Genomic DNA, 57,671 nt, shown 5'->3' on the forward strand with positions numbered 1-57,671 from the left:
TCCCACCACGGTGACACAGAAGCAACTTCAGTTATTGCAGTACTTGTAGCAGCAGCAGATGCATTATCAGCAGCTCGCCCAGGTGCCCGCAGTGAAACATTAGAAAACTATATTCGCCGCCTTGAAAAGCTGGAAGAAATTTCGGAAAGCTATGACGGTGTTGAAAAATCATTCGCGATTCAAGCAGGTCGTGAAATACGTATCATCGTACAACCTGAAAAAATCGATGATCTGGCATCACATCGTTTAGCGCGAGATATCCGCAAACGCATTGAAGAAGAACTCGATTATCCAGGTCACATCAAAGTGACAGTTATTCGTGAAACACGTTCTGTGGAGTATGCGAAGTAATAATAATAGTATTTTATATTTTTTAAAAACCCCCATTTCGTAGAAACTAATCTATGAAATGGGGGTTTTTTATTATAAACATTTTAATTTCTCATTTCCACTTTGAATTGCCTATATGTAAACACTATGTGTTAATGTATCAGGTGAAATTACCGATTTAACTTTGGAGTGTTATAATTTAAAGCTAAATTTTATGTAGAGAATGAAAAGATATTTTAGATGACAATATTCTAAATACTATTTTACATTTTATAGAAGAAAAACTTGAATAGTAGGTATATATTAGATGTTTCGAGACTATACTATTAAAAAGATATTTATAGAGTCAATTTTAATGCACTAAGACCGTTAAGAGTTAACGAACCATAGAAATAACTATTCAAATACAACTTCCTTAACTTTCCCACTCTATTATTCACAGCAAAATTCCACTAATTTACTTTAATTAAAACCAATTAGTAATGTGAAAAAATAATAGAAGGAGCTGTGATACGTTTATGCAAATCCCTTTACATGCAAAGCGCTATGCATTCACACAAGTCGTAAAGCTATCCCCAATTGCCGCAAGTAAATTATTATATTGGAACAGATTCAAAACCCGTTTAAACTTGGAAAACCCAAAAACCTTTAATGAAAAATTAATGTGGCTCAAACTATTTGAAGATGTTGAATTTAAAAGAAGATTTACTGACAAAGTGAAAGCTCGCGAATATATGATCACAGTCGGCTACAACTATTTACTGCCGCCGCTGATCGGTATTTTTGATGAAGTAGAAGATATTATTTTCGAGCAACTGCCGAGAAAATTTGTGCTGAAATGTTCTCACGGAGATGGCATGACAATTGTTTGTGAGAATAAACGGGAAATGGATTATCGGGAAACAAGGCGGCAATTAGCGGAAATGATGGAAACGGATTATTCGCTGAAATATGCGGAACCTCACTATGCATCGATACTGCCTAGAATAATAATCGAGCGTTTTATCGAACCGACAACTGGCAATGATACACAAGAATACAACATTCATTGTTTCCATGGGGTGCCGAAGATTATTGAATCTACTTTCCACCGCTTTACACCGAAAGAGCAAACGCTCATGTTAACACCAGATTGGTTCAATACGAATTATGTAAAGAAAAAGTATCCGTTTGATGAAGGAAAAGTAAAGCCCGAGCAATTGGACGAACTGCTCGCCATTGCGAAAAAGCTTAGTAAGCCGTTTACGTATGTGCGGATAGATTTAAAGGTAGTAGACGAGAAAGTTTACTTTAACAACTTTACGTTCACACCGGACGCTTGTTTAAATAACCAAATTCAAGAAGATGACTGTCTGAAGCTTGGGCAATGGCTTGATTTGGATATAGAAAAATCAAGGCATCCAGTTTCTGTAGCCCGTTCCAAATATTAATCACTTTTACTGTTTAGGAGGATTTCCATGATACCGATTGTGTCTATTATTGTGGCAACACATAATGTTGAATATTCGATAAGAGAATGTCTGAAAAGCCTGCAGCAGCAAACATTGCAAGGAATCGAAGTGCTTATTATGAATAATGGTTCTTCTAAAGGAACGGCTCTTATTTGTGAAGAATTCGTTAGTATAGATGAACGTTTTATTTTATTTAATGCGCAAAATCTTACGTTAAGTGAAGCACGTAATTACGGAATTCAGGAAGCTACAGGTAAATATATTGCCTTTGTTGATGGACATGATTTTGTGGAGAGTACGATGTATGAGAAGCTTGTGCAGCGAGCTGAGCAGAAACATGCAGATCTCGTACTGTGCGGCTATACGAAATACTGGCCGGAAACGGAACGCAAAAAACTAGTGAAAGTAAATGAAGCGCTTTTAACCAAACCGAACCCTGTTAATTACTATCTTACAAAGCACAATGAAGCGTATATCGTGCCTTGGAATAAACTGTTTTTACGTTCTATCATTATGGGGGAGCGATTATATTTTGATAATCATCCGTTTTTTGAAGATGTCGGTTTTATTGCGCAGTACTTATCGTTTGCGAAAAAGATAGCCATTGTAAATGAACCGCAGTATAACTTTGTGCAATATGAGGATATGCTGATGAAAAATTATAGCCCGTCGATTGCCCATTCACATGCACAAACATATGCACAAATGAAGCAGTTCTTTGATAAAAGGCAATATCGTAATGTAATTGAGGGATTAAATTTACGTCTATATATTCACCGTTATCATCATGTATTGTTAACGACGTCCAATACACGCCAAGTAAAATCACTGGAACGTCAAATTATCCGGGAAAGCAAAAATTTTTCCCAGCTTCCTTGGAATCTGCGCATTATGAAACCGTTAGTGAAAATGAGGGTGTATCCGGCATTTTTCCGGTTGGTTCATAAAGTAAGGGCTTAAATAGAGGGAGAGAATTCGTTACACTACAAGTAAAATTCGAAGCTGGATAAGGAGGAATATTTGTGATATTAGTCGTTGGTGGCGCGGGCTTTGTTGGGAGCCATGTCGTAAATTTATTACTGGAAAAAGGGCCGGTCGTTGTGTATGATAATTTATCCACGGGACATCGCGGAGCAGTCGATGAGCGGGCTATTTTTATTGAAGGCGATCTATCGGACCAAAAACGGTTAACGCAAATATTTACATTGTTTCCGGTTCAATCTGTACTCCATTTTGTAGCATCGGACTCAGTCAACGAGGCAATGGGGAATCCTGAATATTACTATGAAAATAATGTCGGCGGTACGTTAGCGTTATTGAAAGTCATGCGGGCGTGCAGAGTGAAAAATATCTTGCTCTCTTCAGCCGTTATGGCATGTTCAGGAGGAAATGATTTACAAGGACATAAATGTATGATTGAACAGATGTTGGAAGTTTATACAAAAGCTTATGATATGAATGGGATCGTTCTCCGTTACTGTAAGAGCACTGGTTTACAGGCTGCGGTTAGTGAAAAACCGGAATCTGCGATTGATGGGTCAGGCAACCGTGGCTTTAATAATGTGAGCGATGTAGCAAATTCGCATGTTAGGGCACTTGAAGCGTTGGAGAGGGAGAAGCCATCATTTAGGATGTATGATTTGTCTGAGGTTAGTTCAAAAAACATGCAACCGGAGCATAGATGGCAGGCTGAACAAAATGTACATGAAATGATTGAAGACGCCTGGAATTGGCATGAAAACTCAAAATGTTAGCTTCTTACTCTGTTACAATTCATTTTGTAGCAGTTTTTTTGCGTACAATGTACAAAAAGTGATAAAATGATTAGATGTTGAAGAAGAGAAAGAGTGGTTTTATAAAATGAAAGTATTATTTATTGGCGATATCGTCGGTTCAATTGGTCGCGATGCGGTAGAGCAGTATTTGCCTCGATTAAAGAAAAAATATAACCTTGATGTTGTTATTGCAAACGGGGAAAACGCTGCAGCAGGGCGCGGCATTACTCGTGCGATATATAATGATTTACTGCAAATGGGTGTCGATGTCATTACAATGGGCAATCATACATGGGACAACAAAGACATTTTTGATTTTATAGATGATGCGGATTACTTAGTGCGTCCGGCAAACTTTTCGAAAGATGCACCTGGACGCGGTATGACACAAGTATCGAAAAACGGTGTGACGATTTCAGTTATTAATCTGCACGGACGCGTATTTTTACCGCCGCATGAAGATCCGTTTGCGATGGCAGTCGAAATGGTTGAAGAAGCGAAAAAAACGTCGCCAATCGTATTTGTTGATTTCCATGCTGAAGCAACGAGCGAAAAAATCGCATTAAGCTGGCATCTGGACGGTAAAGCATCGGTCGTTGTCGGAACACATACGCATGTTCAAACAGCGGACAACCGTATTTACCCGGGTGGTACAGCATATATAACTGACGTCGGTATGACAGGTCCATATGATGAAGTGTTAGGTATGGGAAAAGACAATGTTATTTATAAGTTCCTAACAAACATGCCGGCACGCTATGAAGTACCGAAAAAAGGTCGCGCTGTATTAAGTGCCTTCTTTGTAGAAATTGACGACAAAACAGGAAAAGCAATTCGCCAGGAACGTGTAATGATCAATGAAGATAATCCGTTTCAAGCTTAATTGAATATAAATCTAGAACACCTATTACTAAACAAGAAAGGCAGTTGCCTTAGGATTTAGTTATAGGTGTTTTATTCAATTTTCTAAGGAGAGAAAATTTTAGAGGCTTACTGTGAACTACGAGGATTATATTAGAATAGATACTCGGGAATTAAAATACTTTGTAAAAGAACAGATACTTTTTGGCATCCACCATAGAAGATAAAGGGGATTATAGTTGCGACTCTTATTCGTTTATTTTGGAGAATTGACAAGTCATGTTCAGAAAATGAGATAACTAATATGAATAGTTTCAAAGCTTGATGAATATGTTTAAACTACTATATCAATAGTTTAGTACACTAACAAACAGAAAGAAGGGGGCATGTGATGAAAGAGCGATGGAAATCAGGTATTATCGTCGCTATTATTTTTTGTATCGTATCGCTTGTCATCTCGCTCAATGTATAAAATAATAGTACCCCCCCTTACGCTATAAAATTACAGGAGAGTAGAACTTTGTCAAGAACAAGGTCTACTCTCTTTTTTGAAGAAAATGAACAAAATCCATGTTTGCGAAAACAATTGTTCAATAAAAGAGAATGAAAATTAATATCACATCAGCATTATCGATTCGCCTCCATTATTAACCGTGACTGGCAAGCAAATCCTGGCAGGAAATATAAGTGTAAATAACTGTAAAAAATTGAGTGATTATTATAAAGATTATAAAGATTACCGTTACGCTGAATAATTTCTTACAGTAGTTGTAAAAAACGGATTCTAATTGCTTCATAAAGCGCATACAATGACGTACAGGCAATAAAAATTGCCTAAAAAGATAAAGCAGTACTAGATGAGGAGGAAATAGCTGTGGATTCATTAAAAGTATCATCTCGTTCTAATCCTAATTCTGTTGCAGGAGCACTCGTTGCGGTTATACGAGAGCAAGGGTTTGCTGAAATGCAGGCGGTAGGTGCAGGTGCGTTAAACCAGGCAATTAAAGCAGTAGCAATCGCTCGAGGGTTTGTAGCCCCAAGCGGCACAGATTTAATTTGTGCGCCAGCTTTCGCGGACATCATCATTGCAGGAGAAGATCGTACGGCATTAAAACTACTCGTTGAAAAAAGAACTCGTTAATTCATGAAGACCCATACACTCGCATAGCACCCAAACTGGGCTAAGCGGGTGTATTTTTGTTTGCGGGGTATATTTAAATAGAAGGGATTTAGATTGGTGGGAGTTTTAATCGTCAATTTTATTTTATATTCGCCACTTTTGCGAGAAAATAAAATTTCTCACTCCATAATCTGAAACCGTGTCTCAGTTATTTTAGAACGCAACCATCTTCCATAACCAATCGTCCTCCAATAAAAGATTTCCCATATAAATTTTAGGGAATAGAAATCTTGTTTTAATTCAAAACAATTGTGTACAGAACTTTCCGTCAAAGGTCTGATTTTTTGACTCGATATGACATTTGCAATAGAAGAGACGAAAACTTCATGTTAAACTAATGTAGGAAAAAACTATAAAATGGCTGTGCAATACGACAGCTGCTCGATAAAGCATCTTAGAGGCTTTATTCATTTATATAATACAGAAACTTTAAGGAGATGTTGATATGTTACATCAGCTTTCATGGAAAGTCGGTGGGCAGCAAGGTGAAGGGATTGAGAGTACAGGTGAAATTTTCTCAATGGCAATGAATCGTCTAGGGTATTTCCTATACGGTTACCGTCATTTCTCTTCTCGTATTAAAGGTGGCCATACGAATAATAAAATTACGGTTCGTCCGACAGAAGTACGCGCAATTGCGGACGACTTAGATATACTAGTGGCGTTTGACCAGGAAACGATCGACGTGAACTATAAAGAATTAACACCAGGCAGTATCATTTTAGCGGATGCAAAATTCGATCCGAAAAATCCGGAAGACAGTGTCGCGCCATTATATGCGGTGCCGTTCACGGAAATTGCGGCTGAACTTGGTACGTCACTAATGAAAAACATGGTTGCGATTGGTGCAACAGCAGCACTTTTAAACTTGGATGAATCGGTTTTCCAAAGTGTTGTAAATGAAATTTTCGGACGTAAAGGTGAAGAAGTCGTTGCGAAAAACATTGAAGCGATTGAACGTGGTCGTCAGGCGATTTCAGAGCAAATCGGTGACCGTGTAGGCTCGTGGGAAATTGCGCCTGCAGACGGAAAACGCCGTATGTTCATGATCGGTAACGATGCAGCGGCATTAGGTGCATTGGCAGCCGGCTCTCGTTTCATGGCGGCATATCCGATTACACCGGCATCTGAAATTATGGAATACATGATTAAAAAGCTTCCATTAGTAGGTGGAGCTGTTATTCAGACAGAAGATGAGATTGCTGCAGCAACAATGGCAATCGGTGCAAACTATGGCGGTGTGCGTGCATTCACAGCATCAGCTGGTCCTGGTCTTTCATTAATGATGGAGGCAATCGGTCTTTCAGGTATGACGGAGCAGCCACTTGTAATTTTCGATACACAGCGCGGTGGTCCATCAACAGGTTTACCGACAAAGCAGGAGCAATCGGATTTAATGGCGATGCTTTATGGTACACACGGTGAAATCCCGAAAGTAGTTATTGCGCCTTCTACAATGGAAGAGGCGTTTTACGATACAATCCAGGCGTTTAACATTGCCGAAGAGCTGCAATTACCGGTAATCGTTATGACAGACTTGCAGTTATCATTAGGTAAGCAGTCAGTTGATCCTTTTGATTACAGCAAAATTGAAATTCGTCGCGGTAAAATTGTTGAAGCGATTGAAGACGAAGAAACGAAAGATTACTTCAAGCGTTATGAAAATACAGAAGATGGCGTTTCACCACGTGTCCTGCCAGGTACAAAAGGCGGTATTCACCACGTAACGGGTGTAGAACACGATGAAACAGGTAAACCATCTGAAGCAACGGGCAACCGTCGCACGCAAATGGATAAGCGTATGCGTAAATTACAGCATGTCCGCTTTGAAAATCCGGTATACGTGAACGCGCCACACGATGATGCAGACGTATTACTTGTAGGCTTCAACTCAACGCGCGGAGCAATAGAAGAAGTTCAGGAAAAGCTGAACTCTGAAGGCGTAAAAGTGAACCACGCACATATTAAGCTGATTCATCCATTCCCTGCAGAAGAGATGAGTGCCTTAATGGATAATGCGAAAAAAGTGATTGTCGTTGAAAACAATGCGACAGGTCAGCTAGCAAATGTTATGAAAATGAATATCGGTGGTCACGCGAAGACTAAATCGATTTTAAAATACGATGGTACACCATTCTTACCACGTGAATTAACAAACTTAGTGAAGGAGGAAATTTAATCATGGCAACATTTAAAGATTTCCGAAATTCCGTAAAACCTAACTGGTGTCCAGGCTGCGGTGACTTCTCCGTACAGGCGGCGATTCAACGTGCAGCAGCAAACGTAGGCTATGAACCGAACGAAACGGCCGTTATTTCAGGAATCGGCTGTTCAGGCCGTATTTCAGGCTATATTAACTCATATGGTTTCCATGGTATCCACGGTCGTGCATTACCGATCGCACAAGGCCTTAAAATGGCAAACAAAGATCTGAAAGTTATCGCTTCAGGCGGTGACGGTGACGGATTTGCGATCGGTATGGGTCACACAATCCATGCGATCCGCCGCAACATCGACATTACGTATGTAGTAATGGATAACCAAATTTACGGATTAACAAAAGGACAAACGTCTCCACGTTCAGCTGCTGGTTTCATTACGAAATCAACACCAGGCGGAGCAATCGAGCCATCATTAAAACCATTGGAAGTTGCATTAACAGCAGGTGCGACATTTGTGGCACAAGGCTTCTCAACGGATATTAAAGAACTGACAGCAATGATCGAAGCCGGCCTGAACCATAAAGGCTTCTCGTTCATTAACGTATTCTCGCCATGTGTAACATACAACAAAGTGAACACATACGACTGGTTCAAAGAGAATTTAACAAAGCTTGCGGACATCGAAGGCTATGATTCATCTAACCGCGAAGAGGCGATGCAAACAGTAATGCGCCATGAAGGTCTAGTAACAGGTATTATTTATCAGGATACTGAAACAACTTCGTATCAGGAAAAAATCAAAGGCTATTCAGAGCTGCCATTAACAGATATCGATATTAGCTTATCAGAAGAACAATTTGATCAGCTGACTAAGGAATTTATGTAAATAATGATTTTAGGGCTATATAGGCCGGATTTTCCGGCTTGTATGGTTTTTTTGTTTTGGGCGGGAAATGGCGAATAATTTTTAGAGAGTGGCGAATAAAAATTTTATTTGTCTAATATCTAATGAATTGGCGATTATCCGGGGGAAGTGTCGAATAAGAAAAGTGATGTGACGATAATCTGGTTCCAGTTGGCGAATATGTTAGCAGGAGTGGCGAATATAGACACTAAAGTGACTAATAAATATTCCAGCATGGTGCTGCATGCTTGTTTTAACGTGATTTGCCGAATAAATCGATTCCTCTTTCTAATATAGAGAGATTAGTGGCGAATAAAATCTAATGTAAAATCAAAGTGGCGCATAAGAATAAAGGAGTGACTATTCTCGCATTTATTTGGCTAATAAAAATCCTGTTTAACTACCGCACCATACTTTTACAACAATTTAACATATTTACATATATCCATTTACATAGTCCCTTTATACTAAACCAAAATACATAGGTAAATGAGGTAGTGTAACGTGCGCTTTCGTAATGCAATTAAATTTAAAGACCGGCTTGCAGTATTAATGATCATATGTATCTGTTCAAATATCATTTTAACCGTATTCAGTATGGACTATTTACGGAAAATGGAAAGGGAAGCGCAGGCATTATATGAGGAAAAACTCATGACACTTCATACGATACAGAATATTGAACAGCAGTATCTCCAAACTAATGAAATCCCGTTGCAATCCATGGGGCAATTAGCTGCTTTCGATTCCAAAATGGAGTTTTATATGAAGCAGCTGGCGAGCAACCCCTCCGCCGCACTATTTGAGGAAATCGATGTATACGTAATCGAGCGGGCATCCGCACAATTAGCTAGTCATGAAAACGATATAAAATTCGGCTACAGTCTTCTAGTATCAATATCTATCATTTTAATGCTGCTTGTGCTGTTTTTTGGTATTCAGGCGATTCGTTCAATCAATAAACCAACCCGTGAACTGAAACAGCTATTTAAACTCGTGCAGCAAGGGGATTTAACGAAGTATGCAACATATTCGGCACGCGATGAGCTAGGGGAAACAACGAAATACTACAATTTAATGATTGGTGATATGAAGGAGCTTTTAAAAACAGTCCGGAAAAATACAGAATCGGCGACTGAAGCGAATAACGAGCTTCAAACAAATGCCGAGCAAATTACAACTGGGGCAGTACGTATTGCCGCAAACTCCGATGACATGACCGGTTCACTGCAATATGCAGCAACCCGATTAGCAAATAACGCAGCATCGGTACAGCAGGTGGCTGCAGGGATCGACGAAATTACCGAACGCATGCATTATGTGGACCGTTATATAAAAGAAACGATTGCACAGGCTGAAGACGGTGAAGCGATCGTTGTGCAAAACCTAGTGCAAATGCATGATGTGGAGCGGGCGATGCAAACAGCGAACAATACGATTACCCAACTGAATGAACAGACTCAGCATATTTCACGGGCGGTCACGATGATTCACTCGATTGCCGATCAGACAAATCTGCTTGCGCTAAATGCCTCCATCGAAGCAGCAAGAGCAGGGGAACATGGGCGAGGCTTTGCTGTTGTGGCCCAGGAAGTGCGTAAACTTGCGGAACAATCGCAGGAGTTCACAAAATCCATTGCAATAATTGTCATGAAAATTCAGCAAGGGACACTGGAAGCGACAAATAATATGGAAGATGCGATGAGAAGTGTTCATACGGGAGTTACTACAACCGAACATAGCGCGGCCAAGTTCAGAGAAATTACAATGCAAGTACAACAAATCGGTCCGCAAATGGAGCATGTTTCTACTATTATGAATGAAATTTCAAGTCATACTCATGATGTCGCTCAAAGCTCGATGGAGTTAAGCAACCGCTCCGAGGAAAATCTCGTGTCGATGCACCTTATTCAGGAGCAAATTGACATCCAGAAAAATTCAACATCAGAAATTTATGAAGAAATTCAAAGCATTGCAAAAAATATGCGTTCGTTAACACATGCGGTCAAACGGTTTCAAATCTGATTACGCTGATTTTGACAGTTTTTGTCGAAACCATTTTAAATTTTGTTATAGTACTGTAATATTTATAAGTAAATTACAGTAAAAGATAAAAATACGATATATATTGTAATTATTTTCAGAAAACTGATGAAATTTATCATGAAAACTGGTATCTTTAATCAAGAAGTCATATTAATGATTGATATGTAAATTTATCCCATAATACAATACACCTAAAGTCATTGATTTAATATTAAGAATATTTTTAAAAATGTAGCTTTTAATAAATTCTTGACTGTAGTAGAATATTGGTATAAAAATACGTATTTAATTGGTTAATACGAAATTATATAGAGAGAACAGTTAGTAGAAAATACTTGTATCGTACCATTTCATTTCAATGCAGACTTCATTTTTCTGAATGTTTGTAAAAGGGCAGAGTGTTATGTTCAACGTGGCAAATACTTAATAATTGCTGTGATCAATTAGATTTGTCATTAGATAAATATATTAATTAAGGGGATGTATTTTTTATGAACAGTCAAATTCAACTAATCGTACCGAAGTGGTTTGTCCAGGATGAGCTACATATTATCGAAACTATTGTTAGCAAAACGTCGGCGGATACAGGTATTGTCATTGCCGGAGAAAACTTTGATGCAACAAAGCGATGCCAACCAACTGTACGCCTTTATATGATCCAACTATTGGATGATCAATATGAAATAACAAAAGAATTGGATGCCTTCCAGTTCGATACTGCTGAAGAAGCTGAACAATTTTGCGCAAAGCTGCCTGAAATGACAGCGATTGATTTGGTTATGTTAATGAATAAGGAAGAGCCTGTATTTTCTATTTTATAGATTAATCCAGCTTTGTTGAATGAATCTTCATTTAGCAAAGCTTTTTTTGTTGTTCTTTTTCCGAGGGTCCGTATTTGTATTTTAGTGGAGAAAGGCTACAATAAAGGAGAACAACTAGAATAAGGAAGTGATTTAAATGGCTAGAGGTGTATATATTCACATTCCTTTTTGTCATCAAATTTGTAATTACTGCGATTTTAATAAAGTATTTTTTAAAAATCAGCCAGTTGATGAATATATTGAAGCGCTTGGACGGGAAATGGAGATGACGGTTGCCGGGATGCCGGAAGCGTTCACGAATATCGAAACGATTTTCCTTGGTGGCGGTACCCCGACTGCCCTGTCTGCTGAGCAAATCGAAAAATTATTGTCGATCATTACGAAACATATTCCGATGTCATCCGTAAAAGAGTTTAGTAGTGAAGCAAATCCGGATGAGCTGACAATCGATAAATTGCAGGCACTTTATAATGGAGGCGTCACTCGTTTAAGTATGGGGGTCCAATCATTCGACCAGTCACAGCTAAAAAAAATTGGCCGTACCCACTCGAATGAACATGTATATGAAACAATCCAAAACGCAAAAAATGTTGGATTTAAAAATATAAGCATTGATTTAATGTATGGTCTGCCTGGTCAGACGATGGAGCAATGGCAGGATACGCTTGAAAAGGCATTGGCACTGAAGCTGCCTCATTATTCGGCCTACTCGCTTATCGTAGAGCCTAAAACAATCTTTTATATCCAGTATGCGAAAGGGAAACTCCATTTGCCGACAGAAGATCTTGAAGCGGATATGTACGGTGTTTTGATGGACACGATGGAAGCACATGGACTCCGGCAGTACGAAATCAGTAATTTTGCGAATGAAGGCTATGAGTCAACACATAATAAAATCTATTGGGATAATGACGAATACGCAGGATTTGGCGCTGGTGCTCACGGTTACTTGGAAGGAATACGCTATTCCAATGTCGCACCGATCAAAAAATATATTGAAACAGTGATGGCAGGAGAGCGTCCTTTATTGCATGAACATGAAGTGACAGGTGATGAGAAGCTGGAAGAGCAGATGTTTTTAGGATTAAGAAAATCTGCCGGCGTGACACATGATGAGTTTGAAATGAAATTCGGTCAGCAAATGGTTTCTATATATAAGGAAATAATCGATCAATTACAGGAAGAGCAACTGATTGAAATTGACTCTGAAGGAATCCGTTTAACAAGAAAAGGCCGTTTTATCGGAAATGAAGTTTTTCAGCGGTTTTTAATAGGGGAATAATCTTTTTGCAACGGTACATGAAAAAAGTTGAAAAAAACGGACGAATTCATTGACATCAATTTAGAGATTTGCTAATTTATAAATATATTAGCACTCCTCTTTATTGAGTGCTAACAGAGGTGAGAAAGATGTTAACAAATCGGCAGTTACAACTATTGCAAGTAATCGTAGACGAATTTGTGATGTCAGCACAGCCTGTTGGTTCGCGTCAACTATCCAAAAAAGAAGGTATTACGTATAGTGCTGCTACAATACGTAATGAAATGGCAGATTTGGAGGAGTTAGGTTTTTTAGAAAAAACGCATACTTCTTCAGGAAGGGTCCCTTCTGAAAAAGGGTATCGCTTTTATGTCGACCATTTACTTCAGCCTCAAATCATCACGAGTGGCGAAGTAGCGCAAATCCAGTCACTCTTTAAAAAGCAGATTGTTGAAGCAGAACAAACTATAAAAGAATCCGCAAATATATTATCGGAGTTGACGACATACACGACGATTTTACTCGGTCCGGATGTTCAAAAACATCGTGTCAAGAAATTCCAGATTGTACCGTTAACAGAACAAACAGCGGTGGCTATTATCATCACAGATAACGGTCATGTAGAAAATCGCACAATAACGTTACCACCGGGTTTTAACCCGCATGATATTGAAAAAATGGTTAATATTTTGAATGACCGCCTAGTCGGTGTACCGTTATATGAACTTCCGATAAAGCTTCAAACTGAGGCAATTTCGGTATTAAAATCTCATATTCATGCATCCGATTCGATTATCCGGTCATTGTTATCCATTACTTCAAACCATCACGAAAATAAAGTTTATTACGGTGGTAAATCCAACATGTTGAATCAGCCGGAGTTCCATGACTTAGAAAAAATGCGAATGCTGATGGATCTGATCGACAAGGAAAGCCAAGTTCAAACTTTATTCAATGAACAGAAAAATGGTATTCAAATCCGAATAGGTTCAGAAAACAATCATTTAGCGATGGAAAACTGCAGTGTCATCACCGCTTCCTTCCTTGTAGGGGAAGAACAGCAGGGGGCGATCGCCATTATCGGTCCGACGCGCATGGATTACCGGCGTGTTGTTACATTATTGGATGTCATGACAAACAGTCTGTCCAGAGCGTTTTTCGATAAAAAACAGTAACACCATTGATTCAGCGGGCATAACGTTTTACTGACCCGCTGAATTCATAAATGATTGCTACTCGAGGAGGAAAAGAAGTGTCAAAAACAAAAAACAATGAAGAATTGCAGCAAGAAGAAACTACGGAAGAAGTAGTGGAAACAGCTGAAACTACTGAAACAGAAGAAAATGCAGTAGATGAAAAGGATCAGAAAATCGCTGAACTTGAAGCGAAACTTGCTGAAGAGGATGCGCGTTACCTGCGTTTACGTGCCGACTATGATAACTTAACTCGTCGCAACCGTTTAGATCGTGAAGCGGCTGAGAAATACCGTGCACAAAGCTTATTAACTGAACTTTTACCGGTGCTGGACAATTTAGACCGCGCACTGCAAGTAGAAGTGACGACAGAAGAAGCGGCCTCATTATACAAAGGTGTACAAATGGTATATGACCAGTTACTTGCTGCAACGCAAAAAGAAGGTCTTACAATCATTCCTGCAGAAGGTGAAAGCTTTGATCCAAACTTCCACCAAGCTGTAATGCAAGAGCAGGACAGCGAAAAGGAAACAGGCATCATTTTACGTGAACTGCAAAAAGGGTATCAGTTAAAGGACCGTGTACTGCGGCCGTCAATGGTATCTGTAAACGAGTAATTTAGTGCTTTTCGGTGCTATTTATATATTAAATAATTTTAATGATTATGACTAAACACATTTTGTTTTTTACTATTAGGAGGAAATTAAATTATGAGTAAAATTATCGGTATTGACTTAGGAACAACAAACTCTTGTGTATCTGTATTAGAAGGCGGAGAACCAAAAGTAATTCCAAACCCGGAAGGTAACCGTACATCTCCATCTGTAGTAGCATTCAAAAATGGAGAAAAGCAAGTTGGTGAAGTAGCAAAACGCCAAGCTGTAACAAACCCTAACACAATTATTTCAATCAAATCAAAAATGGGTACGAACGAAAAAGTTAAAGTGGAAGATACAGAGTATACTCCACAAGAAGTATCTGCAATGATTTTACAATACTTAAAAGGCTATGCTGAAGACTACTTAGGCGAAAAAGTAACAAAAGCTGTTATTACAGTTCCTGCTTACTTCAACGATGCTCAACGTCAAGCAACGAAAGACGCTGGTAAAATTGCTGGTTTAGAAGTAGAGCGTATCATCAACGAACCAACAGCTGCTGCATTAGCTTACGGTTTAGATCAACAAGACGTTGACCAAAAAATTCTAGTATTCGACTTAGGTGGCGGTACATTCGACGTATCGATCCTTGAATTAGCTGACGGCGTATTCGAAGTATTAGCAACAGCAGGTGACAACAAACTTGGTGGTGACGACTTCGACGACAAAATCATCGCTTATTTAGTAGAAGAGTTCAAAAAAGAAAATTCAGTAGACTTATCAAAAGACAAAATGGCAATGCAACGTTTAAAAGATGCAGCTGAAAAAGCGAAAAAAGACTTATCAGGTGTAACTTCTACTCAAATTTCATTACCATTCATCACAGCAGGTGCTGATGGCCCGCTTCACTTGGAAATGTCATTATCACGTGCGAAATTCGATGATTTAACAAAAGACTTAGTTGAGCGTACAATCGTTCCAACTCGTCAAGCATTATCAGATGCAGGTCTTTCTGCTTCAGAATTAGATAAAGTAATCTTAGTTGGTGGTTCTACTCGTATTCCTGCAGTAGTAGAAGCAATCAAAAAAGCAACTGGTCATGAGCCGCACAAAGGTGTAAACCCAGACGAAGTAGTAGCAATGGGTGCTGCTGTACAAGGTGGCGTATTAGCTGGTGACGTACAAGGCGTATTATTATTAGACGTAACACCATTATCATTAGGTATCGAAACAATGGGCGGTGTTATGACGAAACTGATCGATCGTAACACAACTATCCCAACATCTAAATCTCAAGTGTTCTCAACAGCTGCAGACAACCAGCCAGCAGTAGACATTCACGTATTACAAGGTGAACGTTCAATGGCTGCAGATAACAAAACACTTGGTCGCTTCCAATTATCTGATATTCCACCAGCACCACGTGGTATTCCACAAATCGAAGTAACATTCGATATTGATGCAAACGGTATCGTATCAGTTAAAGCGAAAGACATAGGTACACAAAAAGAACAAACAATCGTGATCCAATCTGATTCAGGTTTATCAGAAGAAGAAATCGAGCGTATGGTTAAAGATGCAGAAGCAAACGCTGAAGCGGATGCAAAACGTAAAGAAGAAGCAGATCTTCGCAACGAAGCAGACCAATTAGTATTCCAAGTGGATAAAACAATCACAGACTTAGGCGAGCAAATCACAGAAGACGAAAAGAAATCTGTTGAAGATGCACGTGATGAGTTAAAAGCAGCTTTAGAAAAAGGCGAGCTTGAAGGAATCAAAGCTTCTAAAGAAAAATTAGAAGGCGTATTACAACCATTAGTAATGAAAGTTTACGAGCAAGCGGCAGCAGCAGCTCAAGCACAAGGCGGCGCTGAAGGCTTCGAAGGCGCAGCAGACGCTGGTCAAAAAGACGACGGTATCGTAGACGCTGACTTTGAAGAAGTAAAAGACGACAAAGACAATAAATAATTCTTTCTGTTTTTCACATAAAAGCCAAAGACCGCTTGCGGCTTTGGCTTTTAAGTTTGTCATGGTTAGGTAGGCGTTTGCTTATTTAAAATAGTATCGCCCATGGTTTGCGGGAAGCGCAAATTTTATTAGCGCATTTTCGTAAGAAAGTAGAACTTAATAAAGCAAAAGTAGAAAGTTCAGCGACTAATGTGGAAGTTATTCAAGTAAAAGTAGAAAGTTCAGCGACTAATGTGGAAGTTATTCAAGTAAAAGTAGAAAGTTCAGCATTAATGTGGATGCGATTCATGGAAAAGTAGAAGTGCTCGCCTATAATGTAGAACTCTTCGAAATGAGGGGTAATAAATTTCACCAAACCTTGACTCAAATTAAATAAGAAGTCAAACCCTCATACTAACCGGTAGTTGTGCGAAGTGGAGGGGCCGACTCCTTGGGGATTAAGTGTGCCTCGATACGAAAATTAGTTAGAATGCGAAATTTAATACTAAACGGGAAGTGCTTGGAATGGAGGGGAGGCGACTCCTGCGGGAACAGCACGACGCCTGAGACTACAGGCTCAGGCCGTGCCCGCGGAAAGCGTCCGACCCGGAATGGAAAGCACTGAACAATATTAAAAAACTTACACTTTATATTGATATAGTGTACGAGTATTTGTGCCCTGTAACGCAGCACAACGAGCAACGGACTTTATGAACAAACCGAAACATTATTTAATTTCACATAAGATGTACCAAAGCAAAAGCTATACATCAATTTTTCAACATGTTAAAATAGACGTTATGTAAAAAGAGCGGAGAGTGAACAATGAGTAAGCGCGATTACTATGAAGTACTTGGCCTGAGCAAAGGTGCAAGCAAAGATGAAATAAAAAAAGCGTATCGTAAATTATCAAAACAGTATCACCCGGATTTAAACAAAGATGAAGGTGCAGACGAAAAGTTCAAAGAAGTCGCAGAAGCATATGAAGTGCTGTCAGACGACCAAAAACGTGCACGCTATGACCAGTTCGGCCATGAAGATCCAAATGCTGGCTTTGGTGGCGGCGGCTTCGGAGGCGGCGCTGGATTCGGCGGTTTCGAGGACATTTTCAGTTCGTTCTTCGGAGGCGGCCGACGCCAAGATCCAAACGCCCCACGTAAAGGCGATGATCTTCAGTTCCGTATGAACATTTCTTTCGAAGAAGCAGTATTCGGAAAAGAAACAGAAATTGAAATTCCGAAAGAAGAAACATGTGATACATGTCACGGTTCTGGTGCAAAACCAGGTACGCAGCCACAAACATGTTCACAATGTAATGGTGCTGGTCAAATTAACCAGGCAGTCGACACACCGTTTGGCCGTATGGTAAACAAACGTTCTTGTCCATCATGTCGTGGTCAAGGTAAAATCATTGTGGAAAAATGTTCACCATGTCGCGGTACTGGTACAATTACGAAAAAGAAAAAAATCAAAATCACAATTCCGGCAGGTGTTGATGATGGCCAACAATTACGTGTAGCTGGTCAAGGTGAAGCAGGATTCAACAATGGTCCGGCAGGCGATTTATACATTATTTTCAATGTTCGTAAGCACGAGTATTTCGAACGTGACGGCGATGATATTTTATATGAATTAAAATTAACATTCCCGCAAGCAGCGTTAGGTGATGAAATCGAAGTACCGACAATTCACGGGAAAGTGAAGCTGAAAATTCCTGCAGGCACACAATCCGGTGCACAATTCCGCCTGAAAGATAAAGGCGTAAAAAATGTACACGGCTATGGCATGGGGAACCAGTATGTCATCGTAAACGTTGTAACACCGACGAAATTAACAGAAAAACAAAAACAATTGTTACGTGAATTTGCAGAAATTAGTGGAGATATTCCGGAAGAACACGGAAGCTCCCTGTTCGACAAAATTAAGAAAAAAATTAAAGGTGACTAAGGAGTGTATTGCAAGTGAAATGGACAGAACTTTCGATTTTAACAACGCATGAAGCTGTTGATGCAGTGACGAACATTTTACACGAAGCTGGCGCAAGCGGTGTAGTTATTGAAGATTCAAAGGAATTGGACAAAGAGAGAATCGATAAATTTGGTGAAATTTATGCACTGAATCCTGAAGATTTTCCGAAAACAGGTGTCATTGTAAAAGCATATTTATCAGCTTCAAGTTTTTTAGCGGAAACAATCGAAGAAATTAAGCTTGCAATCGCAAACCTTGTAAACTTTGATATTAATATTGGTGAAAATGTATTAACGCTTTGTGAAGTTGATGAAGAAGATTGGTCAACGGCGTGGAAGCAGTACTACCATCCGGTGAAAATTTCGGAACGCTTCACAATTGTACCGACTTGGGAAGACTACAAACCAGTATCAACGGATGAGCTGATCATTGAGCTGGATCCGGGAATGGCGTTCGGAACAGGAACACACCCTACAACAGTTATGTGTTTACAGGCACTTGAAAAAGTTGTACAACATGACCACACAGTTGTCGATGTTGGTACAGGATCTGGCGTCCTGTCAATTGGTGCTGCCATGCTTGGAGCGAAAAGCGTTCATGCATTGGACTTAGATGAAGTGGCAGTAAATGCAGCGCGTGAAAACGTTGAATTGAATAAAATGAGTGATATTGTTGAAGTATTCCACGGCAATCTTTTGGACACAGTAAAAGAACCGGCAGATATTGTTGTAGCGAATATTTTAGCGGAAATCATTATGTCATTTACAGATGATGCATTTTCAATTGTAAAACCAGGCGGTATTTATGTTACATCGGGTATTATCGGAGCGAAAAAAGATGATGTAAAAGCAGCTCTTGAAAAAGCCGGATTTGTCATTGAAGAAGTATTAATGATGGAAGATTGGGTAGCGATTATTTCACGTCGTCCTTAATTAAATCGTTTAATCGAAAATCGAACATTTTGCACATTAGCAAAATGTTCGATTTTTACGTTATCAACAAGGAGTGAAGACAATGCAAAGATATTTTGTAGATACAGTGGATAATGATATGGACCAATTTATCATTTCTGGAGAAAACGCGCGCCATATTTCAAAAGTAATGCGTATGACGGTAGGAGAAGAAATTATTGTTGTGCATGACAATGTAGCGTATGTTTGTGAAATTACCGAGCTGGACCAGGATGTACATGCGAAAAAAACAGGTACGACAATCCCTTCGCCGGAAATGCCGGTTAAAGTTGATATTGCATGTGGCCTGCCAAAAGGCGAAAAACTGGAACTGATTTCACAAAAAGCGACAGAGCTCGGTATGCACGCATTAATTCCGTTTGCTGCGGAACGTTCAATTGTAAAATGGGATGATAAAAAAGCGAAGAAAAATCAGGAACGCCTTCAAAAAATCGCTCAGGAAGCGGCTGAGCAATCGCATCGTACATATGTCCCGAATGTTGTACAACCAATCAGTTTCAAACAGCTTGTACAAACATTCTCTAACTATGACGCTGTATATATTGCGGATGAAGAAGATGCGAAGTTGGCGACACGTACAACATTTAAACAAAAGCTGCAATCGTTAAATACTGCTAAAACGCCGCGTATCTTATGCATTTTCGGCCCTGAAGGCGGGATTTCACGCAATGAATCGGCGGTCTTGATTGAAACCGGTGCACAGACAATGTCACTTGGGCCGCGTATTTTACGCGCAGAGACGGCACCATTGTATGCGTTGGCTGCGATTTCTTATGAATTTGAATGATTGAATGCGTTTTAAATAACAGACCGAAAGAAAGCAGAAAGCCTTAATTTCTCAAGCAAAGAGATATTAAGGCTTTTTGTTTTGAAAATATCTCAAATTAAATGTATTTTTCCTTGTATAACGTAAATTAAATATGTATAATGTTTGTATAACATAAAACAGAGTCTATGGACAGAATTTTATTGTAAACAGCTTTAAATATGAAATTTCATTAATATTAACGGTGAAAAGAATAAATTACACATCTCAACATTATACAAATTATTCTGTGCGAATAAAGCATTGTATAATATCGAATCGAAACAGGGAGGAACTATAAATGAAAAAAATTGCAGTGGTAGGGGCAGGACCCGGCGGATTAGCGGTCGCCATGTTATTGGCGCATAAAGGTTATGAAGTAACGATTTATGAAAAGCAGGCTTATGTAGGCGGGCGCACAAGCGAAATTAAGCTTGGTGATTATAAATTTGATATGGGTCCGACATTTTTAAATATGTTGTACATTGCAGAAGAAATTTTTGAATTAACAGGTCGCGATATTCACGACTATGTGGATTTGATTGATTTGAATCCGATGTATCAATTAATCTACCATAACAAAAAGATTAATATGACACGTGATGCAGATGAGATGATTCGTCAAATCAATGAGCTTTTCCCTGGAAATGAAGGGAGCTATGAGCGCTATATGGAACAGACGCAAAAGAAACTCGAAGTACTTGCCCCTGTGCTGCAGGCTCAGATGAATAAGCTGACAGATTTGTTCAATCCGAAAGTAATGAAAGCATTTAAAGAATTGGAAGTAGGAAATTCTCTTGTTGACACACTGTCTAAGTTTTATAACGAAGAGGAATTACAGCTCGCTTTTACATTCCAGGCCAAATACTTAGGGATGTCTCCATGGGAAAGTCCAGGCGCGTTTTCGATTCTTTCGTATATTGAGCATGCTTACGGCGTTTATCACATTAAAGGCGGCATCAATAAGCTGACGGAAGCAATGGGAAGAGTTGTGCTGGAATCGGGCGGGAAAATCCTTCTCAATAACGGCGTAAAAAAATTGAAAACAAACGGTAGAAAAGTGACGGGTTTACTGCTGGAAGATGGTCAGGAAATCGAAGCGGATGAAGTAATCATTAACGGAGATTTTGCACATGCGATGACAAATCTTGTTGGGCCGGGACTATTAAAAAAATATACACCGGAAAAACTTGAGAAAAAACAATACTCCTGTTCAACGTTCATGCTGTATTTAGGGGTTAATAAACGATTTGATTTACCGCACCATACAATTTGGTTTGCGAAAGATTACCGGAAAAATGTAGAGGAAATTACAAAAACAAAACTAATGTCCGAAGATCCGTCAATTTACATTCAAAATGCCGTAGTAACGGATGAAACGGTTGCACCGAAAGGGAAATCGACATTATACATTTTAGTACCGGTACCGAATAATATGAGCGGAATTGACTGGTCGGAAAAGGCAGGTCCTTTCCGGGATATGGTTTTAAATATGGTAGCGGATAAACTTGGCGTTAAAGATATTTGGGAATATATCGAAGAAGAGCGAATGATTACACCTGCTGACTGGGAACGCGATATTCATGTTTATAAAGGGGCGACGTTCAACTTAGGTCACCAATTATCGCAAATGCTTGTATTCCGTCCGCGCAATAAATTTGAAGAGCTGCATCATTGCTGGTTGGTCGGTGGTGGTACACATCCGGGCAGTGGCTTGCCGATTATTCTGGAATCAGCCCGGATTACAGCAAACGGCATTTTACAGCAGGATAAACAGACGTTGCTTCCTGTTAAACCACTGCCGAAAGTGGAACTGTACAGAAAGAAACAATCTCAATTACAGCATCGGCCTGCAGCCATTCAAACAAATGCTTAGAAATTGATCTCATTGTATGAAACTTTTATTTGAATGGAAACGTATAATAACTATTCAATTAAAGGAGGCAATATAATGTTCAAAAAAATAGCATCGGATGCATTAGGTCTATCAGATATCGGGGTAGTTATTTCAAGACAGGACTTTGACAAAACAGATTCGGATGATTTTATTTTTAATGAAGTCGATGAAAAAATTTACTTCCTGATCAAAACAAAAGCGGATGAGTATTGCTTCACAAACTACGCATTAATTCATGTAGACGGGGCAAATGCGATCAGTAAGAAACGTATGCTGCGTCGCTATGACTACGAACATTTTGCGATTGAAGAAGTACTGCTGGAAACAGCCGGTACAATCGATCTGGATGTTGAAATCAAATTTGTCATCGGAAATGTGCCGTTAAGTATTGATATTCATAAAAAACACTTAACGGAAATTAAAGATTTATACAAAGCGCTTCATGCCATTTCACTTGAACAAAAAGCAAATACATTCAGCATGGATGCTGCAAAACAAAGCTTGAACTTAGCGGCATCTGCAATCGGCCGCGCGGGTAATGAGGGTATTTCACCAGCTGATGCATTTAAGGAAATCACAGCATTTTCACATAGCTGGCTGCTGGAGCAAAAGAAATTGTTTGTTAGAAAAGATTTTGGCGATGTTTTCGAGAAATATATTAATAACTAATAGATTGTAGATGACACTCATAATCTGAAATAGATTATGAGTGTTTTTCATATCAATTATTTCCGTTTTCGGACCGTGTTTTAGGGGAATGGAAACAATAAAGTAATTCTTTCCCTTTTTAATTAAAATAATGATAGGTGGCGCTGATGAAAAAAATATTACTCGTACTAGGATTGCTACTGCTCATTACAGTTCCGCTAGCGATTTATTTTATCAATGATAAATCCATTTCGGAAAGTGATGAGGCAGATGGGGAATCTTCAACATCAAAGCATATAATTGCAACATCCGTTGAACCGGTCTATGAGCAGAATATTGCCTATAATGCCCGGGTGCTAAGCAATCGATATGAGGTGCTGCAAAACGGTAAATGGCAGGAAATGACCATAAAAGGGGTAAATATCGGTATGGCTAAGCCTGGTCTTTTCCCGGGAGAAGCAGGAATCACAAAAAAAGATTATACTAGATGGCTCGAATCAATTGGTAACATGCACGTGAATGCAATCCGTGTTTATACGATCCACCCGCCGGCATTTTATGAAGCGTTGTTGGAGTACAATGAGTCGCACGAACAGCCAATCTACTTGTTCCATGGGGTATGGCTGGAAGAAGAGCCGGTAATCGAGAGGCTGGATGTATATGGTGAACCGACGGAAAAGTTTCAAAAGGAAATAAATGATATTATCGACATTCTGCACGGCAATGCAGAAATTGAGCATCAGCCTGGCCATGCTTTTGGGAATTATACTGCGAATGTCGCTCCATATGTAATTGGCTGGATGATCGGCATCGAGTGGTACCCGGAAGCAGTTAAATCGGTTAATGAGAAATATAAAGGCAAGGCACAATATGATGGTAAATATTTTTCGACAAAGGATGCTGCTCCATTTGAAATCTGGCTTGCAGAGCAGATGGAATATGCGGCCCAGTACGAAATGGATGAATACAAATGGATGAGGCCGTTCAGCTTTACGAACTGGGTAACGACCGATTTATTGAACCACCCGTACGAACCGAGTGAAGAGGAAGATATGGTGTCCGTAAATCCGAATGTCATTTATGAGAAAAACGAGTTGCAGCATGTTGGTCAATTTGCAAACTACCATGTTTATCCGTATTATCCGGATTTTTTGAATTTCACGCCTGAATATTTACAATATAAGGACCATCGCGGTGAACCGAATAGCTATGCAGCATATTTAAATGATTTGAAAAAGGCGCACCGTCTGCCGATATTAATTTCCGAATTCGGAATTCCGGCTTCCCGCGGGTTGACACATAAAAATCCGTTTGGCTGGAATCAGGGTTTTGTGACCGAGCACCAGCAGGGGGAATATTTAGTGAGCCTCTATGAAGATATTCTGCAAGAAGGTATGCTTGGCGGTATAGTATTCTCCTGGCAGGATGAATGGTTTAAGCGGACATGGAATACGATGGATCTCGATAATCCGGACCAAAGGCCATTTTGGTCAAATGCACAAACGAATGAACAGCAGTTCGGACTGCTCAGCTTTGATACGTTGAAAATAAAAGTAGATGGGGATATATCGGACTGGTCAGGGAAAAAGCCGATGTATGAAACGAAACAGACCGCCATGTATATGGATTCTGATGAACGCTATTTGTATATACGGATGGATGTGGAAAATGCACAATTCTCAAATGACAATTATCCGATAATATATTTTAATACAGTAAAAGGGCAAGGGAATTCAACATATAAGGACTACCCGTTATTGAATAAAGCTGATTTCGTACTGACGATTAAAGATGAGGAAAATAGCAGAATCGAAGTGGATGCCTACTATGATCTGTTCCAGAAACTGTATGGCGACCGATTGAAGCTCGTACCGTTTGAAGGGATGACCGAAAAAAACAGCGGGCAATTTAACCCGATTGAGTATGCGATAAATAAACAGCTCACGATTCCAATTCTCGAAAAAACCTATCCATTCGAAAAATACGAAACAGGGAAACTGCGAAAAGGAAACGGCAACCCGGAAAGTCCGGATTATGATTCACTTGCCGATTATGAAATCAACGAAGCCGATGGGGTAATTGAAATTCGCATTCCTTGGCTATTGCTGAATTTTACGGATCCGAGCCGTCTGGAAATTTGGTCGGATATATATGCAGATGAGGAAATGACAAGAGAAATTACCGGAGGGATTGAAGTGGGTGCATTATTCATCGAAAATAGTGCCGTGAAAAACCGTATACCGGAAAATAAATCCGACCTGAAAACCTATACATGGGAAGGCTGGACACTACCCGAGTATAAGGAACGTTTAAAGGAATCGTATTATATTTTGCAGGAAAAATTTTCAGAGATACAATGAGCCATTGCAAATGTCCACTGTTTTCCGATTGAATATGGATTGCAGTGGGGCGAGGCATCTGTATAAACAGGGGTGAAATAAAAAATGGAAGAAAATAGGAACTATTTAAGTGATAGCATAGAGAATTTTCAGAGTTTGAAGGATCTTTATGATTTGCAGCTAGCTTATATTAAGAAAAAGGGGATTCATTTTACTTTTGTTTTCGTAAAATATTCAGATGAAATCTCAGTAAGCTATGAAGAATTCTATCAGTTAGTAAAAGAAAATTTACGTAAGTCGGATTTTGTTTTTGCGCATCGGTCAAAACAATTTATCATTCTTGTTCTGTCAATCAGCAAAGCTATGGAAACCAAATCATTTCTAGGACGGCTTCAATCTGCCATATTACCTTTCAAAATGCCGCTTGTCGCCGTAATTGCAGAAATTGCGAATTCTTTGCATCCGCTTGAAGAAATACTGGAAGTTGGTGAGGCAGAGGTGATGAGCCTGGAATTTTCAGAGGCACAAATAGTGGCGATTCCTCATTTTATGGAAAAAGAGCGGATTAAGATGAAAGTCAGCATCATCGAAAATGATCATATTACACAATCTATTTTTTCGAATCTGTTTCACAACCTGGAAACAGCTGAACAGGATTTGGATGTACGGGTGTTTAATGACGGGCTTGAATTTGTAGAATCCGACTGGTATCGAAGTGAGCATCATCACATCATCGTGCTGAATGATATATTACCTAGAAAAAATGGCTTTGAGGTTTTGCATTATTTGCGCGGTTTACCTAATGAACAAAAATATTTGATTTTATTTATATCCACTCGTAATTCTGAAGAATCCCAGCTTTACTGCTTTGAAAATGGTGCTGATGCTTACTTTGTCCGTCCCTTTAACTTGAAAATATTTGAGATTCGCATCAAAAATCATTTGAGAAGGTCGCGCTAATATGGTTGATCGTCAATTTTTAATCGGGGCGGTCATTGTCGGCATTATCATGCTGATTGTTATTTTCTGTATATTTATGTATTTAGTATATAAAGGGATGGAAAGAGATCGGATCAATGAAAAGATGAATGCATATTTCGAACAATATAAAACGGAATGGTATAACTATCTTGTTTATAATGAACCGCTGGATCACCGGCCGGAAAATAATATTACAATGAAGGCAATTGATCATTTATTTGTTTCATATTTGACAACTCTCAACAATGAAATGATTCATATGAAAGTTTCCGAATACGCTTCATTAAATATGCAGAATTTTTATATCGAGCAAATAAAAAGCCGTGATCGTTCGGTCCGTTTGAATGTTTTGCAGCGTACGTTATTGCTGGAACTGGATTTTTTAGTACCGATCATTGAGCAGCATTTAAAAAATAAACGCGATTATGAGATGGAAGAATATTTACTAATGTTGCGGGTAGTCGCAAAATATAATCATAATCTGTTTTATGCACATGTTTATCAACCGAAATTACCATTGAATGACTATGAATATAAACTTTTGTTATCGACGGTTGATGAAGAGTATATCGACTATTTCACAAACCATTTTGATTCCTTGCCAATCGTGCTGAAACTTGCTCTTCTTGATTATCTGAGTTTAAGCACAAATGTAAGTAATGATTCTCTGTCTTTCTATGAGCGATTGTTAACATCGGATAATCAGGAGTTAAGAATCCGGGTTCTAAAAGCGATTGCCTCATTCGGAATGGTTTCGGATCTGCAACTGTATGAGCGCTTTGTCTCTTCTGCCAGCTGGGAAGAGAGGCTGATGATGGCGAAAATTTTGCGGTTTGTAAAAGAGGAGAAATCCTATCAAGCTCTTGAGCTATTGATAGCCGACTCGAATTGGCAAGTACGAAAACAGGCGGCCTTATCTTTATTGAATATGCCAAAGGGACAAGTAATATTGCAGCAAATAATCGACAGTAAAAAAGATTTGTATGCGGCGGATATAGCAAGGGAAGTCATGAAGTTAGGGTGATGATAAATGAATTCAGAAACAATATTTTATTGGTTTAACGAAGTGTTCAGTTCATTAATCTTTATATATATGTTATTTGTAATTGTGGTCTATTCATTAATGTTGATCTTTGCCTTTTTTCAGCTGAGGAAAGACAGGAATCTGGATAAACATTTGGAAGGTAAAGTAAATTTGAATGCCGTTTACTCGAAGCCTGTATCAATCATTGTTCCTGCATATAATGAGGAAATTGGTATTATCAGTACGGTTCAATCATTATTGACGCTTGAATACCCGCAATACGAAATCGTAATTGTCAACGATGGTTCGAAAGATTCGACATTGCAGACAGTGATTGACGTTTTTCAGATGGAGCCAGTTTTCCGGACGGTGCAGAATCAGCTGCCGTCAGCGAAAATCAGGGGCATTTATCATTCAAAACTCCATTATAATATTGTTTTAGTAGACAAGGAAAATGGAGGGAAGGCGGATGCTTTAAACGCAGGCATTAATGTATCGCGATTTCCTTATTTTTGCTCAATTGACGGTGATTCGATTTTATCTACTAAATCATTGCTGCAAGTGATGAAGCCAATTGTCTCGTCTAACGGGAAAGTCATTGCTGCAGGAGGAAGTGTACGTATAGCAAACGGTTCAGAAATCGAGTACGGCAGTGTATTGAAATCGGTTGTACCGAATAATCCGATTGTTGTCATGCAGATTATTGAATATTTACGTGCCTTTTATATGGGAAGAATTGCACTGAGCCGTTTTAATTTATTATTAATTATATCGGGTGCATTTAGTGTCTTTTCGAAAGAATATACAATAAAAGTCGGTGGCTACAATAAGAATACGATTGGCGAAGATATGGAACTGGTCGTCCGACTGCATAACTATTTATTAAAGAATAAAATAAAAAAATCCATTGAATTTATTCCCGACCCGGTATGTTGGACAGAAGCACCGGATAATTTTAAGGATTTAAAAACGCAGCGTAGACGATGGCATCAAGGGCTGTTAAGTAGCCTCATGCTGAACCGAGGGATGTTGCTCAATCCGAAATATAAACAAATCGGTCTTATATCTGTCCCCTATTTTGTTTTTATAGAATTAATCGGTCCGATTGTTGAACTACTCGGATATATGTATGTCATTTTATCATTTGTCATCGGGAATATATATTTGGAATCAGCTCTTACTTTGTTTGTCCTGTTTTTAATTTACAGTACAGTTATTTCTATGTTTTCTATTTTACTGGAAGCATGGAGTATGGGCACTTATCCGCGTATACGTGATTCCGTGAAACTATTACTGTACTCCTTATCGGAAGTGTTCTGGTTCCGTCCGCTAATGGTTGTTTTCCGCCTACAGGGGTTCTGGTACTTTATAAGGGGCAAAAATGACTGGGGAAGCTTGACGCGTTCCGGGTTGCAGAAGAAAACTAATGATACATTATAATATAGACTGAGTCGATAGGCGGAGATCTTCCGTCTATTAGTCTGTCTTCTTCTTTATATTCAGAAGAAGAATCGGAGTTTGTCCGTACTTAAAATTTGGAAAGCTAATATTCTGGATTACATAAAGAGTTGCCACTCCAAACTTCAAAATATCTTCATAATTCAACAAAAAATGGGGTAAATTCCATATATAAATGTAGTATTGGGGACAGGAGAAAAAATTGGATGTATAAACATAACGGAAAAAGGTGATATATTAGTAATTAACGTGGAAAACAGATTGAGAGGGTCGCAATTATAATGAAAATTGAAGAAATTTTAACAGGGATCTTAATTATCTGTAGTGTAATGCTTTTTATTCTATTATGTATTTATTTTTATATGATTTATCGAAAGAACTTAAAGGAACGCTCTTTCAATAAAATAAATAATTATATCCAGCAAAATGATCGAGATTGGTATAATTATTTAGTTTTAAACAGGCCACTTCGGAATCATTCAACTACAAAGAATGAGCTGGCGGCAATTGATACTATTTTTGTTTCATATATTACAACGATGGATAAAGACGAGATCCTGGAGAGAGCTTCGGCATATGCTGCGTTAAATATGAAAAACTATTATACAAAGCAATTGACGAGTCGTGATGAAGCTGACCGTCTTCATGCTTTGCAGCGTACATTGATTCTGGATCTGGAATTTTTAGTGCCGTTAATCGAACGCCGACTAAAAGAAAATCGTATCGGGTTTATGGAAGAATATTTGTTAATGTTAAAGGTTGCAGCGAAATATAATAGAAATTTATTTTTGGCGCATATGTACAAGCCTAGATTGACTTTTTATGAGAATGAGTACCATCAGTTGCTATCGACTATTAAAGATAGTTATTGTGACTACTTTAGAGACTGTTTTGAAGAATTGCCAATTCAGCTGAAATTAGCTTTCCTGGAGTATTCGTGCATAAATAGGAATCTGAATCCTTCATACCTTTCATTATTTGAACAGTTACTGACATCCGAATGTGCGGGAATCCGTCTTCGTGCATTAAGAGCAATTTCATCGTATGGCATAATTTCGCATGTGAAGCATTACGAAATCTTTGTCCATTCAACACATTGGGAAGAGCGTCTAGTGGTGGCCGAAATTTTGCGTTTTGTCACAGAGGACGATTCGTATACTTATCTGAAAAAGTTAATGCTTGACCCTAACAGCAATGTCCGAAAACAGGCTATTTTATCGCTAATGGATTTACCGGATGGACAGGCGATACTGCAACAGGTTTCCGAAAGTGAAGAACATATCCCATCTACACAGGTGTCAGGGGAGGAAAGCCAGTATTTTAACAAGTAGTTAAAAAAATAGGCTTTGTATAGCGTTTTGTGCTATTATAAAACACGTTGATATTTTTCTTCATTTAAGGAATGAAGATCGTGCTACCGGTCGACTTAAAAGAGGGAAATCGCCGGAGTAAAATAGATAAGTGCTAACCTTGAAAGGATGATATAAATTATGAGTTACGAACGTACGAAAACCGTATCTCTACATACATTAGGGTGTAAAGTAAACCACTATGAAACAGAAGCAATTTGGCAGCTATTTAAAGAGCAGGGATATGAGCGTACTGAGTTCGATCGTCAGGCGGACGTTTATGTTATTAATACTTGTACAGTAACGAACACAGGCGATAAAAAATCACGCCAAGTGATTCGCCGTGCTATCCGTCAAAACCCGGATGCGGTTATTTGTGTAACAGGGTGTTATGCACAAACATCACCGGCTGAAATTATGGCAATTCCAGGGGTCGATATCGTTGTTGGTACTCAGGACCGCGAGAAAATGCTTGGATATATCGATCAATACCTTAACGAGCGCCAGCCGATCAATGCGGTACGTAACATTATGAAAAATCGTGTGTATGAGGAATTGGATGTCCCGGCGTTTACAGACCGTACTCGTGCCTCGCTGAAAATCCAGGAAGGCTGCAATAACTTCTGTACGTTCTGTATCATTCCTTGGGCGCGCGGCTTAATGCGTTCACGTGATCCGGAAGAAGTTATTCGTCAGGCTCAGCAGCTTGTTGATGCGGGTTATTTGGAAATCGTCCTAACAGGTATCCACACAGGCGGATACGGACAAGACTTCAAAGACTATAACTTAGCGCAGCTGTTACGTGACTTGGAAGCACAGGTTAAAGGCTTGAAACGTTTACGTATTTCTTCAATCGAAGCATCTCAATTAACAGATGAAGTGATTGAAGTACTGCAAAACTCTGAAATTGTCGTAAACCACTTGCACATTCCGATTCAATCGGGTTCCGATACGGTTTTAAAACGTATGCGCCGTAAATATACGATGGAATTTTTCGCAGAGCGTCTGGAAAAGCTGAAAATTGCTTTACCTGACTTGGCGGTTACTTCTGACGTAATCGTAGGTTTCCCGGGTGAAACGGAAGAAGAGTTTATGGAAACATACAACTTTATCCGCGACCACAAATTCTCTGAGCTCCATGTATTCCCGTACTCTCAACGTACAGGTACACCTGCAGCGAGAATGGAAGATCAAATTGATGAAGAAATTAAAAATGAACGCGTTCACCGTTTGATTGCACTGAATGATCAGCTTGCAAAAGAATATGCTTCTCGCTTTGAAGGGGAAGTACTGGAAGTTATTCCGGAAGAACGCTTTAAAGATGGCGACAATGAAAACTTATATGTCGGCTATACAACGAACTATTTAAAAGTAATTTTCGAAGGCACTGAAGAAATGGTCGGCCAACTTGTAAAAGTTAAAATTACTAAAGCTGGCTACCCGTACAACGAAGGACAATTCGTTCGCGTATTGGAAGGCCAGGCAATTTAAATATTGTGTTTCGACATAATTAAATAATTTTATTAAAGAAGAGAGATTGCACTGCGCAATTTCTCTTTTTGTGTTAGATGACGTTACTTGCTGTGAAAAGGTTAATTACTTGTTCGTAGTGAAGGCGGAGAGTGCAACTGCCGGCTTCGCTTTTCATTGCAGAGCGAAGAAGAAGCGGAGAAGTAATTCAAAGCTTCCTAGGCGATAAGCACGAAGCCTGAGAAAAGGAACAAAAGCTAAGAACGCCACGTCCTGTGGCAACGCTTTTGTGACCAACTTCGTGTTGGCCTCGTGCCCCTGGAAAGCGTCCGCCGTAACGGAGAGCAACGGTTAAGAAGCAGGCGTTAAATTAGCCAACTCTTTTTTATTTCCATAAAATAGAGAAAACATAGTGTGCAAGTTTTCATAATCGGGCGAAACAACATGTACTTTTATGCAGCATATTAATTTACAAAAAGTTAGTCGTAAACTAATGGAAGTTTAAGTATATTATGAGGAAGACAAGCCAACACTATTATTCGGAAACATTGTGTTTATCCCGATTACAAGCAAAGAAGGTGAGCAATTTATATGAAGAAAATATGGATGTTTGCTGCAATTCTATTTATTTTATATGGTTGCACGGAGAAAAAAGAAGAACCAACAGTAGAAAGTGAATCGGCTATGGTGGAAGTCAACATCCCTACAGAATTAGCAAGACATTACGGCTCGCTTAATATTGAGTACAAAGCATCGGATGTTTATAAAACAATTCAGCCAAATGGTGTCGTTTCTTTGGAAATGAACAAGCAACAGCTAACTAAAATTGCGCAACAAACAGAACAATTCCTGGAGCAGTACAAAGAAACGAGTGAGAAAAGTACAGAAGATGGAATTGCACATATCAATGCAAATGAAAACTATTCGAATTGGGAAATTGTATTATCGGACGATTCTCTTTTAGGGCAAGAAGCGTTTGATTTGGCACAGGAGCATTTAATTAAAAATATTTTAACATACCAGTTAGTTCATCGTCATAATCCTGAGTTAAATATTCAGTATGTCACAGATGCCGGTGAACCTTTGGACAGAAAAATTATTCGTACAAAATTCGCCTATTCAGACGAATAATTTAAGTTGTCTGATAATTTGCGTCAATTAAAATACATGCTAAACTATAGATGTACGGACAACTAATGTTTAGTAAAAGGAGTAATGAGAAATGCCTCAAAATTATGCAGTAATGATTGATCATACTTTATTAAAAGCTGAATCTACAAAAGATCAAGTAGAAAAAATTTGTGCAGAAGCGAAGCAATACGGATTTGCCTCAGTATGTGTAAACCCTACATGGGTGAAATTCAGTGCAGAGCAATTAGCTGGTACAGACGTAAAAGTATGTACAGTAATCGGCTTCCCGTTAGGTGCTACAACATCTGCAGTAAAAGCATTCGAAACAAAAGACGCGATTGCTAACGGTGCTGGCGAAATTGATATGGTTATTAATATTGGTGCTCTAAAAGACGGTAATTACGATTTAGTTCGTGATGACATCAAAGCAGTAGTAGATGCTGCAAATGGTACATTAGTAAAAGTAATTATTGAAACTTGCCTATTAACGGATGAAGAAAAAGTAAAAGCTTGTGAACTTTCTGTTGAAGCAGGTGCAGATTTCGTTAAAACTTCTACTGGATTTTCAACAGGAGGAGCGACAGCGGAAGATATCGCATTAATGCGTAAAACAGTAGGTCCTGATCTTGGCGTAAAAGCTTCTGGCGGTGTTCGTAGCTTAGAAGATATGCAACTTATGATCGAAAATGGCGCTACTCGAATTGGTGCTTCATCAGGTGTTGCTATCATGAATGGTCTAAAATCAGATTCTAATTACTAATTCGATAGTTTTTGTTGACTCTTTTTTAATGATACGCTATACTACTTTAGTACACATTAACTAACAGTTAATGCATGTATGACGTGTGTTCGGAGGGAGGGAAAGAGAGATGTCAAAAACTGTCGTTCGCAAAAACGAATCGCTTGAAGATGCTCTTCGTCGCTTCAAACGTACTGTATCAAAATCAGGTACAATTCAGGAAGTTAGAAAGCGCGAGTTCTACGAAAAACCTAGCGTTAAACGTAAAAAGAAATCAGAAGCTGCACGTAAACGTAAGTGGTAATTTTCCCTATAAAAACCCTACGTTCATAACACGCAATTTTCAGATTTAACTGAGCAGACAAATGATATACCCCGCAGTTATTTATATAACTGCGGGGTATTTGTATTTATTCTCAAAATCAACCATAATATAGAAGAGAAAGAAAGCGTTTTAGAGAAAGTTTTAATATTCTTCAACTAGTACCGTATAATTGGTATATGTTAGCAAATAATAGTGAAGTAAGTTTTTAAAGGTTTTTAAAAAAATTTGAAACTTTTCTTCATCTCATCCGTAGAATTAATTGTACATAACTTAGCTAAAGGGGTGATAAAATTGAGACGAACGAAAGGGATTAGTTGGATTTTTCTGATGGTCATGTCATTCGTATTAATGTTTCCTTCTTTAACAGCATTTGCAGATGGTAAAGTGTATGAAATATCCATCAATAATGAAATTGAAAAAGGTTTGGTGGAGCATCTAAAGCGTGGATTCGATGAAGCGAAAAGCAATAATGCAGAAGCGATTATTCTAAATATGCATACACCGGGCGGATTTGTTACTGCGGCTTCTGAAATCGGCAGACTAATGGATGAAATTGATATCCCGATTATTGCGTTCATTAATTCGGATGCACTTTCTGCTGGTGCATACATCGCCTTACATGCAGATGAAATTTATATGACACCAAACGCAACAATGGGTGCTGCGGCGGTCATCGATTCTTCCGGTAACACAGCAGGAGAAAAGGCGGAAAGTGACTGGCTTGCTAAAATGACATCTGCTGCAGAAAACTCCGGCAGGGTTTCTAAATATGCGCGGGCAATGGTCAGAAATGATTATGATCTGCCTGAACTAAGAGCCCCGAAAGGAAAGCTCCTAACACTAACTGCGAAAGATGCGGAAAAAGTTAAGTACTCGGAAGGCACTGTTGCTTCGATAACGGATCTGCTAAAAAAAACCAACCTTGATAGCAGCGAAGTAATAAAAATTGAGCAAACATTTGCTGAAAAGCTGGCACGTTTTATTACAAATCCGATTATCGTTCCTATTTTACTGTCGATTGCAAGTATCGGATTAGTTGTTGAGCTGTATTCACCAGGCTTTGGTATTGCAGGGACAATGGGGCTTGCTTCGTTAGGTATGTTCTTCTTTGGACATACGATTGCAGGTTTTGCCGGATATGAAACAGTCATCATTTTTGTAATCGGACTTATTTTACTCATTGCCGAGCTATTTGTACCAGGTGGTATTGTTGGTATTATCGGTGGCGCATTAATGATAGGAAGTTTGCTTTTTGCAGGGGAAAGCTTTGTTCATATGGCTTATTCGATTTTAATCGCAATGATAATTGCAGGTATAGGAATGGTGATACTTATGAAATTCTTCGGGAAAAAGTTGCATATGTTCAACCGTCTCGTGCTGAGAGATGCAACGACGACGGAAGAAGGATATGTTTCAAACAAAAACCGAATTGAATTAATAGGCAAAACAGGGCAGGCTATTACGCCGTTGCGACCATCGGGGACCGTTGTTGTTGATCAGGAACGTCTGGATGTTGTAACACAAGGCAGCTATATTGATGCTGGTAAAACAGTTGAAGTAGTGAAAGTAGAAGGCTCTCGTATTGTCGTAAGAGAATTTATTGGAAGAGGTGGAGAATAAGTATGAGTATGTTGGCAGATGCAGGAACAATTACATTAATCGTCGGATTAGTAATTGCATTTATTGTCCTGGCAGTATTTTTCACATTTGTTCCGGTTGCACTATGGATTAGTGCACTAGCAGCAGGTGTAAGAGTAAGTATTTTCACATTAGTCGGAATGCGTTTACGTCGAGTAATTCCGTCACGTATCGTGAATCCGTTAATTAAGGCTCATAAAGCCGGTTTAGAAGTATCAATTAACCAATTGGAATCACACTATTTAGCAGGTGGTAACGTAGACCGCGTTGTCAACGCGTTAATCGCGGCACACCGAGCGAATATTGAGTTAACATTTGAACGTGCAGCAGCAATCGATTTAGCTGGCCGTGACGTATTAGAAGCGGTACAAATGTCGGTTAACCCGAAAGTTATCGAAACACCATTTATTGCCGGTGTTGCGATGAACGGGATTGAAGTGAAAGCAAAAGCGCGGATTACAGTACGTGCAAACCTGGACCGCTTAGTCGGTGGTGCTGGTGAAGAAACAATCGTTGCCCGTGTTGGTGAAGGTATCGTATCGACACTAGGTTCTAGTGAATCACATTCAAAAGTACTGGAAAACCCGGATTTAATTTCTCAAACGGTTTTATCTAAAGGTTTAGACTCTGGTACAGCATTCGAAATTCTATCGATCGATATTGCGGACGTTGATATCGGTAAAAACATCGGTGCCGAGCTTCAAATCGAGCAAGCACAGGCAGATAAAAACATCGCTCAGGCAAAAGCCGAAGAGCGCCGTGCAATGGCCGTAGCAAGCGAGCAAGAGATGATTGCAAAAGTACAGGAAATGAAAGCGAAAGTAGTAGAAGCAGAGGCAGAAGTTCCAATGGCTCTTGCAGAAGCGCTACGTTCTGGCAACTTCGGTATTATGGATTACATGAACTATAAAAATATTCAAGCGGACACATCAATGCGTGATTCGATCTCAAAAGTTTCGAATGACGACAACAACAAAGATCCGAAAAACAAATAATCGAGGAAAGGAGTGAGCACTAAATGGAAGGACTTATCATTATGGTGATTGTCTTTATTGTCAGTTCTTTATTGGGCAAAGGTAAAGAACAACAGCAAAAAAAAGAATCAAAACAGATGCCGCCATTTAGCAGTCAACCTGCTCCTCGAAAACAGGAAGTTGAGCGCCGAACAGAGCAAAGACGTCCAAAAACATTGGAGGACTTTGCGAATGAAGTATTCGGCCAGCTGAATGAAAAAGCAAAACCTTTAAGTCAAAAAATAGAACGAGAGCTTCCTAAACAAGTAGAAAAACCTGTAGAAGCAGCCCGCTCTATTGTGGAACCAGTAACTGACAAGATCAATAATGCTCGTTCTTTAAAGGAGCGTCCAATTGTTGCGATGGCCAAAAAAGAAGCAGAAGCCTTCCAAGTCGTGCCATCGAGCAAACGTGATTTAATGCAGGCCATTATTATGACAGAAGTTCTGGGCCCACCTAAAGCAAGAAGAAAATAATACGAGACTACCTATTTCAACGTAACGTGGGAATAGGTAGTTTTTTTACATAAGATTAATGTAGTGGTGAAATATAATGGAAGTCAACGGACTTTATGAAACAAGCAACTAAATTTTTGCGGAAACGGGTATATCTATTATGAGAGGGGGAAACAGACATGAAAAAAAGATGGATGTCATTGTTTATACTTATTTTAGTGCTTGCTGCATGCGGTAAGGAAGTGGAAGAAACAGATTCGGAGGCGGATGAAACCGCTACTGTATACGAGAGCGAGGAGCCATTGACACATAATATGGAAGGTGTCACTTTAAAGCTCGACTATAAAATTCAAAAGGTTTCTGCAGAGCCGGGAGAATTAATGCTTGAAATTAACGGCAATATTGAAAATGAGTACAGCCAAATCGTTTATTACACGCCGGATTTTACAATTCAAACAGCAGAGCAGGAAGATATAGAGCAGCTGTCGTCTTCTGTTGAGAACGAACAAATTATGGTGAACCCTCAAATGGAAACGACTTTTAATGTGACTTATTTGATTCCTCAGAATGTATATGATGAAAATAAATCACTGAATTTACAAGTTCCAGCTGTATTTAAGGAGCCGGAAAGCGAAAGTTCCGGTGATGCTTTAGGTGACTTTGCAAACTGGGAAATTCCGATAAAGTGAAACTTCAATCAGTGGGGGCTTTAGCTCCCAATTGATTGAAAGGAACACAAGCTAAAACTGTCACGTCGTGTGACAACGCTTGTGTGACCAACATCGTGTTGGCCCTAACCAATCGGGTTTTTACGGGTAGTAGTTGATCACCTATGCTTTATGCCAAAGATGGTAGTCTTGCCTATAGCGCAGCACAATTGATAAATTATTACCCGTTAAAGCGGGATTAAATAATCTATACATGCCTTCTTTTTTCTAAGCATATAGTGACGTAAAAAGGAGGCTTTTATTGAAAAATTTATTTCCTAAAAACAATAAATTGCAAATCACCTCTTTTATGGATATCCGCTATGATGGTTCCTATACGATAGGTGATGTAACCCCGACTGAGTATAACTGTACGACGAAAGATTTTACGATGTACGTTCATGCAGGGGAAGTGGAAGTCCAGCATTTATTCGAAGAAGGTTTTTTAATTCAGTGTAAAAATCTGCAGAAGCTTACGATTGAGCGGAATGCAAAATGAGTAAATCCTATAAAAAGCTAATAACGATCAAACTAAAGCAATCTAAAGAAGCAAGCACTTTTATTATGCTAATGAAAGAGCATAAAATCCGAGTTTTTCATTTAACTTTTAAACAGAGCGAAATAACTTTCCAAGTTGCGCATAGTAATTTGTCTTTACTGCGCAAACTAAGAAAAAAAGCGAAAGTAAAAATTACAATCCGTTACAGCGAGCCGGAGAGAATTCTGCAAAAAGATATGGTTACGGCGATTGGCATCATCATGTTAATCATCCTGCCGATTATATTATCCCGGTTTGTATGGCAAGTCGAAGTTGATGCCGCCACGATCGAACTGGAAGATGAAGTGGCACTCTATTTGCAAAAGGAAATGGGTGTGAAGTTTCCTGTACCGAAAAAAACGTTTTTATCCGATAATGAAATCCGACAGACGATGATGAAGGAGTTTCGGGAGTTTTCATGGGTACATATTATGAAAAATGGAAGTAAAATTACGATTAATCCGCAATTGGCGCCAAAGATTGAGCCGGTTCCAAAAGTGAACAAGAACCAGCATTTAGTTGCGAACAACAGTGGTGTCGTCACTCATTTCCAAATTGAGCGCGGTGTTCGTCAAGTTGAGCAAAATATGACGGTATACAAGGGAGATATTCTCGTTTCCGGTGTGCTGCAGCATGGTGAAAAAGAAATCGTTATTGGTGCTGAAGGCGAAGTGTTTGTTGATTACTGGCTTGAAACATCGTTTTCCGTTCCTAAAACAATCGAAATGGAAGTATTGGATGACCATGGCTGGAAATATGACGTGAACTGGGAGAAAATCGGGACAGCGATAGAACAGATGTCTATTGAACCGTTGAAGTCTATTGTGACGTATAAGCCTTATCGAATGTTTCATAAAAAAAAGGAAAAGATAAGTGAAAAGGATGTAGAAACAATTATCTTGCCATTATTGCATGAAAAGATGATTTCTTCATTACCGCTTGAAACCGCCATTAAAGCAGAAAAACTTTTGCACGTCAACAGTGATGATGATACAGTTAAGGGGAAAGTCTTGTATTTAATTAATGAAAATATCGCACAACCACATCCAATTCACCAAGGAGAATGAGTATGTCAGAAAAATATGTTGAGCTCCAAATCGACAATCCGAATGAAGCTGTAATGCTATTAGGAATGTCAGATGCAAATATAACATTGATTGAAGAAACTTATAGCGTACAAATTATTACGCGTGGGGAAGTCATACAAATTGCAGGCGATGATTTAGAAAAGAAAAATCAAGCATATGCAGTTTTAGAAGCGTTATTGAAAGTTATTCGGAAAAATATTAATATCGATCAGCGTGATGTATCAACAGCAATTGAAATGGCCAGTAAAGGCACAATTGAATATTATGCGGAGTTATATGATGAAGAAATTGCGCGTAATACAAAAGGCAAGCCGATACGTGCAAAAACAATCGGACAGCGCGAATATATCCGGGCAATCCGTCATAAGGACCTGATTTTCGGAATTGGACCAGCCGGAACCGGTAAAACGTATTTAGCGGTTGTGATGGCTACACAGGCATTAAAGAATGGTCATGTAAAACGTATAATTTTAACACGTCCTGCCGTTGAAGCAGGGGAGTCATTAGGGTTTTTACCGGGGGATTTGAAGGAAAAAGTCGATCCGTATTTACGTCCGCTTTATGACGCTTTACATGATATTTATGGACAGGAACAGACGCAGCGCCTAATTGAGCGCGGGACGATTGAAATCGCGCCGTTAGCGTATATGCGTGGCCGTACATTGGATGATGCGTTCGTCATTTTAGACGAAGCCCAAAATACAACGCATCAGCAAATGAAAATGTTCTTAACGCGTTTAGGATTTGGCTCGAAAATGGTCATTACAGGAGATAAAACACAAATTGATTTACCTAAAAACACGGAATCCGGTCTGATTATTGCAGAGCGTACATTACGCTATGTAAAAGACATCCACTTCCAAATACTAGAGCAAGGTGACGTAGTCCGTCACCCATTAGTAGCGAGAGTAATACAGGCTTACACGGAGCAGGAATTATAAAGGTTAGTTATCCTCTGTGCCGAAAGCAAAGCGTCAGGCACAGGGCGATGTTGTCCGTCACCCGTTAGTAGCGAGAGTGATCAAGGCTTACACAGAGCAGGAGTTATAAAAAAGGAACTTTCAACTTTTATTGTAAGGTTGAAAGTTTTTTTATTGGGAAAAATAGCATGAAACTTATTGGAAAAATTTACGTATATAAACTAAAAGGAGGAATTGATGTCATCGTTAATCGGTAGAAAGACATTTATCCCGCATTAACGGATAGTAATTTATCTGCTTCGTTCGATTGTTCGGCAGCAGAAATAAGACTCGCATCTTTGTCATAAAGCATAGGTAGGTGATCAACTACCCGTAAAAGCCCGATTGGTTTGGGCCAACACAATGTTGGTCACACAAGCGTTGTCACAGGACGTGACGTTTTTAGCTCGTGTTCCTCTTAATCAGTGGGGATGAAAAAGCCCGCCACTGATTGAAGTTAAACTTTATTTGAAAAACATACGTACTTTTCGTAACACCAAACATATAAATTTGATAAAATGTACATAGAAACAAAGGGAGGTGTATGATCATAGAAAGATTTAACAAGCTCATCCAACTAATCAGCTTTCGTGCACTGTTAATCATCGTACTTGCGGCTACTGCACTTCTGCAGTTTTTCCTGATGATTGATAATGTTCGTGGCGTTACATATGATATCCAGCTAACTGAATTATCACCGGAAACCATTCGTTCATCTAAGACAGTGGAAGATACGGTAAAGACAGAAATAGAAAGGGAAAATGCGGAGAAAGCCGTAGAACCTGTATACATATATAAAGATGAGGTACCCAGTCAGCGTGCAACTTTTGTGACAACCATTTTTGATATTGCATTGGAAGTGAAGAAAGATATTGCAAAGGCAGAGGAAGAAATACCTCAAGATGAACAAATAAAAATGCTGCGTTCAGCGTTAAAAGATATTGTTGAAAACCAGCAAAATCTGATTTTATCTGATGCACAGTTGGTGAATGTATTAAGTGCATCACAAGCAAATCTTGAATCTGCACGTGATGCATTAGCGACACTGGTCGAAGTGAACTTAAATTATCCGCTTCGTAAGGATAGCTTGCTGCCATACCGAAATGAACTGGAAAGTAAGATTCGTCAGCAGCCTTCAATTTCTGAAGGGTTAATGAGTTTGGCGATCGTCATTGGTCGTGCAGCGATCGTTGAAACTGAAGTACTCGATGATGAAAAAACGGAGATTGCCAAACAGCAGGCAAAGGAAGCGGTTGAGCCTACACGTATTTTGCAAGGACAGATCATTGTCCAGGAAGGCGAAGTCATTACACGCGAAATTTACCGCCAGCTTGAATTGTTAGGGATGCTGGACAGTGAGGAATCGATTAAACCGATTGCCGGGTTAATCATTTTGATTTTACTGCAAATGTCTTTCCTTTTCGTCCTTTTTGATCGCTCGGAAAAAGACATTGCTTCAAAACGCAATGAAGTGCTCGTTACAATTATTGTGTATGCGATTGCTTTAATTATGATGAAACTGATTGCACTCATTTCAACGAATTTCGATCTGATGATTGCCTTCATTTTCCCGTCAGCGTTAGCGACAATGCTTGTCCGTGTGCTGGCCAATGACCGCACCGCAAGTTTTGTGACAATCATTACGGCTGCATCTGCAGGGATCATCTTTCATGAAGGATTATCCGGTATTTTACAGATGGATACAGCGCTTTACATTTTATTTGGCGGATTCGCATCGATTATTTTCATGCGCAGCCTGGAAAAACGGACAGACATTTTGCAGGCGGTTGGTATTGTAACGCTTGTTAACATTGTATTTATTGCATTTTATATTTTAATGGGACAGTCAGGTTACGGAATGAAGGAAGTTGCATTTTACGTTGCTGCAGCCATTATTTCGGGATTATTATCCGGTGCTTTAATGATGGGGCTGCTACCGTATTTCGAATCGGCTTTCGGACTTTTATCTGTCGTGCGACTGATTGAATTATCGAATCCGAATCACCCGCTGTTGAAGAAAATTTTGACGGAGACACCTGGTACGTATCACCATAGTATAATGGTTGCGAATCTGGCTGAAGCGGCATGTGAAGCAATCGGGGCTGATGGCTTGCTGGCAAGAGTCGGTTGCTATTATCATGATGTAGGGAAAACGCGAAGACCATTATTTTTTATTGAAAACCAAATGGGGACAAACCCTCATGATACGATGGCACCCGAAAGTAGTGCGGAAATAATTATTGCGCATACTACTGATGGGGCTGAGCTCTTGCGCAAGCATAAAATGCCTCAGGAAATCATAGATATTTGTCTACAGCATCATGGGACAAGCACATTGAAATTCTTTTTGTTTAAGGCTAAGGAAGAAGGGAAAGAATTGGACGAAAGTGTATTCCGATACCCTGGTCCAAAGCCACAGACGAAAGAGGCCGCTATTATCAGTATTGCGGACAGTGTGGAAGCGGCAGTTCGTTCGATGCAGCAGCCGAATGCAGAGAAAATACAAAAGCTTGTGCAATCGATTATTCAGGATCGTGTACAGGATGACCAGTTTGATGAATGTGATATTTCGCTAAAAGAACTGAAAAAGATAGAAGACGTATTATGTGAAACATTGAATGGAACGTTCCACTCGCGTATTGAATATCCAAAGGAATAGTAGGAGGGAACAAAATGTTATTAATTGATTTTTTAGATGAAACAAATGAAGTACAAGAATCCCATTTAGAATTAGTGGAAAAATTACTCCAGCTTGCAGCGGAGCAGGAAGGTATCGAGGATGGCTCGGAAGTGTCGGTTACGTTTGTGACAAATGAAGCGATCCATGAAATTAACCGTGAATACCGTGATAAAGACCAACCTACTGATGTTATTTCTTTTGCATTGGAAGAAATGGGTGAAGGGGAACTGCAAATTATCGGTGAAGGGATTCCACGCATTTTAGGAGATATTATCATCTCGACAGACCGTACACGAGAACAGGCAGCCGAATATGGCCATACGTTTGAACGTGAGCTTGGCTTCTTGGCTGTCCATGGCTTTTTACACCTGCTTGGTTATGATCATATGACACCTGAAGATGAAAAAGTCATGTTCGGAAAGCAAGATGAGATTTTACAGTCATACGGCCTAGGTCGTGATATGAATGAACGTCCGTAAATTTTTTCGTTCATTTCGTTATGCGATGGAAGGACTAGTTACGGCTGTACTTGAACAGAATTTCAGATTTCACTTAGTGAGTGCCATCGTTGTCATGATGGCAGGCTTCTTGACAGGGCTGTCGATCGTCGAATGGTGTATCATCATTTTAGTCATAGCTTTTGTCATAGGAACCGAGTTAATCAACACGGCAATCGAGCGTGTAGTAGACTTGGCATCACCGGAAATTCATCCGCTCGCCAAGCAGGCTAAGGATGTTGCGGCAGGTGCCGTACTTGTTTTTGCGCTCGCAAGTGTTATAATCGGACTACTCATATTTTTACCAAAATGGTTTTAAAAATAATGTTTTGGGGGAACCAAAGATGAACATGGAACAATTAATGGAACAATCTAAAATTGCACGTGAATTTGCTTATGTACCTTACTCGAAATTTAAAGTAGGTGCGGCTTTATTAGCTGAGGATGGTACAGTGTACAATGGCTGCAATATCGAGAATGCAGGTTACAGCATGACAAACTGCGCGGAACGTACGGCGTTTTTCAAAGCAGTGTCAGAAGGCAATATGAAGTTTAAAGCGCTGGCGGTCGTAGCAGACACACCGGGTCCATGTTCCCCATGCGGAGCTTGTCGACAAGTAATGAGTGAATTTTGTGCTCCGGATATGCCCGTCTACTTAACAAATATGAATGGTGACGTTCAACAAACAACAGTAGGTGAGCTGATCCCGGGTGCATTTAATACGGAGGATATGAAAAATGCAGGAAAATAAAGGGTACAAATCGGGCTTCGTCTCGATTGTAGGTCGTCCTAATGTGGGCAAATCAACATTTTTAAACCGAGTGATCGGCCAGAAAATTGCGATTATGTCTGACAAACCACAAACGACACGTAATAAAGTACAAGGTGTTTTAACACAACAAAATTCTCAAACGATTTTCATCGATACACCGGGGATTCATAAGCCGAAACATAAATTAGGCGAATTTATGCTGAAAACTTCACGCAACGCTTTACGTGAAGTCGATGTAATCATGTTTATGGTTAACGCTGAACAAGCCATCGGAAAAGGTGACGAGTTCATCATTGAGTTGTTGCAAGGCAATCAAACACCGGTATTTTTAATCATCAATAAAATCGATTTAGTACATCCGGATGAACTGGTAAAAATCATTGATTCGTATAAAGATAAGTTCGACTTTGCGGAAATTATTCCAATTTCAGCATTACAAGGCAACAACGTAGAAAACTTATTAACAACAATCGAAAAGTATTTACCTGAAGGCCCTCAATATTATCCGGCAGATCAAGTAACGGACCACCCGGAACGCTTCATTATTTCTGAATTAATCCGTGAAAAAGTATTGCACTTAACACGTGAAGAAATTCCTCATTCAATTGCGGTTGTAATTGAGCGAATTAAGCCACATGAAGAAAAAGAGAACATGATTCATGTACAGGCGACTATCATGGTAGAGCGCGATTCACAAAAAGGAATTGTGATCGGTAAACGCGGCGCCCTTTTAAAAGAAGTCGGCTCTCGTGCCCGCCAGGATATTGAAATGCTATTAGGCTCAAAAGTATACTTAGAGCTTTGGGTAAAAGTTCAAAAAGATTGGCGTAACAAGCAAACGCATTTACGCGATTTCGGATTTAGAGAAGACGAATATTAAGATGTAGTGAAACACCCATTTTCTTAAGGAAAATGGGTGTTTTTTGATATTCTACTTTTCGTGCGTATCGTTCCACATTACGGTGAAAAGGTTCTACTTCCAAGCTTAAACCTTCTACGTTCATCACTAAACATTCTCCATTCCCCGTCAACGTGGCAAATAAATTCTCCCACTTGAGAACAACATTATTCTTGATTATAGTAAATGTTCTGCTACCATTTAGTAAGGGAATATTTAACAGAAGTTAGAAGGTGATAATATTGAATAATTTAAATAAATTTTTACTGGCACTTTGGGCGATATCGCTCGCTTTATTATTTATTGTCATTGCGACCGTTGATCAGGATCAAACAATTTTGGTTGCAGAAGGCCAAATGAATATTGAAGAGCCAAACCCATCACAAATAAAGACAGAGAAAGATATAAATGAAAAAAACGGACCCATTAGTGAACCAAAGCAACAAGTCATTAAAGAATCGATTCGTCTTGCAATGACGGGGGATATTTTGCTGCATTTAAGACTTGCAAAATATGATGATTATACTTCATCTTTTGCAGCGGTTATGACGAAGATGCAAAGCTATGATTTTCTTATCGCCAATCAGGAATCTCCACCTGTCGGTAACGAATTTCCATTAAGCGGCTATCCACTATTTTCAAGTCCAGCCCATATTATTCGGGATATCCAACATGCAGGAGTTGATTTAGTGACGATTGCCAATAACCATATAGTTGATCAAGGGGAAAAGGGTATGCGTACGGTTTTTAATAATCTGGAAGACTATCACATGCCATATGTGGGAGCTTATATAAATGAAGAGGACAAGTCTGCACAACGGATCATGGAAATCGGATCGATAAAAATTGGACTGCTTGCCTATACGTATGGCACAAATGGACTTTATTTACCGAAGGAATCGCCGTTTCTCATTAATTATTTCGATGAAGCAAAAATAAAAGCGGATATCGAAGAATTAAAACAATCGGTCGATGTAGTAGCTGTATCGATGCATTGGGGATCTGAATATGTTTATGAAGCGAATGACAATCAAAAACATTATGCCGATATACTAAATGAAGCGGGAGTCGATATTATTTTCGGGACCCATCCGCATGTACTGCAGCCATATGACAAGCTGATCAATGAAAAGGGACAGGAGACGCATATTTTTTATTCGCTCGGTAATTTCTTTTCGACAATTATAACGATACCGAACACGATGATTGGCGGAATTGCAAGCCTTGAAATTACAAAGGAAGGCGACCGGATTACTATAGATGAACCTGAGCTTTATGTCACTTCTGTATTAAAAGATGCAGACGGAATTTATCGGGTCTATCCATTAAAAGATGTGGAACAGCGCTCTGTAAAAAATCTTCAATGGGTAAAGAAAATCATGGGACAATCTGTAACCGTTTATTAAACTTTTCTAGCAATAGTGCGGTATAATAGAGTTACGAATGAAATAGAAGGATGTGCAACAGATGCTACATAAATGGGAAGGCATCGTTTTAAAGGCGCGTGCTTATGGTGAATCCAATAAAATCGTGACACTTATGACCCGTGAAGCTGGTAAAGTCGCGTGTATGGCACGTGGAGCGAAAAAACCAACGAGTCGTTTAGCAGGTGTAACACAAACATTTATGCATGGCTCGTTTTTAGTCCAGCGAACATCAGGCATGGGGACATTGCAACAAGGGGAACATTTCAATTCGATGCGTCATATTCAAACAGATATTATGGCGACAGCCTATGCAAGCTACATCGTGGAAATTGTGGATCGCCTCGTTGAAGAAGGCAGACCTGAACCTTATGCTTTCGATATATTAATTCAGGCATTGAATGCAATTGAAGAAGGGTATGATCCTGAAGCAATCACTTTGTTTGTGGATTGGAAAATGCTACCGTTTGCAGGTATCCAGCCGATTTTGCATGCCTGTGCAGGTTGCGGGGCTGTTGATGGGGAATTTGCATTTTCATTTACACAAGGCGGATTTATATGTCATCGATGCTTCCATTTGGACCCGTATATTATACGGTTATCACCAACGCAGCTCAAGCTGATTCGCATGTTTTATACGGTGCCGATTGAGCAAGTCGGCAAGCTGGAATTAAAACCGCAAACGAAGCAATTTATTAAAAAAATTGTGACGACAATTTATGAAGAGCAAACAGGGATCCGTCTGAAATCACGCAACTTCATCGAACAACTGGAGCGTACACCGTTACTGCAGCGTGAAAAGAAGGAAGAAGAATAAAATTATTGCCTAGGAAATAAAGCGAGTCGAAATTCCGTAGAATTGCGCAGACTCGCTTTCGGGAGGGAAAATATTGCGCGAATTTGAAAATGAACAACTAACCGTTTTTCAAAGTGTGTTATATCAAACGACATCAGCGGTAATTAAAACAAAAGAGGCTTTAATTGTTACCGACCCTAACTGGCTGCCGAACGAAATTGCCGAAATAAATGCCTATATAGAGTCGATTATTGAAGGTCGGAAATTATATATTATTTATACGCATAGTGATTATGATCATATTATTGCAGCAGGTGCTTTTCCGCATGCGACAACAATTGCCAGTGAAGCTTTTGTTAATCGAATAAATAAAGAAGAAATATTGGAGCAAATCCGTCAGTTTGATGCTCAGTACTATATCGAAAGAGATTATCCTATTATTTATCCTCATATAGACATTGTTATAAAAGAAGATGGTCAAGCACTTGATCTGCATGATATAATGTGTAGCTTTTACTTGTCCCCAGGGCATACGGCAGATGGTTTATTTACAGTTGTGGAGCCGTTCGGTATTTTATTGGCGGGGGATTATTTATCGAATGTCGAGTTTCCTTTTGTCGAGGATTATGAAGCCTATTTAGCAACACTCCAAAAGGTGCAAAATATTATATCAGATAAAGAAATTGAAGTTGTCGTGCCAGGACATGGGACAACGACGAATCACCTTGATGAAATTCAAAAACGAATTGACGAGTCATTATTATATTTAAATAATTTAGCAAACGATAGTATTGATGAATCACAATTGCAAAAGCTGTATCCGTTTTATAAAGGTTTACAAGAAATGCACGAATTAAATAAAAAAGCTGTAAACAAATAAAAAAAGCCAAAGAAATTAAGTGATAATACTTAAATCTTTGGCTATTTTTGTGCAAATCTAGCTGTTTGCCAGTTCATTCATCCGTTCCAGCACTCTTCGCTTGCGATATAGCATCATGCCTGCCTCGGCAATATCTTCAATCATCGATTTATTAATAAAAGCACCGAAAACCATGCCCGCTACAGGAATCATTTGAAAGAGCTTTTTCATACCGAAGTTATCGCGGTACGTAAAGAAGACTTCCTGCCAGCCTTGTAACTGCGAAACCATATTTTCTGCAGCGTTCGGTTTTTCATAATGTTGTGCCAGTTCATTTAATATCGCTTCTTTGCCAACAACATCGGAAGACGCAAATTGCAGACATTTCACGATGAAAATACGCTCAGCTTTTTCATTTGGATCATAGCCATGGATCATTGCGATTTCTTGTAATGTTTTTAGCGCAATTCCTAGAATGACAGGGATATCGAGTGCCAATGTAAACACACCGCCAAAGCCGGTAGATGCTCCTTGTACGGTTGCAACCTTTGCACGGTTTTTCTGTAGTTTTTCACTCAGTTCCACCATATCTTCTATTGGCATTTGTCCAATATCCTCCAATGTGGAAACCGAATGCAGCGTATGTTTTTGAATATGACGCATCAGTGATTTTTCGCTTACTAAATATTTTCCACCTGTTTGGACATAGCTTACCAGTTCATCGACCAAGACGGAAATTTTCTCTTGAATGAATTTCGGTGTTAATTTATCGAGTATTTTAAAAGGGATGCGGCCAATTTTCTCCCAAAACCATAAACCGCTTTGATCTTTTTCCCAAAGTTGGATTGCTAATAAGTGATTTTCTAGCTGTTGTTGAGTTTCCATGAATCGCCCTCCCAATGGACATGTTCCTTATTTTACGTTCCATAATGAAAAAGGTTTCAGCAAGTTACTCGAATTGTGTCAGCAATGGGATGATATCTTCTTTTAACCGTTCATAAAATTCTTCCTCAAGCTTTAAGTGTTGATGATGGCGCATGTGTTCAAAAAGAGTGAACATATGCTCGATTTTTTCTTTGGAAAAGCGGAAGTGATGATTAAAGTGGTTACGCTTATTATCGTCGCTTAAATGCATATAACCCCGGATAATTGTAAACAGTTGATTGTATTTTTTATTTGCCAGTTCATAAGCTTCGCGGCTTAAACGACCAAGTGCATTGCCGGGATCGTCAAACTTTCTGTAAAATAACTGTGCTTCACGATAAATTTCAAGTTTCATATTCGCCGTGTAGAGGATGTGGTGCTGTGCGCGGTGTTCCGGGCATTCAAATTGGAGTATTGCTTTTACGAGATGTGAAATTTTATCAAACGTGTCTAAAGGTGTTTCGGTTTTGTCCTTTACCTGAAAAAACATAAAATCCCCCTCCAATCATTGCTTTTTTAGATTATAACTTGTTTTTGTATAAACTGTCTAAATGTTCAAAAAATAACAAAGATATTTAGAAAGTGCTAAATTCTCGCTAACGCTAAAATTTTCTGCATAAAACAATGATATTGTACAAAAGTTTTGACAATTCAGAAAAATATAAATTATAATATCGTTATTAGAAAGTTGTTACACAATATGCGTAATTGGAGGTAAAGTTATGAATCTACCGAATATACAATTTACAGAAGAACAAAAGCAATTTAGACAGGAAGTCCGTAGTTTTTTAAAACAACATATTGAGAAGGGGACATTTGAAACACGCTGTGACTCATGGCTAAGTGGTTCTAATCCTTCTTTTTCAAAACTGGTGGCAGAGCAAGGTTGGATCGGGATGACATGGCCGAAGCAATACGGCGGCAGTGAGCGCAGTACAATTGATCGCTATATTTTAACGGAAGAATTTTTGGCATTTGGCGCGCCGGTAGCTGCACACTGGTTTGCGGATCGTCAGACAGGACCATTGCTATTACGATTTGGTACGGATTATCAGAAGGAATTTTTCTTGCCGAAAATTGTGAAAGGAGAATGCTTTTTCGCTATCGGGCTAAGTGAGCCGAACAGTGGTTCTGATTTGGCGTCTGTTGCAACGCGTGCAGAAAAAGTGGATGGCGGCTGGATTGTAAATGGCGCAAAAACTTGGTCCAGTAATGCCCATGATGCACATTACATGGTAACGCTCATCCGTACAGAACCATTAGGAGAAAAAAAGCATGAAGGTCTTTCACAATTCATCCTCGATTTAAAAGGTGAAGGTGTGACAATTGCACCAATTCGTTATTTAACTGGTGAACCGCATTTTAACGATGTCTATCTGGATAATGTATTTGTTCCGGACGAGATGGTAGTGGGAACGCTTGGTAACGGGTGGAAGCAAGGTTTGGCAGAGCTCGCATTTGAACGCAGCGGTCCTGAGCGAATTTTAAGTACATTTCCGCTACTAAATGAGGTAATTGAACAACTGAAGATTAAGAGAAATCTGGTTGGTCTGGAAGAAGCGGCGAAGCTCGTAGCAGAACTGTGGTCATTACGTAACTTATCGATCGGGGTTGCAAAAGTATTGGAAGAAGGCGGAGAAGTTGCCATACCGGCAGCGCTCGTAAAAAGTATCGGCACGAAGTTCGAACAGAAAATTCCTGAGATCATTCGTCTGTTGCTTGATGTTTATCCAAACTTGCAAAGTGACAATAAGGTTGAGCGATATTTGGCTGAATCCATTTTACATGCCCCTGGATTTACGATTCGTGGTGGAACATCAGAAGTTATGTATGGAATTTTAGCGAAGGGGGTTATTGCACAATGAGCGAAATTAAAGAGATGGTCGTTGAAGTAGTTGAAAAAATTTTTAAGGATAAAGTTGAAAAAGAAACGGTAGATCTTTTGGAAAAAAACAAGTGGGCTGAGGATGTATGGCAGCTGCTGCTTGAAAATGAACTGCATCATGTAGCGGTAAGCGAAGATGATGGTGGGGCCGGGGGGGATGTTGAGGATTTATTTGCACTGTATTTCCTTGTAGGAAAATATGCGGCACCTGTTCCGTTTATTGAACACACGTTAGCCAATTTTTTCTTACAGCAAGTGGACTTGAAAAGAATTGGACAGTTAACTACGTACAGCATTACAAACCCGCTGAAGTTAAAGGATAATGCTTTAACCGGTACTTTAAAGCATGTCGGGTGGGCACAGTATGCCGAAAAAATTGTGACGGTTGCACAGGAAGGTTCACAGCAATTTATCGTTGTTGCCAATTTACAGGATGCACTGCTGAAAAATAGCACAAACTTGGCAGCCGAACCACGTTCAGAAGTTGTATTCGAAAATTTGAAAGCGCTTAATAAACTGCCGATAACCTCAAAGCAATATGACGCATTTAGAAAATTAGCTACAGCGGCATCTGTCAGCAAAATGAGCGGAGCATTAACAACGGCATTCCAGCTAAGTATTCAATTTAGTAAAGAACGGGAACAGTTCGGTCGACCAATTCACCGATTCCAGCTTGTGCAGCAGCATTTGGCGAATATGGCGGGAGAACAGACGCTTATGACAGTGGCCGTCAATAATATCCTGACATTATTAGCTGACGGTCGAGAAGAAAACGAAGTAGCGTATGCGCGATTGCGGATGGATGATGCGAGTCGTACAGTGGCAACTTCTGCTCACCAGGTACATGCCGCAATCGGTGTGACACATGAACATCGCCTCCATCATTATACACGCCGCTTATGGGCTTGGCGTGACGAGGAATTTACCGCTCGTTACTGGAAAAAACAGTTGGCGCAGCAACTGCTGGAAACAAAACTCGACTTGTGGGAAAGCATTACAGATCAAGTAGAAACGCATGTACATGCATAAGGAGGAAAAATAATGGCGGATTTATTATTTGAAGTGAAGAATCATATTGCAACAATTACACTGAATCGTCCCGAAAGTTTAAATGCATTTAGCGAAGAAATGATTCTTTCTTGGATCAAAGCATTAGAGGAAGTGCGTGACAATGATGACATCCGGGCTGTTATTTTAAAAGGGAACGGCAAAGCATTTTGCGCAGGCGGCGATATAAAAGCAATGGTGGCAGGGCAGGGCTTTTACCATAGTGAAGAAGATATTACTTCAACAGCACTGGCCCGCAAAAATTCTTTATGGAAAAAAGTGCAGCGCGTACCTTTATTGCTTGAAGAAATCGATAAGCCGGTCATTGCGCAGATGCACGGCTTTGCAATGGGTGCAGGACTTGATATGGCATTGATGTGCGATATCCGTATTGCTGCACAATCTGCAAAGTTTTCGGAAAGTTATATTAATGTAGGGATTGTTCCTGGTGATGGCGGCGCTTACTTTTTACCTCGGCTCGTCGGTATCGATAAGGCACTTGACATGCTCTGGACTGCGCGTGTCCTAACGGCAGAGGAAGCGAAAGAAGTGCGTCTTATTACATTTGTTGTAAATGATGAGGAACTGGAAAGCTTTACACAAAGTTATGCAGAAAAATTGGCGAATGGGCCAATTGAAACGATCAAAATTATAAAACGTGCTGTTTATCAAAGCCAATCAATGAGCTTGCGTTCGTCACTTGACTATATTTCATCAAAAATGGGCTTAGTAACAGAATTGCCATCATACGAAGAAGGGGTCAAAGCAATAGTGGAAAAACGAAAAGCCGTTTTCAAATAATACATGTGCAAATGGGGGACGCGGATGAAGAAAATATTTCTCGCAATAGTTTCAATCGCTGCTATGTTGCTGGTAGGTTGTCAAAGTAATGTTGAGCGTTATGGGGAGCCGCTTATTTTTACAACAGGTACAACAACAGGTGTTTTCTATTCACTTGGAGCTGGAATTTCGACAATGTGGACAAACGAACTGGAAAAGCGTGTTGCTTCACAAGCATCGAATGGAAGTATAGAAAACTTAAATTTAATGCGTAAAGGTGAAGCAAATATTTCATTTACGACAGTGAATATTGCCTATGAAGCATACAACGGTGTTGGAAGCTTCGAAGGCAAGCAGTATGAAGACGTTCGAATATTAGGAAACCTATATCCAAATATTAGTCATATTATTGTGAAAGATGATGAGAAGTACAATTCGATTGAAGATCTAAAAGGAACAAGCTTCGTATTCGGAGCTGCGGGAAGTGCGACTGAAGTAGAATCCCGCCTTGTCCTTGAAGCACATGGTATTGGTGAAAATGATATTAAAGCAAACTATGTCGGCTTTACTGAAGCGACAGATTTAATGCGAAATGGTCAAGTGGAAGGGGTCAATATTTATACAGGTGTACCGGCAGCTGCTGCGACAGAGCTGATTTCAACGGTAGATTCAAAAGTATTAAGTTTTTCTGACAGCGCCATTGACCATTTAGTTGATGAATATCCTTGGAACTTTGCCTATACGATCGAGCCAAACACTTATGATAAACAGCCGGAAGCGATTCAAACTGTCGGTCAGTACAGCACGATTGTAATTGACGAAAGCGTTAATGAAGAAACCGTCTATCAGTTAACGAAAGAGCTGTGGGAAAACTTGAGCTCACTGCAGAAATCATACAGTATTGTAAAGCAGTTCAGTCCGGAAAGTGCGGTTGCGGGAACGGCGGATATACCGTTGCATCCTGGAGCGGAGCGCTACTATCGTGAAATTGGTGTAATCGATTAAAAGTAAAGTACAAGGAGGGGACGGTATGACAGAAAAAGTACTTGAAAAAGATGAAATTCAACAATTAATGGATCTCGAAGATAAGAATATTAATTCACGTAATTATGTTGGTATATTTGGAAAAATTGTAATCGGTGTTGCAATTATCTGGTCAATATTCCAAATATATATGAGCAGTATCGGTGTAATGGAAGCGACGAAATTTCGTGCATGGCATTTAGGGTTTTTACTCTTATTCAGCTTTATTTATTATCCTGCTACAAAGAAAAGTGTAGGTACGAGAAGGCTGCCTACTTGGTTTGACAGTGTGTGTATTACACTATCAATTTCCGTAACGCTATATTTCGTTATTATATATGATATTTTAGTCCGTGACCGTGCAGGTGAAAATACGATTCTTGATCTATGGGTCGGCGGATTTGCCATCGTATTGTTATTTGAGGCAGCACGTCGTGTTGTCGGCAATGCGCTCACATTAATAGCACTGTTTTTCCTTGCTTACAATTTCTTTGGTGCCTATATACCGGGAATTTTGGGGCATTACGGATTTAGCCTTGAGCGAATCATCAATATTATGTTCTGGGGAGGGCAAGGTATTTTCGGAACGGCTCTAGGTGTATCGGCAACGTATATTTTCATATTCGTACTGTTCGGCGCGTTCTTGAAAAATAGCGGTTTTTCAGATTTCATCAATGACTTGGCACTGACAATCGCTGGACGTACAGCTGGCGGACCTGCAAAAGTAGCAGTTTTTGCAAGTGCATTAATGGCGACAATCAGCGGGAGTGCTGTTAGTAATGTTGTAACAACGGGTACGGTTACCATCCCAATGATGAAAAAGGCAGGGTACTCGAAAAAATTTGCCGGTGCTGTAGAGGCGGTTGCTTCGACAGGCGGATTAATTGCACCACCGGTAATGGGGGCAGCAGCCTTTATTATGGCTGAGTATTTAGGTGTAGCGTACTCTGTTGTTATGCTGGCAGCAGTCGTGCCAGCAATACTTTATTATTTAACATTGTTTATGATCGTGCATTTTGAAGCGAAAAAAATGGGGTTATCGGGTATTTCTAAAGAAAATATTCCGGTAGCAATGCAAGTTCTGAAAAATGGCGGGCACTTATTAATTCCTTTATTCATTTTACTGTTTATGCTGTTTGCAGGTTATTCGCCGTTATATGCGGCAATCTTTGCCCTATTTTCAATCGTGCCGACAGCTGCCATTCGCAAACATACACGTATGAACTTGAAAACGGTTATCGATTCTGTTGTTGAAGGGGTCAAAGGAGCGATTAGCGTAGGGATTGCCTGTGCAATCGTTGGAATAGTTATTGCGACGATCACGCTAACAAGCATCGGTTTGATCATAGGTAACAACGTATTAAGTTTTGCTGGTGACAGTGTCATGCTGGCAGCTATTTTAACAGCGGTAATCAGTATCGTATTAGGAATGGGGATTCCTGCAACAGCGGCATATATTATTGTTGCAACAATTTCTGTGCCGATCCTAACACAATTGGGTGTACCTGCGATTGCTGCCCATATGTTTGCCTTCTACTTTGCTGCTTTATCAAGCATTACTCCTCCTGTAGCATTGGCACCTTATGCCGCAGCAGGTATCGCAGGTGAATCACCGAATAAAGTATCGTTTGAATCGGTTCGTCTCGGGTTGATTGGTTTTATTGTTCCGTTCTTTTTCATCTTTAATCCAGCGCTCCTTCTAACGGGCGGGACAATCGGAGAATATATTTTTGCGGCGATTACGGCTTGTATTGGCGGGGTATCAATTGCAGCAGGCATTAAAGGCTATTTATTCCGACACACTTATTTCATCGAACGTCTTGCCTTCTTCGGTGCAGGTATTGCGTTAATGGATACTACGTTAATTTATAATCTTATCGCGTTAGTAGTAATTGCCGTTGCAGTTGCGACACAAATCGTATTGAAGCAGCCTGAACGGAGCATAGAACCGTCGTTAATAAAAGAGTAGAAGAATTGAGGTGATGGGGATGCGCCCATTAGATAATGTTAAAATATTGGACTTATCACGTGTGTATGCTGCACCGGCAGGAACGATGATTTTAGCGGATTTAGGTGCTGAAGTCATCCGGATCGAGCATCCTGCGGGATCGGATAGTATGCGTGGCTGGGGACCTTTTATAAATGATGAAAGTACGTATTATATTTGTGCGAATCGTAATAAAAAATCAATTACATTAAATTTAAAAGACCAGTCCGATAAAGAAGTACTGCTAGATTTAGTAAAAGAAGCGGATGTCATTATCGATAATTTTAAAGCGGGCGATATGAAAAAAATGGGACTCGATTATGAGGAGCTAAAGCAAATTAATCCACGGATTATTCAATGCTCGGTGACCGGATTTGGTCAGACAGGTCCGCTTGCTGCAGAACCGGGATTTGACCCCGTTATTCAGGCGATGAGCGGTTTAATGGATGTAACGGGACATCCTGATGGAGAAGCGACAAAAGTAGGAGTGCCAATTGCGGATATTTTGACATCCCACTATGTCGTAATCGGAATATTGTCTGCACTAAGGATGCGTGACATGACAGGCAAAGGCCAATTTATAGATCTGGCACTTCTTGATGTGCAGATGAGTTCCCTTGCAAATGTTGCAAGCGCGTATTTAAATACCGGTTTCAAGTCGAGCCGTCTTGGCAACCAGCATAATAATGTAGCGCCGTATCAAGTGTTTGAATGTTCGGATGGGCCGCTCATGTTCTGTGTCGGTACGGAAGATCAGTTCAAAAAGTTTTGCGAAATGATTAATTGCCATAGCTGGGTGACAGATGAGCGCTTTAAAACGAATTCGTTGCGCAAACAAAATGAAGTTGTGTTAGCAGGCTATATTTCCGAAATAACAAAAACGAAAACACGTGATGAATGGATCGTGCTCTTGCAAAAGTATAAAATTCCTGGGGGACGTGTGAATACTGTAGAAGAAGCGTTTCAGCAGCCGCAAGTAATCGCGCGAAATTTAGTAGGCGAAATCGAACATCCATCATACGGGACAGTGAAATTTGTAAAAAATCCTTTACAGCATTCAGAGCTTAATATTTCCTATGATTACGGGCCACCTCAGTTAGGGGAGCATACGGAAAACCTGTTAAAAATTAATAAAAACTAGTTGTAAGGTAAATGTCGGGTGAGATTTGCAGATTATCCAATGAGTAATGTTGTTTGGTTTCTACTGTCGGAAAAGATAGGTGAAAAGTTTTATGACTTTTAACATAGCCCCTTCTTTTTTAAATTGACTAGTTTTGCTACTATTAGGAAAAGGGGGGCTTTTGGATGGAACAACAGAAATTTGAAAAAATGTATTTAATGCAAACCGTGCAAAAAACAATTGTAATATTGCGTGCTTTCACGAAAGAACAGCCAAAGCTTTCTTTAACTGAATTAAATAAAAAGACAGGAATCGGCCTATCAAGCTTGCAACGTTTTGTTGCTACATTAGTATATGAAGGTTTTTTAATAAGGGATGACCGGACAAAGCAGTATCAGCTTGGTTTATCGCTAATTCACTTAGGGAAGCTTGTTGAGGAAGAATCAAGTATCATTACGATTGCCCAGCCAATTCTTCAGCAGTTGAACAAAGTGACGAAAGAAAGTATTTCGATGAGTATTATTGACGGCAATGAGCGCCGCTGTATTATGAATATCGAAAGTTCGTATGCTTTGTCGGCACGTAATCATGTCGGGGATACATCACCGCTCTACGCGGGGGCCTCTGCAAAATCATTGCTTGCTTTTTTGCCGCAGGAAGAAATTGATCAATATTTGGATGAAGTGATGATGGAACATGTAACGGAAAATACGGTTGTCGATCGTGACCGGCTGCTGGAGCAATTGCAGGAAATTCGGAATCAGCAATATGTTTTTACCCGGGCTGAGCGCATTATTGGAGCCTGTTCGTTCAGTACAGCGATTATTTCAAACGGGAGGCCGGTTGCATCGATTGCGATTATTATACCGGAAGCACGCTTTGATGAAGAGGAGTTTGAGGAATTACGTGAACTTATTTTACGTGCAAAATTCGATATTGAAAAACAGC

At 39.6% G+C, this 57,671-nt stretch carries 53 protein-coding genes (2 of these 53 running past the window's edge); 51 read left to right on the forward strand and 2 right to left on the reverse strand.

Annotated features, from left to right (window positions below; all coding sequences use genetic code 11):
* The 44 genes from rny to AC0VXV_RS05985 all read left to right on the forward strand — a co-directional run.
* On the forward strand, positions 1-351 hold the 3' portion of the coding sequence (gene rny, locus AC0VXV_RS05770; protein ID WP_475530701.1) for a ribonuclease Y. Its footprint begins 1,203 nt before the window's first position; 351 of the gene's 1,554 nt are visible here — the last part of the coding sequence; the start codon falls outside the window, past its left edge; the stop codon is at positions 349-351.
* A gap of 497 nt (positions 352-848) precedes the next feature.
* A complete protein-coding gene (locus tag AC0VXV_RS05775) occupies positions 849-1,760 on the forward strand; it encodes an ATP-grasp fold amidoligase family protein (RefSeq protein WP_475530702.1) in 912 nt (303 codons plus the stop codon).
* 27 nt (positions 1,761-1,787) lie between these two features.
* Positions 1,788-2,741 carry a glycosyltransferase family 2 protein gene (locus tag AC0VXV_RS05780; RefSeq protein ID WP_475530703.1) on the forward strand — a complete coding sequence of 318 codons (954 nt, stop codon included), beginning with the start codon at positions 1,788-1,790 and terminating at the stop codon, positions 2,739-2,741.
* Between the two features lie 62 nt (positions 2,742-2,803).
* Positions 2,804-3,535, forward strand: a complete 732-nt coding sequence (locus AC0VXV_RS05785; RefSeq protein WP_475530704.1) for an NAD-dependent epimerase/dehydratase family protein — start codon at positions 2,804-2,806, stop codon at positions 3,533-3,535.
* 106 nt (positions 3,536-3,641) lie between these two features.
* Positions 3,642-4,439 (forward strand): TIGR00282 family metallophosphoesterase, encoded by a 798-nt coding sequence (locus AC0VXV_RS05790; protein ID WP_413077816.1) that lies wholly within the window; start codon positions 3,642-3,644, stop codon positions 4,437-4,439.
* An 852-nt stretch (positions 4,440-5,291) separates the two neighbouring features.
* Positions 5,292-5,558, forward strand: coding sequence for a stage V sporulation protein S (locus AC0VXV_RS05795; protein WP_251689152.1), 267 nt, complete (start codon positions 5,292-5,294; stop codon positions 5,556-5,558).
* 484 nt (positions 5,559-6,042) lie between these two features.
* On the forward strand, positions 6,043-7,776 hold the full coding sequence (locus tag AC0VXV_RS05800; RefSeq protein ID WP_475530705.1) for a 2-oxoacid:acceptor oxidoreductase subunit alpha: 1,734 nt from the start codon (positions 6,043-6,045) through the stop codon (positions 7,774-7,776).
* Positions 7,777-7,778: 2 nt separating this feature from the next.
* Complete coding sequence (locus AC0VXV_RS05805; protein ID WP_475530706.1) at positions 7,779-8,645, forward strand: 2-oxoacid:ferredoxin oxidoreductase subunit beta; 867 nt, start codon at positions 7,779-7,781, stop codon at positions 8,643-8,645.
* Positions 8,646-9,167: 522 nt separating this feature from the next.
* The gene (locus AC0VXV_RS05810; protein WP_475530707.1) at positions 9,168-10,688 is read left to right on the forward strand and encodes a methyl-accepting chemotaxis protein; all 1,521 of its coding nucleotides are present in this window, start codon (positions 9,168-9,170) and stop codon (positions 10,686-10,688) included.
* A 512-nt stretch (positions 10,689-11,200) separates the two neighbouring features.
* A complete protein-coding gene (locus AC0VXV_RS05815) occupies positions 11,201-11,530 on the forward strand; it encodes a geranylgeranyl pyrophosphate synthase (protein ID WP_475530708.1) in 330 nt (109 codons plus the stop codon).
* 136 nt (positions 11,531-11,666) lie between these two features.
* Positions 11,667-12,812, forward strand: coding sequence for a radical SAM family heme chaperone HemW (hemW, locus tag AC0VXV_RS05820; RefSeq protein ID WP_475530709.1), 1,146 nt, complete (start codon positions 11,667-11,669; stop codon positions 12,810-12,812).
* 128 nt (positions 12,813-12,940) lie between these two features.
* Positions 12,941-13,966 carry a heat-inducible transcriptional repressor HrcA gene (hrcA, locus tag AC0VXV_RS05825; RefSeq protein ID WP_475530710.1) on the forward strand — a complete coding sequence of 342 codons (1,026 nt, stop codon included), beginning with the start codon at positions 12,941-12,943 and terminating at the stop codon, positions 13,964-13,966.
* A gap of 77 nt (positions 13,967-14,043) precedes the next feature.
* Entirely contained in the window at positions 14,044-14,601 is a 558-nt protein-coding gene (gene grpE, locus AC0VXV_RS05830) for a nucleotide exchange factor GrpE (protein WP_475530711.1), read from the forward strand.
* A 93-nt stretch (positions 14,602-14,694) separates the two neighbouring features.
* Positions 14,695-16,548 (forward strand): molecular chaperone DnaK, encoded by a 1,854-nt coding sequence (gene dnaK / locus AC0VXV_RS05835; protein WP_475530712.1) that lies wholly within the window; start codon positions 14,695-14,697, stop codon positions 16,546-16,548.
* A gap of 107 nt (positions 16,549-16,655) precedes the next feature.
* Positions 16,656-16,847, forward strand: coding sequence for a hypothetical protein (locus AC0VXV_RS05840; protein WP_475530713.1), 192 nt, complete (start codon positions 16,656-16,658; stop codon positions 16,845-16,847).
* A gap of 505 nt (positions 16,848-17,352) precedes the next feature.
* Positions 17,353-18,474: a molecular chaperone DnaJ gene (gene dnaJ, locus AC0VXV_RS05845; protein WP_475530714.1), complete on the forward strand. Its 1,122-nt coding sequence runs from the start codon at positions 17,353-17,355 to the stop codon at positions 18,472-18,474.
* Between the two features lie 14 nt (positions 18,475-18,488).
* Entirely contained in the window at positions 18,489-19,427 is a 939-nt protein-coding gene (gene prmA, locus AC0VXV_RS05850; RefSeq protein ID WP_008403155.1) for a 50S ribosomal protein L11 methyltransferase, read from the forward strand.
* A gap of 82 nt (positions 19,428-19,509) precedes the next feature.
* Entirely contained in the window at positions 19,510-20,253 is a 744-nt protein-coding gene (locus tag AC0VXV_RS05855) for a 16S rRNA (uracil(1498)-N(3))-methyltransferase (protein WP_475530715.1), read from the forward strand.
* Between the two features lie 319 nt (positions 20,254-20,572).
* Positions 20,573-22,147: a phytoene desaturase family protein gene (locus AC0VXV_RS05860; protein WP_475530716.1), complete on the forward strand. Its 1,575-nt coding sequence runs from the start codon at positions 20,573-20,575 to the stop codon at positions 22,145-22,147.
* A gap of 75 nt (positions 22,148-22,222) precedes the next feature.
* Positions 22,223-22,837, forward strand: coding sequence for a PH domain-containing protein (locus AC0VXV_RS05865; protein WP_475530717.1), 615 nt, complete (start codon positions 22,223-22,225; stop codon positions 22,835-22,837).
* A 146-nt stretch (positions 22,838-22,983) separates the two neighbouring features.
* Positions 22,984-25,176 (forward strand): hypothetical protein, encoded by a 2,193-nt coding sequence (locus tag AC0VXV_RS05870; RefSeq protein ID WP_475530718.1) that lies wholly within the window; start codon positions 22,984-22,986, stop codon positions 25,174-25,176.
* Positions 25,177-25,260: 84 nt separating this feature from the next.
* Positions 25,261-26,115 (forward strand): response regulator transcription factor, encoded by an 855-nt coding sequence (locus AC0VXV_RS05875; RefSeq protein ID WP_475530719.1) that lies wholly within the window; start codon positions 25,261-25,263, stop codon positions 26,113-26,115.
* A gap of 1 nt (position 26,116) precedes the next feature.
* Entirely contained in the window at positions 26,117-27,160 is a 1,044-nt protein-coding gene (locus tag AC0VXV_RS05880) for a HEAT repeat domain-containing protein (RefSeq protein WP_475530720.1), read from the forward strand.
* A 6-nt stretch (positions 27,161-27,166) separates the two neighbouring features.
* A complete protein-coding gene (locus AC0VXV_RS05885) occupies positions 27,167-28,600 on the forward strand; it encodes a glycosyltransferase family 2 protein (RefSeq protein WP_475530721.1) in 1,434 nt (477 codons plus the stop codon).
* A 299-nt stretch (positions 28,601-28,899) separates the two neighbouring features.
* Entirely contained in the window at positions 28,900-29,949 is a 1,050-nt protein-coding gene (locus tag AC0VXV_RS05890; RefSeq protein ID WP_475530722.1) for a HEAT repeat domain-containing protein, read from the forward strand.
* A gap of 159 nt (positions 29,950-30,108) precedes the next feature.
* Entirely contained in the window at positions 30,109-31,458 is a 1,350-nt protein-coding gene (gene mtaB, locus AC0VXV_RS05895) for a tRNA (N(6)-L-threonylcarbamoyladenosine(37)-C(2))-methylthiotransferase MtaB (protein ID WP_475530723.1), read from the forward strand.
* Between the two features lie 570 nt (positions 31,459-32,028).
* Positions 32,029-32,568 carry an adenylate cyclase gene (locus AC0VXV_RS05900; RefSeq protein ID WP_475530724.1) on the forward strand — a complete coding sequence of 180 codons (540 nt, stop codon included), beginning with the start codon at positions 32,029-32,031 and terminating at the stop codon, positions 32,566-32,568.
* A 91-nt stretch (positions 32,569-32,659) separates the two neighbouring features.
* Entirely contained in the window at positions 32,660-33,328 is a 669-nt protein-coding gene (deoC, locus tag AC0VXV_RS05905; protein WP_475530725.1) for a deoxyribose-phosphate aldolase, read from the forward strand.
* A gap of 109 nt (positions 33,329-33,437) precedes the next feature.
* Positions 33,438-33,611 carry a 30S ribosomal protein S21 gene (rpsU, locus tag AC0VXV_RS05910; protein WP_004227078.1) on the forward strand — a complete coding sequence of 58 codons (174 nt, stop codon included), beginning with the start codon at positions 33,438-33,440 and terminating at the stop codon, positions 33,609-33,611.
* 312 nt (positions 33,612-33,923) lie between these two features.
* On the forward strand, positions 33,924-35,252 hold the full coding sequence (locus tag AC0VXV_RS05915; RefSeq protein WP_475530726.1) for an NfeD family protein: 1,329 nt from the start codon (positions 33,924-33,926) through the stop codon (positions 35,250-35,252).
* 2 nt (positions 35,253-35,254) lie between these two features.
* Positions 35,255-36,265: a flotillin-like protein FloA gene (gene floA / locus AC0VXV_RS05920; RefSeq protein WP_475530727.1), complete on the forward strand. Its 1,011-nt coding sequence runs from the start codon at positions 35,255-35,257 to the stop codon at positions 36,263-36,265.
* A gap of 23 nt (positions 36,266-36,288) precedes the next feature.
* Positions 36,289-36,759 (forward strand): hypothetical protein, encoded by a 471-nt coding sequence (locus AC0VXV_RS05925; RefSeq protein WP_475530728.1) that lies wholly within the window; start codon positions 36,289-36,291, stop codon positions 36,757-36,759.
* A 158-nt stretch (positions 36,760-36,917) separates the two neighbouring features.
* Positions 36,918-37,427, forward strand: coding sequence for a hypothetical protein (locus AC0VXV_RS05930; RefSeq protein WP_475530729.1), 510 nt, complete (start codon positions 36,918-36,920; stop codon positions 37,425-37,427).
* Between the two features lie 280 nt (positions 37,428-37,707).
* Positions 37,708-37,944, forward strand: a complete 237-nt coding sequence (locus tag AC0VXV_RS05935; RefSeq protein WP_008403137.1) for a hypothetical protein — start codon at positions 37,708-37,710, stop codon at positions 37,942-37,944.
* Positions 37,941-39,050 (forward strand): sporulation protein YqfD, encoded by a 1,110-nt coding sequence (locus AC0VXV_RS05940; RefSeq protein ID WP_475530730.1) that lies wholly within the window; start codon positions 37,941-37,943, stop codon positions 39,048-39,050. Before AC0VXV_RS05935 ends, AC0VXV_RS05940 begins: the two co-directional genes overlap by 4 nt.
* A 2-nt stretch (positions 39,051-39,052) precedes the next feature.
* The gene (locus AC0VXV_RS05945; RefSeq protein ID WP_008403135.1) at positions 39,053-40,012 is read left to right on the forward strand and encodes a PhoH family protein; all 960 of its coding nucleotides are present in this window, start codon (positions 39,053-39,055) and stop codon (positions 40,010-40,012) included.
* A gap of 562 nt (positions 40,013-40,574) precedes the next feature.
* The gene (locus AC0VXV_RS05950) at positions 40,575-42,689 is read left to right on the forward strand and encodes an HD family phosphohydrolase (protein ID WP_475530731.1); all 2,115 of its coding nucleotides are present in this window, start codon (positions 40,575-40,577) and stop codon (positions 42,687-42,689) included.
* 14 nt (positions 42,690-42,703) lie between these two features.
* Entirely contained in the window at positions 42,704-43,189 is a 486-nt protein-coding gene (ybeY, locus tag AC0VXV_RS05955; protein WP_475530732.1) for an rRNA maturation RNase YbeY, read from the forward strand.
* Positions 43,176-43,526 (forward strand): diacylglycerol kinase family protein, encoded by a 351-nt coding sequence (locus AC0VXV_RS05960; protein ID WP_475530733.1) that lies wholly within the window; start codon positions 43,176-43,178, stop codon positions 43,524-43,526. Before ybeY ends, AC0VXV_RS05960 begins: the two co-directional genes overlap by 14 nt.
* Before the next feature lie 25 nt (positions 43,527-43,551).
* Positions 43,552-43,959: a cytidine deaminase gene (locus AC0VXV_RS05965; protein WP_079525607.1), complete on the forward strand. Its 408-nt coding sequence runs from the start codon at positions 43,552-43,554 to the stop codon at positions 43,957-43,959.
* A complete protein-coding gene (gene era / locus AC0VXV_RS05970; RefSeq protein ID WP_087615321.1) occupies positions 43,946-44,860 on the forward strand; it encodes a GTPase Era in 915 nt (304 codons plus the stop codon). Before AC0VXV_RS05965 ends, era begins: the two co-directional genes overlap by 14 nt.
* Before the next feature lie 251 nt (positions 44,861-45,111).
* The gene (locus AC0VXV_RS05975) at positions 45,112-46,284 is read left to right on the forward strand and encodes a CapA family protein (protein ID WP_475530734.1); all 1,173 of its coding nucleotides are present in this window, start codon (positions 45,112-45,114) and stop codon (positions 46,282-46,284) included.
* A 61-nt stretch (positions 46,285-46,345) separates the two neighbouring features.
* Positions 46,346-47,119, forward strand: coding sequence for a DNA repair protein RecO (recO, locus tag AC0VXV_RS05980; protein ID WP_079525613.1), 774 nt, complete (start codon positions 46,346-46,348; stop codon positions 47,117-47,119).
* A gap of 73 nt (positions 47,120-47,192) precedes the next feature.
* A complete protein-coding gene (locus AC0VXV_RS05985) occupies positions 47,193-47,978 on the forward strand; it encodes an MBL fold metallo-hydrolase (protein ID WP_475530735.1) in 786 nt (261 codons plus the stop codon).
* A gap of 57 nt (positions 47,979-48,035) precedes the next feature.
* Here AC0VXV_RS05985 and AC0VXV_RS05990 read toward each other — a convergent pair whose 3' ends face one another.
* Together AC0VXV_RS05990 and AC0VXV_RS05995 are read right to left on the reverse strand one after the other, a co-directional pair.
* Positions 48,036-48,842 (reverse strand): EcsC family protein, encoded by an 807-nt coding sequence (locus AC0VXV_RS05990; RefSeq protein ID WP_475530736.1) that lies wholly within the window; start codon positions 48,840-48,842, stop codon positions 48,036-48,038.
* 64 nt (positions 48,843-48,906) lie between these two features.
* Positions 48,907-49,371: a hypothetical protein gene (locus AC0VXV_RS05995; protein WP_475530737.1), complete on the reverse strand. Its 465-nt coding sequence runs from the start codon at positions 49,369-49,371 to the stop codon at positions 48,907-48,909.
* 232 nt (positions 49,372-49,603) lie between these two features.
* On the opposite strand from AC0VXV_RS05995, the gene AC0VXV_RS06000 reads away from it, so the two are divergent.
* From AC0VXV_RS06000 to AC0VXV_RS06030, 7 genes are all read left to right on the forward strand, one after another.
* Positions 49,604-50,746 carry an acyl-CoA dehydrogenase family protein gene (locus AC0VXV_RS06000; RefSeq protein ID WP_475530738.1) on the forward strand — a complete coding sequence of 381 codons (1,143 nt, stop codon included), beginning with the start codon at positions 49,604-49,606 and terminating at the stop codon, positions 50,744-50,746.
* On the forward strand, positions 50,743-51,795 hold the full coding sequence (locus AC0VXV_RS06005; protein WP_475530739.1) for an acyl-CoA dehydrogenase family protein: 1,053 nt from the start codon (positions 50,743-50,745) through the stop codon (positions 51,793-51,795). The genes AC0VXV_RS06000 and AC0VXV_RS06005 overlap by 4 nt, the downstream gene beginning before the upstream one ends.
* Positions 51,796-51,807: 12 nt before the next feature.
* Positions 51,808-52,614: an enoyl-CoA hydratase/isomerase family protein gene (locus AC0VXV_RS06010; RefSeq protein ID WP_475530740.1), complete on the forward strand. Its 807-nt coding sequence runs from the start codon at positions 51,808-51,810 to the stop codon at positions 52,612-52,614.
* Between the two features lie 24 nt (positions 52,615-52,638).
* Entirely contained in the window at positions 52,639-53,598 is a 960-nt protein-coding gene (locus tag AC0VXV_RS06015; RefSeq protein WP_475530741.1) for a TAXI family TRAP transporter solute-binding subunit, read from the forward strand.
* A 25-nt stretch (positions 53,599-53,623) separates the two neighbouring features.
* Positions 53,624-55,585, forward strand: coding sequence for a TRAP transporter permease (locus AC0VXV_RS06020; protein WP_475530742.1), 1,962 nt, complete (start codon positions 53,624-53,626; stop codon positions 55,583-55,585).
* 19 nt (positions 55,586-55,604) lie between these two features.
* Positions 55,605-56,744 carry a CaiB/BaiF CoA transferase family protein gene (locus AC0VXV_RS06025; RefSeq protein WP_475530743.1) on the forward strand — a complete coding sequence of 380 codons (1,140 nt, stop codon included), beginning with the start codon at positions 55,605-55,607 and terminating at the stop codon, positions 56,742-56,744.
* A gap of 164 nt (positions 56,745-56,908) precedes the next feature.
* On the forward strand, positions 56,909-57,671 hold the 5' portion of the coding sequence (locus AC0VXV_RS06030; protein ID WP_475530744.1) for an IclR family transcriptional regulator. The gene runs 11 nt beyond the window's last position; 763 of the gene's 774 nt are visible here — the first part of the coding sequence; its start codon is at positions 56,909-56,911; its stop codon lies beyond the right edge, outside the window.

This window comes from Solibacillus sp. iso_87 (assembly GCF_056173085.1).

Coding starts and splice junctions, on each gene's coding strand:
- AC0VXV_RS05775 (WP_475530702.1), top strand. CDS start 849: ATGCAAATCCCTTTACATGCAAAGCGCTATGCATTCACACAAGTCGTA.
- AC0VXV_RS05780 (WP_475530703.1), top strand. CDS start 1,788: ATGATACCGATTGTGTCTATTATTGTGGCAACACATAATGTTGAATAT.
- AC0VXV_RS05790 (WP_413077816.1), top strand. CDS start 3,642: ATGAAAGTATTATTTATTGGCGATATCGTCGGTTCAATTGGTCGCGAT.
- AC0VXV_RS05800 (WP_475530705.1), top strand. CDS start 6,043: ATGTTACATCAGCTTTCATGGAAAGTCGGTGGGCAGCAAGGTGAAGGG.
- AC0VXV_RS05805 (WP_475530706.1), top strand. CDS start 7,779: ATGGCAACATTTAAAGATTTCCGAAATTCCGTAAAACCTAACTGGTGT.
- AC0VXV_RS05815 (WP_475530708.1), top strand. CDS start 11,201: ATGAACAGTCAAATTCAACTAATCGTACCGAAGTGGTTTGTCCAGGAT.
- hemW (WP_475530709.1), top strand. CDS start 11,667: ATGGCTAGAGGTGTATATATTCACATTCCTTTTTGTCATCAAATTTGT.
- hrcA (WP_475530710.1), top strand. CDS start 12,941: ATGTTAACAAATCGGCAGTTACAACTATTGCAAGTAATCGTAGACGAA.
- dnaK (WP_475530712.1), top strand. CDS start 14,695: ATGAGTAAAATTATCGGTATTGACTTAGGAACAACAAACTCTTGTGTA.
- dnaJ (WP_475530714.1), top strand. CDS start 17,353: ATGAGTAAGCGCGATTACTATGAAGTACTTGGCCTGAGCAAAGGTGCA.
- AC0VXV_RS05855 (WP_475530715.1), top strand. CDS start 19,510: ATGCAAAGATATTTTGTAGATACAGTGGATAATGATATGGACCAATTT.
- AC0VXV_RS05860 (WP_475530716.1), top strand. CDS start 20,573: ATGAAAAAAATTGCAGTGGTAGGGGCAGGACCCGGCGGATTAGCGGTC.
- AC0VXV_RS05865 (WP_475530717.1), top strand. CDS start 22,223: ATGTTCAAAAAAATAGCATCGGATGCATTAGGTCTATCAGATATCGGG.
- AC0VXV_RS05870 (WP_475530718.1), top strand. CDS start 22,984: ATGAAAAAAATATTACTCGTACTAGGATTGCTACTGCTCATTACAGTT.
- AC0VXV_RS05875 (WP_475530719.1), top strand. CDS start 25,261: ATGGAAGAAAATAGGAACTATTTAAGTGATAGCATAGAGAATTTTCAG.
- AC0VXV_RS05880 (WP_475530720.1), top strand. CDS start 26,117: ATGGTTGATCGTCAATTTTTAATCGGGGCGGTCATTGTCGGCATTATC.
- AC0VXV_RS05885 (WP_475530721.1), top strand. CDS start 27,167: ATGAATTCAGAAACAATATTTTATTGGTTTAACGAAGTGTTCAGTTCA.
- AC0VXV_RS05890 (WP_475530722.1), top strand. CDS start 28,900: ATGAAAATTGAAGAAATTTTAACAGGGATCTTAATTATCTGTAGTGTA.
- mtaB (WP_475530723.1), top strand. CDS start 30,109: ATGAGTTACGAACGTACGAAAACCGTATCTCTACATACATTAGGGTGT.
- AC0VXV_RS05900 (WP_475530724.1), top strand. CDS start 32,029: ATGAAGAAAATATGGATGTTTGCTGCAATTCTATTTATTTTATATGGT.
- deoC (WP_475530725.1), top strand. CDS start 32,660: ATGCCTCAAAATTATGCAGTAATGATTGATCATACTTTATTAAAAGCT.
- rpsU (WP_004227078.1), top strand. CDS start 33,438: ATGTCAAAAACTGTCGTTCGCAAAAACGAATCGCTTGAAGATGCTCTT.
- floA (WP_475530727.1), top strand. CDS start 35,255: ATGAGTATGTTGGCAGATGCAGGAACAATTACATTAATCGTCGGATTA.
- AC0VXV_RS05925 (WP_475530728.1), top strand. CDS start 36,289: ATGGAAGGACTTATCATTATGGTGATTGTCTTTATTGTCAGTTCTTTA.
- AC0VXV_RS05930 (WP_475530729.1), top strand. CDS start 36,918: ATGAAAAAAAGATGGATGTCATTGTTTATACTTATTTTAGTGCTTGCT.
- AC0VXV_RS05940 (WP_475530730.1), top strand. CDS start 37,941: ATGAGTAAATCCTATAAAAAGCTAATAACGATCAAACTAAAGCAATCT.
- AC0VXV_RS05945 (WP_008403135.1), top strand. CDS start 39,053: ATGTCAGAAAAATATGTTGAGCTCCAAATCGACAATCCGAATGAAGCT.
- AC0VXV_RS05950 (WP_475530731.1), top strand. CDS start 40,575: ATGATCATAGAAAGATTTAACAAGCTCATCCAACTAATCAGCTTTCGT.
- ybeY (WP_475530732.1), top strand. CDS start 42,704: ATGTTATTAATTGATTTTTTAGATGAAACAAATGAAGTACAAGAATCC.
- AC0VXV_RS05960 (WP_475530733.1), top strand. CDS start 43,176: ATGAACGTCCGTAAATTTTTTCGTTCATTTCGTTATGCGATGGAAGGA.
- AC0VXV_RS05965 (WP_079525607.1), top strand. CDS start 43,552: ATGAACATGGAACAATTAATGGAACAATCTAAAATTGCACGTGAATTT.
- era (WP_087615321.1), top strand. CDS start 43,946: ATGCAGGAAAATAAAGGGTACAAATCGGGCTTCGTCTCGATTGTAGGT.
- recO (WP_079525613.1), top strand. CDS start 46,346: ATGCTACATAAATGGGAAGGCATCGTTTTAAAGGCGCGTGCTTATGGT.
- AC0VXV_RS05990 (WP_475530736.1), bottom strand. CDS start 48,842: ATGGAAACTCAACAACAGCTAGAAAATCACTTATTAGCAATCCAACTT.
- AC0VXV_RS05995 (WP_475530737.1), bottom strand. CDS start 49,371: ATGTTTTTTCAGGTAAAGGACAAAACCGAAACACCTTTAGACACGTTT.
- AC0VXV_RS06000 (WP_475530738.1), top strand. CDS start 49,604: ATGAATCTACCGAATATACAATTTACAGAAGAACAAAAGCAATTTAGA.
- AC0VXV_RS06005 (WP_475530739.1), top strand. CDS start 50,743: ATGAGCGAAATTAAAGAGATGGTCGTTGAAGTAGTTGAAAAAATTTTT.
- AC0VXV_RS06010 (WP_475530740.1), top strand. CDS start 51,808: ATGGCGGATTTATTATTTGAAGTGAAGAATCATATTGCAACAATTACA.
- AC0VXV_RS06015 (WP_475530741.1), top strand. CDS start 52,639: ATGAAGAAAATATTTCTCGCAATAGTTTCAATCGCTGCTATGTTGCTG.
- AC0VXV_RS06020 (WP_475530742.1), top strand. CDS start 53,624: ATGACAGAAAAAGTACTTGAAAAAGATGAAATTCAACAATTAATGGAT.
- AC0VXV_RS06025 (WP_475530743.1), top strand. CDS start 55,605: ATGCGCCCATTAGATAATGTTAAAATATTGGACTTATCACGTGTGTAT.